Source organism: Cupriavidus sp. F041, from assembly GCF_057814235.1.
In genome coordinates, this window is record NZ_JBVASY010000001.1 from 2,606,468 (window position 1) to 2,664,138 (window position 57,671).

At 62.0% G+C, this 57,671-nt stretch carries 45 protein-coding genes and 2 pseudogenes (1 of these 47 cut by a window edge); 20 read left to right on the forward strand and 27 right to left on the reverse strand.

All coding sequences use genetic code 11. The annotated features are described in order from the left end of the window. Nucleotides 1-115: 115 nt before the first annotated feature. A complete protein-coding gene (locus ACZY0R_RS11920; RefSeq protein ID WP_488858554.1) occupies nucleotides 116-538 on the reverse strand; it encodes an acyl-CoA dehydrogenase C-terminal domain-containing protein in 423 nt (140 codons plus the stop codon). A 31-nt stretch (nucleotides 539-569) separates the two neighbouring features. Here ACZY0R_RS11920 and ACZY0R_RS11925 point away from each other — a divergent pair. After that, nucleotides 570-872: pseudogene (locus tag ACZY0R_RS11925) on the forward strand (IS3-like element ISBvi3 family transposase); the annotation flags it as partial. A 148-nt stretch (nucleotides 873-1,020) separates the two neighbouring features. Here the strand turns inward: ACZY0R_RS11925 and ACZY0R_RS11930 are convergent. Next, entirely contained in the window at nucleotides 1,021-1,407 is a 387-nt protein-coding gene (locus ACZY0R_RS11930) for a nuclear transport factor 2 family protein (RefSeq protein WP_488858555.1), read from the reverse strand. A gap of 195 nt (nucleotides 1,408-1,602) precedes the next feature. Between ACZY0R_RS11930 and ACZY0R_RS11935 the strand changes: the two genes are divergently transcribed. Then, nucleotides 1,603-2,142 carry a TetR/AcrR family transcriptional regulator gene (locus ACZY0R_RS11935; RefSeq protein WP_488858556.1) on the forward strand — a complete coding sequence of 180 codons (540 nt, stop codon included), beginning with the start codon at nucleotides 1,603-1,605 and terminating at the stop codon, nucleotides 2,140-2,142. A 402-nt stretch (nucleotides 2,143-2,544) separates the two neighbouring features. Here the strand turns inward: ACZY0R_RS11935 and ACZY0R_RS11940 are convergent, their stop codons facing one another. Further along, the gene (locus ACZY0R_RS11940) at nucleotides 2,545-3,468 is read right to left on the reverse strand and encodes a LysR family transcriptional regulator (RefSeq protein WP_488858557.1); all 924 of its coding nucleotides are present in this window, start codon (nucleotides 3,466-3,468) and stop codon (nucleotides 2,545-2,547) included. A gap of 100 nt (nucleotides 3,469-3,568) precedes the next feature. Here ACZY0R_RS11940 and ACZY0R_RS11945 point away from each other — a divergent pair, with 100 nt between their 5' ends. Further along, nucleotides 3,569-4,990: an aldehyde dehydrogenase family protein gene (locus tag ACZY0R_RS11945; protein ID WP_488858559.1), complete on the forward strand. Its 1,422-nt coding sequence runs from the start codon at nucleotides 3,569-3,571 to the stop codon at nucleotides 4,988-4,990. Nucleotides 4,991-5,810: 820 nt separating this feature from the next. Here ACZY0R_RS11945 and ACZY0R_RS11950 read toward each other — a convergent pair. From ACZY0R_RS11950 to ACZY0R_RS11990, 9 genes are all read right to left on the reverse strand, one after another. Further along, complete coding sequence (locus ACZY0R_RS11950; RefSeq protein WP_454736031.1) at nucleotides 5,811-5,999, reverse strand: hypothetical protein; 189 nt, start codon at nucleotides 5,997-5,999, stop codon at nucleotides 5,811-5,813. A gap of 743 nt (nucleotides 6,000-6,742) precedes the next feature. Further along, entirely contained in the window at nucleotides 6,743-8,386 is a 1,644-nt protein-coding gene (locus ACZY0R_RS11955; RefSeq protein WP_488858560.1) for a hypothetical protein, read from the reverse strand. A 352-nt stretch (nucleotides 8,387-8,738) separates the two neighbouring features. Continuing rightward, complete coding sequence (locus tag ACZY0R_RS11960; protein WP_488858561.1) at nucleotides 8,739-9,854, reverse strand: helix-turn-helix transcriptional regulator; 1,116 nt, start codon at nucleotides 9,852-9,854, stop codon at nucleotides 8,739-8,741. Between the two features lie 782 nt (nucleotides 9,855-10,636). After that, nucleotides 10,637-11,650 (reverse strand): 1-aminocyclopropane-1-carboxylate deaminase, encoded by a 1,014-nt coding sequence (locus tag ACZY0R_RS11965; protein WP_488858562.1) that lies wholly within the window; start codon nucleotides 11,648-11,650, stop codon nucleotides 10,637-10,639. 484 nt (nucleotides 11,651-12,134) lie between these two features. Continuing rightward, a complete protein-coding gene (locus tag ACZY0R_RS11970; protein ID WP_488858563.1) occupies nucleotides 12,135-12,782 on the reverse strand; it encodes a 3-oxoacid CoA-transferase subunit B in 648 nt (215 codons plus the stop codon). Continuing rightward, on the reverse strand, nucleotides 12,779-13,480 hold the full coding sequence (locus ACZY0R_RS11975; protein WP_488858564.1) for a 3-oxoacid CoA-transferase subunit A: 702 nt from the start codon (nucleotides 13,478-13,480) through the stop codon (nucleotides 12,779-12,781). The genes ACZY0R_RS11970 and ACZY0R_RS11975 overlap by 4 nt, the downstream gene beginning before the upstream one ends. Nucleotides 13,481-13,740: 260 nt before the next feature. After that, a complete protein-coding gene (locus ACZY0R_RS11980) occupies nucleotides 13,741-14,295 on the reverse strand; it encodes an RBBP9/YdeN family alpha/beta hydrolase (protein ID WP_488859651.1) in 555 nt (184 codons plus the stop codon). Between the two features lie 120 nt (nucleotides 14,296-14,415). Next, complete coding sequence (locus ACZY0R_RS11985) at nucleotides 14,416-15,402, reverse strand: Bug family tripartite tricarboxylate transporter substrate binding protein (RefSeq protein ID WP_488858565.1); 987 nt, start codon at nucleotides 15,400-15,402, stop codon at nucleotides 14,416-14,418. Between the two features lie 104 nt (nucleotides 15,403-15,506). Continuing rightward, on the reverse strand, nucleotides 15,507-16,562 hold the full coding sequence (locus tag ACZY0R_RS11990) for a beta-keto acid cleavage family enzyme (RefSeq protein ID WP_488858566.1): 1,056 nt from the start codon (nucleotides 16,560-16,562) through the stop codon (nucleotides 15,507-15,509). Between the two features lie 199 nt (nucleotides 16,563-16,761). Between ACZY0R_RS11990 and ACZY0R_RS11995 the strand changes: the two genes are divergently transcribed. The 8 genes and pseudogenes from ACZY0R_RS11995 to ACZY0R_RS12030 all read left to right on the forward strand — a co-directional run bounded on the left by ACZY0R_RS11995 (nucleotide 16,762) and on the right by ACZY0R_RS12030 (nucleotide 25,874). Continuing rightward, on the forward strand, nucleotides 16,762-17,808 hold the full coding sequence (locus ACZY0R_RS11995; RefSeq protein ID WP_488858567.1) for an AraC family transcriptional regulator: 1,047 nt from the start codon (nucleotides 16,762-16,764) through the stop codon (nucleotides 17,806-17,808). Between the two features lie 737 nt (nucleotides 17,809-18,545). Next, nucleotides 18,546-19,517: a quinone oxidoreductase family protein gene (locus tag ACZY0R_RS12000; protein ID WP_488859653.1), complete on the forward strand. Its 972-nt coding sequence runs from the start codon at nucleotides 18,546-18,548 to the stop codon at nucleotides 19,515-19,517. A 51-nt stretch (nucleotides 19,518-19,568) separates the two neighbouring features. Further along, nucleotides 19,569-20,417: a TauD/TfdA dioxygenase family protein gene (locus ACZY0R_RS12005; RefSeq protein ID WP_488858568.1), complete on the forward strand. Its 849-nt coding sequence runs from the start codon at nucleotides 19,569-19,571 to the stop codon at nucleotides 20,415-20,417. An 8-nt stretch (nucleotides 20,418-20,425) separates the two neighbouring features. Continuing rightward, nucleotides 20,426-22,135: a fatty acid--CoA ligase gene (locus ACZY0R_RS12010; protein ID WP_488858569.1), complete on the forward strand. Its 1,710-nt coding sequence runs from the start codon at nucleotides 20,426-20,428 to the stop codon at nucleotides 22,133-22,135. Further along, nucleotides 22,132-22,482, forward strand: a complete 351-nt coding sequence (locus tag ACZY0R_RS12015; RefSeq protein WP_488858570.1) for a Rieske (2Fe-2S) protein — start codon at nucleotides 22,132-22,134, stop codon at nucleotides 22,480-22,482. Before ACZY0R_RS12010 ends, ACZY0R_RS12015 begins: the two co-directional genes overlap by 4 nt. An 885-nt stretch (nucleotides 22,483-23,367) precedes the next feature. Continuing rightward, a pseudogene (locus ACZY0R_RS12020) lies at nucleotides 23,368-23,454 on the forward strand (3-hydroxybutyryl-CoA dehydrogenase); the annotation flags it as partial. Nucleotides 23,455-23,940: 486 nt separating this feature from the next. Then, complete coding sequence (locus ACZY0R_RS12025; RefSeq protein ID WP_488858571.1) at nucleotides 23,941-24,975, forward strand: AraC family transcriptional regulator; 1,035 nt, start codon at nucleotides 23,941-23,943, stop codon at nucleotides 24,973-24,975. Between the two features lie 209 nt (nucleotides 24,976-25,184). Continuing rightward, nucleotides 25,185-25,874, forward strand: coding sequence for a Crp/Fnr family transcriptional regulator (locus ACZY0R_RS12030; protein WP_488858572.1), 690 nt, complete (start codon nucleotides 25,185-25,187; stop codon nucleotides 25,872-25,874). A gap of 52 nt (nucleotides 25,875-25,926) precedes the next feature. Here ACZY0R_RS12030 and ACZY0R_RS12035 read toward each other — a convergent pair whose 3' ends face one another. Next, complete coding sequence (locus ACZY0R_RS12035; protein WP_488858573.1) at nucleotides 25,927-26,904, reverse strand: PDR/VanB family oxidoreductase; 978 nt, start codon at nucleotides 26,902-26,904, stop codon at nucleotides 25,927-25,929. A gap of 301 nt (nucleotides 26,905-27,205) precedes the next feature. Between ACZY0R_RS12035 and ACZY0R_RS12040 the strand changes: the two genes are divergently transcribed. The 5 genes from ACZY0R_RS12040 to ACZY0R_RS12060 all read left to right on the forward strand — a co-directional run bounded on the left by ACZY0R_RS12040 (nucleotide 27,206) and on the right by ACZY0R_RS12060 (nucleotide 35,903). Then, entirely contained in the window at nucleotides 27,206-28,048 is an 843-nt protein-coding gene (locus ACZY0R_RS12040; protein WP_488858574.1) for a fumarylacetoacetate hydrolase family protein, read from the forward strand. A 38-nt stretch (nucleotides 28,049-28,086) separates the two neighbouring features. Beyond that, the gene (locus ACZY0R_RS12045) at nucleotides 28,087-29,253 is read left to right on the forward strand and encodes a Rieske 2Fe-2S domain-containing protein (protein ID WP_488858576.1); all 1,167 of its coding nucleotides are present in this window, start codon (nucleotides 28,087-28,089) and stop codon (nucleotides 29,251-29,253) included. A gap of 49 nt (nucleotides 29,254-29,302) precedes the next feature. After that, nucleotides 29,303-30,286 carry a Bug family tripartite tricarboxylate transporter substrate binding protein gene (locus ACZY0R_RS12050; RefSeq protein ID WP_488858577.1) on the forward strand — a complete coding sequence of 328 codons (984 nt, stop codon included), beginning with the start codon at nucleotides 29,303-29,305 and terminating at the stop codon, nucleotides 30,284-30,286. A gap of 338 nt (nucleotides 30,287-30,624) precedes the next feature. Further along, on the forward strand, nucleotides 30,625-34,170 hold the full coding sequence (locus tag ACZY0R_RS12055; RefSeq protein WP_488858578.1) for an indolepyruvate ferredoxin oxidoreductase family protein: 3,546 nt from the start codon (nucleotides 30,625-30,627) through the stop codon (nucleotides 34,168-34,170). A 569-nt stretch (nucleotides 34,171-34,739) separates the two neighbouring features. Further along, on the forward strand, nucleotides 34,740-35,903 hold the full coding sequence (locus ACZY0R_RS12060; protein WP_488858579.1) for a porin: 1,164 nt from the start codon (nucleotides 34,740-34,742) through the stop codon (nucleotides 35,901-35,903). A 197-nt stretch (nucleotides 35,904-36,100) separates the two neighbouring features. On the opposite strand, the gene ACZY0R_RS12065 is transcribed toward ACZY0R_RS12060, so the two are convergent. The 9 genes from ACZY0R_RS12065 to ACZY0R_RS12105 all read right to left on the reverse strand — a co-directional run bounded on the left by ACZY0R_RS12065 (nucleotide 36,101) and on the right by ACZY0R_RS12105 (nucleotide 47,350). Continuing rightward, the gene (locus ACZY0R_RS12065) at nucleotides 36,101-37,366 is read right to left on the reverse strand and encodes an MFS transporter (protein ID WP_488858580.1); all 1,266 of its coding nucleotides are present in this window, start codon (nucleotides 37,364-37,366) and stop codon (nucleotides 36,101-36,103) included. A gap of 255 nt (nucleotides 37,367-37,621) precedes the next feature. Further along, on the reverse strand, nucleotides 37,622-38,806 hold the full coding sequence (bktB, locus tag ACZY0R_RS12070) for a beta-ketothiolase BktB (RefSeq protein ID WP_488858582.1): 1,185 nt from the start codon (nucleotides 38,804-38,806) through the stop codon (nucleotides 37,622-37,624). Nucleotides 38,807-38,902: 96 nt separating this feature from the next. Further along, entirely contained in the window at nucleotides 38,903-39,646 is a 744-nt protein-coding gene (locus ACZY0R_RS12075) for a DsbA family oxidoreductase (RefSeq protein WP_488858583.1), read from the reverse strand. 20 nt (nucleotides 39,647-39,666) lie between these two features. Then, the gene (locus ACZY0R_RS12080) at nucleotides 39,667-40,848 is read right to left on the reverse strand and encodes a porin (protein WP_488859655.1); all 1,182 of its coding nucleotides are present in this window, start codon (nucleotides 40,846-40,848) and stop codon (nucleotides 39,667-39,669) included. Between the two features lie 129 nt (nucleotides 40,849-40,977). Beyond that, nucleotides 40,978-41,832, reverse strand: coding sequence for a 3-hydroxybutyryl-CoA dehydrogenase (locus tag ACZY0R_RS12085; RefSeq protein ID WP_488858584.1), 855 nt, complete (start codon nucleotides 41,830-41,832; stop codon nucleotides 40,978-40,980). A gap of 155 nt (nucleotides 41,833-41,987) precedes the next feature. Beyond that, a complete protein-coding gene (locus ACZY0R_RS12090; RefSeq protein WP_488859657.1) occupies nucleotides 41,988-42,395 on the reverse strand; it encodes a carboxymuconolactone decarboxylase family protein in 408 nt (135 codons plus the stop codon). A gap of 336 nt (nucleotides 42,396-42,731) precedes the next feature. Further along, nucleotides 42,732-44,753: an acetoacetate--CoA ligase gene (locus ACZY0R_RS12095; RefSeq protein ID WP_488858585.1), complete on the reverse strand. Its 2,022-nt coding sequence runs from the start codon at nucleotides 44,751-44,753 to the stop codon at nucleotides 42,732-42,734. A gap of 66 nt (nucleotides 44,754-44,819) precedes the next feature. Further along, nucleotides 44,820-46,160 carry an MFS transporter gene (locus ACZY0R_RS12100; protein ID WP_488858586.1) on the reverse strand — a complete coding sequence of 447 codons (1,341 nt, stop codon included), beginning with the start codon at nucleotides 46,158-46,160 and terminating at the stop codon, nucleotides 44,820-44,822. Nucleotides 46,161-46,294: 134 nt separating this feature from the next. Further along, entirely contained in the window at nucleotides 46,295-47,350 is a 1,056-nt protein-coding gene (locus tag ACZY0R_RS12105; RefSeq protein WP_488858588.1) for a beta-keto acid cleavage family enzyme, read from the reverse strand. 185 nt (nucleotides 47,351-47,535) lie between these two features. Here ACZY0R_RS12105 and ACZY0R_RS12110 point away from each other — a divergent pair, with 185 nt between their 5' ends. Further along, the gene (locus tag ACZY0R_RS12110) at nucleotides 47,536-48,549 is read left to right on the forward strand and encodes an AraC family transcriptional regulator (protein ID WP_488859659.1); all 1,014 of its coding nucleotides are present in this window, start codon (nucleotides 47,536-47,538) and stop codon (nucleotides 48,547-48,549) included. Nucleotides 48,550-49,082: 533 nt separating this feature from the next. Here the strand turns inward: ACZY0R_RS12110 and ACZY0R_RS12115 are convergent. Beyond that, nucleotides 49,083-49,280, reverse strand: coding sequence for a hypothetical protein (locus tag ACZY0R_RS12115; protein WP_488858590.1), 198 nt, complete (start codon nucleotides 49,278-49,280; stop codon nucleotides 49,083-49,085). Between the two features lie 1,020 nt (nucleotides 49,281-50,300). On the opposite strand from ACZY0R_RS12115, the gene ACZY0R_RS12120 reads away from it, so the two are divergent. After that, a complete protein-coding gene (locus ACZY0R_RS12120; RefSeq protein WP_488858592.1) occupies nucleotides 50,301-50,726 on the forward strand; it encodes an HNH endonuclease in 426 nt (141 codons plus the stop codon). Between the two features lie 170 nt (nucleotides 50,727-50,896). Here ACZY0R_RS12120 and ACZY0R_RS12125 read toward each other — a convergent pair whose 3' ends face one another. From ACZY0R_RS12125 to ACZY0R_RS12140, 4 genes are all read right to left on the reverse strand, one after another. Further along, nucleotides 50,897-52,546 (reverse strand): 3-(methylthio)propionyl-CoA ligase, encoded by a 1,650-nt coding sequence (locus tag ACZY0R_RS12125; protein ID WP_488858593.1) that lies wholly within the window; start codon nucleotides 52,544-52,546, stop codon nucleotides 50,897-50,899. A 339-nt stretch (nucleotides 52,547-52,885) separates the two neighbouring features. Next, nucleotides 52,886-53,362 carry a 2,4'-dihydroxyacetophenone dioxygenase family protein gene (locus tag ACZY0R_RS12130; RefSeq protein WP_488858594.1) on the reverse strand — a complete coding sequence of 159 codons (477 nt, stop codon included), beginning with the start codon at nucleotides 53,360-53,362 and terminating at the stop codon, nucleotides 52,886-52,888. A 110-nt stretch (nucleotides 53,363-53,472) separates the two neighbouring features. Further along, nucleotides 53,473-54,387, reverse strand: coding sequence for a TauD/TfdA dioxygenase family protein (locus tag ACZY0R_RS12135; protein WP_488859661.1), 915 nt, complete (start codon nucleotides 54,385-54,387; stop codon nucleotides 53,473-53,475). A 415-nt stretch (nucleotides 54,388-54,802) separates the two neighbouring features. Next, nucleotides 54,803-55,840: an AraC family transcriptional regulator gene (locus ACZY0R_RS12140; RefSeq protein ID WP_488858595.1), complete on the reverse strand. Its 1,038-nt coding sequence runs from the start codon at nucleotides 55,838-55,840 to the stop codon at nucleotides 54,803-54,805. Between the two features lie 109 nt (nucleotides 55,841-55,949). Here ACZY0R_RS12140 and ACZY0R_RS12145 point away from each other — a divergent pair, with 109 nt between their 5' ends. Both ACZY0R_RS12145 and ACZY0R_RS12150 read left to right on the forward strand, forming a co-directional pair. Beyond that, nucleotides 55,950-56,990, forward strand: a complete 1,041-nt coding sequence (locus ACZY0R_RS12145; RefSeq protein WP_488858596.1) for an alpha/beta fold hydrolase — start codon at nucleotides 55,950-55,952, stop codon at nucleotides 56,988-56,990. 208 nt (nucleotides 56,991-57,198) lie between these two features. Continuing rightward, nucleotides 57,199-57,671 carry the start of an MFS transporter gene (locus ACZY0R_RS12150; RefSeq protein ID WP_488858598.1) on the forward strand. 811 nt of this gene lie beyond the right edge of the window, so only the first 473 of its 1,284 coding nucleotides appear in the window; it begins with the start codon at nucleotides 57,199-57,201; its stop codon lies beyond the right edge, outside the window.

A 57,671-nucleotide genomic window follows, 5' to 3' on the forward strand; every position in this document is an offset into this window, starting at 1 on the left:
AATGTGAGCGAGTTCGCTCACATCGGCCTCCCGCACTGACGCGACAGTAAGACTGCCAGCTCAGCCCTCGCGGCGATCCACCTGAACGTCCGCCGACACTCCCGTTAGGAGACGATCAGAACTCCCCGTCCTGCATGTCCAGCGTGGTCCGGTCGAAGGACGCAAGTAGATCCAATTGCGGAACCACGCGTGGCAACTCACAGCGGAAGAAATATGCTGTTGCGGCCAGCTTGCCCCGATAGAAATCTACCTCAGGAGCCCCGCGTTGCAACGCCGCGGAAGCCGCAATGGCCTGCTCCAGCCAGATCCATGCCATTGCGATGTGGCCAAACGCCTCCAGGTAGATCGTTGCGCTCGCCATCGTGAGGCGGACGTCGCCCGCCCTCCAGAGATGCTGAGTGACCGCTAACAGCCTCGCCACCGCCTCGTCCAGCGCCTTGGCACGTTGCGACAACACGGCAGCCCCAACCGCGAGCGCCAGCCGGCTGGTCTGCGCGAGCCATTCGGTCAGCGGGCGCAATGCCGCGCCGTCCTGCATGACGACTTTCCGGCAAAGCAGGAGGTCCTGTGCCTGGATGGATATCGAGATCCTGCGAAAGGCGACGGCGTACTTTGCGAGGCGGTCGTGGTGAAGTACGCGTGGATCGACGCACACCGCGACCAGGACAGCGTGAGTTGGCTATGCCGTGTGTTGGCGGTGTCGCGCAGCGGCTATTGCCAGTGGCTTGGATGGCCGCTCAGCCCCCGAGCACAGGTCAATCCGGCCCTGGACGCTGAAGTGGCCCGCCATTCATCGAGGCAGTCGTGGTCTCGCCCGGCGTTACGGCGTCCATGAGCGCCTCAGTTGCCTCGGCGCCAGTCAGCCGGCTGAGTGCCTTGTCGGCCGTCTGGGCCTACCCGCGAGCGCGGCATACAAGGACGGGAACCCAGTTCCGGCCACGCCCTCCTGCCTTGCCAGGTAGGCGTGAATCGGGTCCGGCGATGGCCCCGCCGCCGCGGGCGCCTTACCGCCAGCACCCCCTAAGGGAACATCGCATTACCATTGACGGCTTGCTGTGCCGGCACTTCCTCCTGCAGTACGTCCCAGTGCTCGACCAGCTTGCCATTCTCTAGGCGGAAGATATCGACGGCGACCATCGGCTTGGCCGTCCAGCCGACGTAGCGACCGTGGATCATGACCAGCTCACCGTCGGCAACAAGCATGCCGGGCTGATAACTGAAGTCCTCGGGCAGACCCGCGATCATGGCCGGTATGGCCTCCCTGCCGTTGGGAATGAGGGGGTTGTGCTGGACATAATGCTCCGAGAAGTGATGCATCACGCGAAGCGGTTCGCGCTCCACGAAAACAGCCTTCATCACCTCGGACACGACTTCCCTGTTGCGCGCCTGCACATCGGCTTCGATCATCGACAAACTCCGTTTCAAGATTCAGGAATGATCAACCAACGTTTCATAGTGATCGCTATGCAATTAGAGTAGGGGATTGCCGTCAAGGTGTCAAATACTTTAGTATCGATCACTATGAAAGTTACTCCTGCAAGCCGCCCCCCCAAGACGGGGCGCCCTTTGTCCTTTGATCGTGAGGCCGTCCTGGAGGCCGCGATGTTGCTGTTCTGGCGCAATGGCTACGAGGCGACGTCGATCAGCGATCTCACCGCCGCAATGGGGATCACCCCACCGAGCCTCTACACCGCCTTCGGTGACAAGCAGCGGCTGTTCCTGGAGGCGGTATCGCGTTACCTGACCCGGCCTGGGCTCGACGTGCAGCAGTTCCTGCCTGCCGCCCCATCGGCGCGGGAAGCGATTCGACGCCTGCTCGATAGCGCGACAGTCGAGCAGACCCGCAAGGGCCTGCCGCGCGGCTGCATGCTGATGAGCGCGGCGGTCGGCTCACCCGCCGAAGGCGAGGTGCAGGAAGCCGTGATCGCCTTGCGCGGCTTGGTGGAAAATACCCTGCGCGAGCGGATCGAGCGCGGCATCGGTGACGGCGAACTCCCTGTGCACACGGACGCCGCCGCGCTGGCGAGCTTTTATCTTGCCATCCTTCAGGGCATGTCCACCCAGGCACGCGACGGAGCCAGCCGCAAGAAGCTGGGCGCTCTCGCCAGCGCCGCAATGGCGGCGTGGCCCGGGCGGGCGTAAGCGCTAACCGGTGCGAGGCCCAACTGCCAGAGACATTCCGGGGTTCCTTTTGTGGCTACTTGATCGAGAAACTGACGCAAGCAGCCGCAAACACGTGAGCGTGTATCGCCATCAGCTTCTCGTTAGCGGTATCGGCGGGAGGTATACAAATGGCAGCTTCTCGGGCAATCCCGCTCTTCGATCCAAGACTGGCGAACGGCTCAGAAGGCTCGGCAGCGGCCGTGCGCCGTACCTGGGCCGAATGGCGGTTCCTCGGTCGGTCCTTCGGCAAGCAGTGCGCCAACGGCAGTTCCCGACACATTTGCCGTTCGCCGTCTCATCAAGTAAACGGCAGCTTTGGGGGAGCATCGGTCGTCCGTACCTCGTAACGCCGCACTAAGTCCGTGCGTCGGGCGCCGTCCCCTATGCGGATGTGCGCTGATGGCGCGCCCGCCGCGCGTCGGTGTGTTCGCGGATTATGTCGATCAGCGCGCGCAGTCCGGCCGGCACGTGGCGGCGGCCCGGATAGTACAGGCAGAGGCCGTCGAGCGGGGGCGTCCAATCGTCCAGCACACGAACCAGCGTGCCAGCTTCCAGATCCGCGGCGACGTTCCATTCGGTCAGATACGCAAGACCGATCCCGGCACGCGCCGCCGCCAGCATCAGGCCCGGCTCGTCGAGCGTCAGCGCGCCTTTGCCATCGATACGCAACGTTTCGCCGTGCCGCTCGAACTCCCACTGATATATCGCACCGCTCGGCATGCGTGAGCGGATGCAGCGGTGTGCGTTCAGATCGGCGGGCGTGCGCGGCGGCTTTTGCTGCGCAAAATAGGCTGGACTGCCGACCACGGCAAAGCGCTGCCTGTCTCCGAACGGCACCGCGATCATTTCCTGCGGCACCGTCTCAGTCAGCCGAATGCCAGCATCGAAGCCTTCGGCAACTATATCGATCAGGCGCCCTTCGGTGACCAGATCGAGCTTCATCTCCGGATGGCGCTGCAGGAATTCGATGAAGAGCGGCATCACCTGCCTGGCCGCGCCGGTTGACGCATTGATGCGCAGCGTGCCCGACGGCGTGTCGCGGAAGCTGCCGGCCTGTTCGATCGCGACGCGGATCGTGGAGAGTGCAGGCGCGACGCTGTCGACGAACTGCGCGCCGGCTTCCGACAACGACACGCTGCGCGTCGTGCGATTGAAGAGCCGTACGCCGATACGCGCTTCGAGCGCCGCCACGGCATGACTGAGCGCAGACGTCGACATGCCTAGATCCGTCGCGGCCGCGCGAAAGCTGCGGTGACGCGCGACGGCCAGCACCGCCTCCAGTTCGCCCAAGCCCGACATCTTCATTGTCCCAATTTTTTCAACGACACATGCCGTATTGTACGACTAGTCAGCGCAATGCTTCGGATCTATCTTACGTCGTCTGGAACGCTTTCTGGGAGCAGCCATGCAGATCATCGACAAAATCTATATCGACGGCGCGTTCGTTACACCGCACGGCGACGAACTGTTCAACCTCTTCAATCCGGCGACCGAGCAGGTAATTGGACGCGTGCGTCTCGCCGATGCGCAAGACGCGCGCGATGCGATCGCCGCCGCAAAGCGCGCGTTTCCCGCGTTTTCCCGCACCAACAAGCGCGAGCGCATCGACATGCTCAAGCGCATGCACCAAGCCGTTGTCGCCAAAGAGGACGAACTGTACGAGGCGATCACGGAGGAATATGGAGCGCCCGTATCGCGCGGCCGCTGGATGGCGCAGCATGCCAGCAATGTGCTGCTCGAAGCGGCGAAGGTGCTGCAGGACTATGCGTTCACGCGTCGCGCGGGTATTGCCGAGGTCGTGATGCAGCCACTAGGTGTCGCCGGTCTGATTACGCCATGGAACAGCAACGCGGGATTCATCTGCGGCAAGCTCGCCACCGCGTTGGCTGCGGGTTGCACGGCCGTCATCAAGCCAAGCGAGATGAGCGCGATCCAGACGCGCATCGTCACCGAAGCGTTGCACGAAGCCGGCTTGCCGCCGGGCGTGTTCAACATCGTGACGGGACGCGGCGAAACGGTCGGCGCGCAGATCAGTTCGCATCCGGATGTCGCAAAGCTGTCGTTCACCGGTTCGACCGCGGTCGGCAAGACGATTCTGCGCGCGGGTGCGGAGACGTTGAAGCGCGTCACGCTCGAACTTGGCGGCAAGTCGCCGGTGCTCGTGCTCGACGACGCGAATTTCGACGAGGTGGTGCCGCTCGCAATTCAGGCCGGCTTCATGAATAGCGGCCAGGCGTGCATCGCGGGCACGCGTATTCTGGTGCCGCAGCAGCGGCTCGCGGAATTCGAAGCGCGGGTGCAGCAAGACGTTGCGCGCACGCAGGCAGGCGATCCGCGCGATCCGCGGACGACTGTCGGCCCAATGGTCAGCCAGAAGCAGTGGGAACGCGTGCAGCACTATATCCGGATCGGCATCGACTCAGGCGCGCGTCTGATCGCGGGAGGCGAAGGCCGGCCAGATGGCATCGACGCAGGATGGTTCGTGCGTCCGACGGTCTTCAGCGATGTGGCCAACGACATGGCGATTGCCCGCGAAGAGATCTTCGGTCCTGTGCTGTCGATTATCGCGTACCGCGATACTGAAGATGCGGTCGCTATCGCCAACGACACCAACTACGGCTTGCAAGCCTACGTGTTTTCGGCGGATGACCAGCGTGCGCGCGCGCTCGCACGGCGAATCGAAGCGGGTCGAGTACTAGTCAACACGCTGGCACACGAACCGGCCGCGCCATTCGGCGGCTTCAAGCAATCTGGTATCGGCCGCGAGTACGGCACGTTTGGGCTCGAGGCTTTTCTCGAGCCGAAGGCCGTTCTCACTGTTTCGTGATCGCGCAACCCAAGCGCTCGTTGAAGCGACTCGCCGGGCAGCAAGGAGGACTTCCAACGTTCATGCGTACCGGAGGACGAAAGGCGGTTGGCGCAGGCGCCCGCTGATCTCTTCTGAATGGCGAAGGGTGGACAATCAGCACGAGCGTGGAGGACAGTCGGTCATGGTACGGCTTGGGGGGCTTACCGCCGACAATGCAACGTTCGCGGTCGCAGCGCGAAAGGCCGTTGTCTGGGAGGAGCTGTCGTTCGAATGGCTCTGCGCAACTATGGGCCAACGTCTGAAGATGGCCGGGATCGGCCGCTCGCTTGGCGACGGTGACTGGTTCGCTTTCGGCCGAAACGGGCAATCACTTTCCCATTCACCAACGGCTGAATCAATCAGATTGTGTATAAGAGCTTTCCTGTAAATTGACACACTGGTGCAGGCGCTTAGCAAAGGGTCTGCGCGTCAGGATGTTGCGATTCGGATGCCAGGGTTGTCAGGCAGTGATGCGCACCGGCATTGGTGCTGGCTCTGCCACCATTTGATCCGCTGGCAATAGCCGCAAAAAGGTCCGAGTCCGCCCGGGCTCGTGGCACGTCAGCCAGGTCCCACTCCTCGCGTTGCAGGATCACCATGCCGCGTCTTGCCTTGCCGGGGTCCGTGCTCACAGTCGGCTTGGTTTCCCAATAGCGGTAACTGTTACCAGGGGCAGCCTAATCGAAGCACAATAGTGCGGTCGGGCGGCATACAGGCACAGGAACCGTCGGTCGTCTGGTCTGCTGCCGCCGTGATAAAACGGCGTGTGGTCGTGCCGTGGTGATCAGCGCTTCACGCCCTACTTGCCGCTGCGCTTGCCGCCGATGCCGACCTTGCCGCGCCCGACCTTGCGATGCGGCACACAGGGGCGCAGCCTCTTCCTGGAGCTAGCCGTCAACGTGACGTGCTCCGCAGGGTAGCGGGTCGTCCTATGCAGCGCGGCCTGGTAGGCGGGATGACCCGGATCTATGCGCCTGATAGCTGACATGACTGGCACCTCCTCAGAGGATTCTAGTCCGAAAAGGCACGGCGATTATGCCGCCTTCCTGAACACGCCATGTGCTCGTTCTGGTGGATGCCGGCAATGGCGAACGGTTGCCGCCGGCAAGCCCGATGCGCCAGCGTATGGCCCTACCGGATTCGTAGTTTGGCTCGTAGAAGCCCATAGCCGGTAACGGCAAGGCCCATGGACGGGCACACCACAAGGTACACCGTTTGGACATGCAGGACTGAAGGTACACCTCCCCCCAACAGGCCGTTGCCGACCCTTCTGCGCCGTTCGAGTCTTCCACAACTCGATGGCGGTTATCCGAGTCCAACGGTCATCCGCCTCCACAGTCGCTCCGGCAGTTAATCGGCCGACCCTGCCGCTGCGTTGGATTGGACGGATCTCCCGGACAGGTGGTCGCAACGCCCCCGTTCGGTCGGACGGCGACTCCTCGACCGGCTAGCCTGTAGGATTCCAAGGCAAGTACCGGTGCGATCAACAAATTGCTGAGGGTGAATCCCGTAGCCGGCCGGATTCGACGCGAGTCTCGCGTGATCGAGTTCGTCGAGGCGACGCCGAAGTCTGCCACCGGAAAGATCCAGTGGCGCGAATTGCAAGAAGCTCAGAGCGAGGCGGTACGGCACGGTACTTGATTTGGGGTAAAACGTAAAAAACCCCTCGCACAAGTCGAGGGGCCAAAAGCCAGGCCAAGGGGAAAGCCCCTCGGCGAGAGGCCCAACAGCTTAGGGACGGTCCATACTCAAGCTGAAGAAATTTTGCGCAACGTTAGCGGCGATCGACACCGAAAGCCCCAACGCAGGGATTCGCAGGCCGATCGTCTCATTGACGCCCGTAGCAGCATCCCGATGCCGCAGTCCAACGACGGGATTGTTGATCGTCCACGTGTCCACGCGCCCATCCTCGATGCGAGTCCGAGTATAGGAATTAGCCGTAGTGTTCACCGAGTCAATCCTGTTGCTGTAGCGATCAAAGGTGCTCATTGCGCCGGTGTTGGTGAGGGTGGAGTCCCAATACGAGCTCGTCGAGCCAACGGTCGGCAGCGTCATGGTGTAAGCCTTGCTGTACACCGAGAATCCGCCAGAACGGGTGGTGAACATGGAGACGCGGCCATCGGTGCCAACGAAGGAGACCGAATAGCCCTGTCCACTGGACGATTGCGTGGTCGAGAGCCCGTTAGCGTCCTCGGTGAAGACAGGCAGATCGGCGTCCGTAAAGACGTAGCACGGGCTGCTGCCAGCATAGCAACGAGTCCCGGCTGTGGCCTTGTTGCCGGCAGCCATCGTCAGGTTCACGCGGCTCGGCACCAACTTGCCAGCGCTGGTGGAAGTGGTTGCGTACGTGAGGCCAACCCATTCGCCCACCTTCTGGTCAGCGGGGACCTTCTGTGCCGGCACGAGCAGCCTGGCGGAAGTCGTTGAGCCGCGCAAGTCGCGCAGGAGTGCCACGCCCGCCTTGCCAACGACCATGTCGTACCCGTACTGGCTATCGGGATTGACGAACCGGCACGCTTGGCTCGAATCCGCGGTAAGCGTATCCACGGCACCATCACTTTGATAGGTCACGGTCAGCTTAGCCGCGTCTACCGTAACAGGCTCGATCATGTTGTCGGCGGTATTGATGCTGAAGTATTTGCCGCTGCGGAAACTGGCGCAGGAAGCCGCAGAGGGTTGCAGGATAGTTTGAATCGGGCCAGTCGAATTGCCGCCGGGGTTCGCCGCGACTGCCGTGGATAGATCCTTCAGGGTCGTGCCGGACGCGGTCATCGCGGCACCGAGTTTGTCGATAGCCTGGTCCATGGCGTTGCCGGCGGTGCTACCAGTTGCTGCGACAAGCGTGTCCGAAATGGGATTCACCCCGCCCAGATCAACAATGCCGCTAAGAGTGAGGCTGACTGCCGAGACCGCGCTGGTGACGCCATCGGAGGTCAGCTTGCCTTGCGCGGCCGCGTCAAAGGTATTGAAAAAATCGGTAGTGCTACCGCCTGCGATGGCCGCCGTCACGAGCTCGGTCAGAGGAGTGATATTAGCCACCGCAGCGGTGCCCGAACCCGCATCGACGATCGAATGCATCACCGGTCCGTTCGGAACCTGGACGCTGAGCACGCACGGACGCACGGCGTTCGGGATATCAAGGGTGAAGGTGCCATCCGCGGCAGTCGTGGCCGACCCGGACCCCGTCGCGCATTTGGCCTGAACGGTTGCTCCCGCCAAAGCTGCGCCGGTTGCGGCAGTGCCACTGATCTTCGTCGTCGGCGTAGCAGGCGTAGTCGTCGTAGTTGTCCCCCCGGTCGTGGAGTTGTCGTCCCCACCACCACAAGCACCCAAGGTGGCCGCAGCTACGGCGACCGCAAGCAGTTTTGCTTTCATTCTTCTGACTCCCTAAAGTTGTCGGCGCGCGAATCTGATGACCCGCTACACCTTCCCGTCCGCTGTTTTTGGTGTTGGCGTGCGCCGTAATACAACCAGCGCAGCCCGCGCAAGTATGCAAGGGGAGACAGAACGTCCGCATCACCAATATTGATGATGAAACAACAGGTGCGTTTCACGAACTGGAAAGGCGCTTGCCGCAGAGCGGATCGCCCAAGGGCGGCCTTCACGGACCGAGCAGAATCGCCAGGAACACCAAAAGCCGATCGCATCGGCTAGCGTTCAGCACTGAGGGATTTCTGCCAACAACTACGAAGCGGGGCCATCGGCGGGCCGCTGCGGCCCGCGCCAGTCAACCCGGCTTTTTTTGCGAGAGTATCGATAACATGGTACTCACGGCTTTGACTTGCGATCGAGAGTTGGTCTTTGCGAGAACGGCCCGCACCTGGTATCGAACCGTGTTAGGTGAGACCCCTTTGGTGTTCGCATAATCCTCTGGGGACGTGCCTTCTATCAGGGCCTCCGCCACGGCCGCTTCCGCCGGCGTCAAACCAAAAGCCTGATGCAACTGCTGGGCGGTGACAGGGGGGGCATTTCCATGCGTCCTTGCCGTAACCAGGACCGATGCGGAGCCGAAAGTAGTCAGCGTTTGCCCCGGAATGCCGGCGATGCTCATGAACAGGTCGTGAGTGGCTCCGGTGGCGTTTCGCAGCGCCAGGCTTTCCCCGCGTCTGGATCGCGCAACCCGAAGGATCGCAGCGAGGAGCGCGTCATTGTCCGGAGCGTGGGGCGCTGCCAGTCGACCGTGCCTGAGCCTGAGCGCTGTCCCGGCGCTCAGCAGCGCCTCCCCAGCCTTATTGGAAAAGACGACTCGTCCCTCCTTGTCCAGAGCGAAGACCGCAAGGCCAAGTTGCTCCATCAGTTCGGTCCCCAGCGCGGCGTCCCGGTGCAGAACCCTGGCGTCCTGCCAAAGGTTGATGGCGCGATGGAGATGCGGGATCAGACTGGCTGCGGTCTTTCTGTCCGCGTCGGTATAAGGCTTTCTTCCTTTGTTGCGAAGGAGCCCTAGGAGGGTTTCGCTTCCTCCGGGCCGGGGAAGGCGCGTTCCCATTAGATAACGGTGTCCAGAAGTTGGGAACTGGAAGTCCTGGTAGAACTCGCTCCGAGCCACGTCTCGGTCGGTGATGTGGTCTTGGCAGGCAACGAGCGCTCCTGCGGGTGCCCGCTGGACCAATTCACGCCGCGGATCCAGTGCACCATAGTAAGCCTCGTAGATCGCGACAACAGAGTCGAGTTGGGAGGCTGGCGTATACACCGAGAAGCGCGGACAGTTGTTTGCCGGGTCCCAACTGAACATGTGAAAGACGTTCGCGCCGACCGCCTCCGCGGTGCGTTGCAGGACTTCCAGGAAGTCGTCTTGTCGAATGGCGGCCTCGTAAAGGTCCCCAATCAGATGGTCTTTCAGCATGTCCGCTCCCCAACGGATTAGCGACCAGAGCCTGTCAGCCGGCTCTTTTGGTCGAGGCTCTTAGATCTAATGGCTAAGTACGATAGCGAATTCTTGATGGTGCCAACTTCCCCACCAACGAGGGGTATGCGATTGTGGGAAGTCCACATTTTGCATTGCCTCTCAGCGGACCTCCGGCTGTCGCGAGGTCGACTCCCGAGTCCGCTCCGCAAGCTCCTCAGAGAAGTACGGCGGGGCGCAGAAGTCGCGCTTGCCTACCAGTACCAGCGTCGGCCTCGCGATCGACGGAAGATCGTCGATGGCGTTGTTCCCTACGATGATGTCAATTAGGAAGAAACAACTTCTGGCTTCCAAGTACTCGTTTTCACGTAGCCTTGGACGGTGAGGTCAGCCGCCAGCAAATCGGCTGCTTTCAGGGCGGAGCCGCCGTTCGAGTGTCCGCTTGAAGCGGTGGGTGAGCGTCCGTAGGTGGCCGGCAAGCGACCTTCGCCGGCTGGCCCTTGGCCGGCTGGCCCTTGGCCGGCGCTTCCCGACGACGTCTGCCGTTCGGTCCGGCGCCGACGCAACGGCTGCTTCAAGGATTTCGAATAGGAAATCTTCCCCCAGCGCGTAACGCAGCGGCGCCGGAACTCGAATCCGATGTTGAGCCGGCCATAGGGGTACAGGACGCCTTGACGGACGCGGCTTCCGCGCCCCGCATTCCCGCCGAGACCGGCGGCATCCAGATCAGTTCCAGAAGTCCCGCAAGCCGCTTCCGGCTCGCCCGATTATGTGCATGCCGATCATGCGAACGCCTTGTGATAGGCGTTGAGGGCAGGTGCGCCGCCCAGATGCACGTACAGCACGTTCGCTCCCTTTGGAATTTCGCCCGCCTTCGCCATCGCGATCAGGCCCGCCATCGATTTGCCCTCGTACACAGGATCGGTGAGCATCGCCTCAAGCCGGGCTGCGGTGCGGATCGCGTCGATTGTCCGATCGTCGGGCAGGCCATAGTCCGGGCCGGCGAAACGCGGATCAATGATCACATCGGCGTCGTCGATCGGCTTGCCGATGCCGATCAGTTCCGCCGTCTGTCGCGCGCTCTTCGTCACCGCGCGGCGCGTCATCGCCTCGTTGCATGCGGTATCGATGCCAATCAGGCGGCGCGGTCTGTCCTGCGCCTTGAAACCTGCGACCATGCCGCCCTGTGTCGAGCCGGTGCAGGTCGCGGTGATCACGGTGTCGAAGAACACGCCCATTTCCTGTTCCTGACGCGCGAGTTCATCGGTGAAGTTCGCATAGCCGAGGCCGCCAAGGGGATGATCCGATGCGCCCGCCGGAATCGCGTAAGGCTTGCCGCCTTCGCGGCGCACCACGTCGAGTGCGCGCGCCCACGTTTCTTTCACCTCGGTCGAATAGCCCTCGCCCTCCAGTAGCGTTTCAGCGCCCATCAGCCGTGACAGCAGGATATTGCCGACCTTGTCGTAGACCGGATCGTCCCAGTGCGTCCATTGCTCCTGCACCAGCCGGCAGCGCATGCCGAGCACCGCAGCGACGGCCGCGACCTGGCGCGTGTGGTTCGACTGGATGTTGCCGATGGAAACAAGCGTGTCGGCGCCCTGTTTCACTGCGTCGGCAGCGAGCCACTCGAGCTTGCGAATCTTGTTGCCGCCGAACGCGAGCCCGGACGACACATCGTCGCGCTTCGCCCACACCGATACCTTGAGCACATCAGACAGGCGATTGAGCCGATGAATCGGCGACGGGAAGAAGCCAAGCGAAATGCGGCTGAAGCGCTTTTCGAGATCGAGTGCCATGGCGAACTCCCTGAAGAAGCACGGGGGGATAACACTGATTGCAGTTTAGGCTCCAACGGGCGAGATCTTGGAGCGTGGCGTGCAATCACGTGGTGGCGCCTGGACCAGAGCTGAAGGACATTCGAAAAGGACATGCCTCGATGTTTGCCCCTCGCCACTGGCGGGGAAACTGCGGCGGCAACAGCACATTAGACCGGACATGCTTCGCGCGCGTCCGGGACATGACGCCCGAATGGCCGTTTCCAAGGGAGACGGGTCGGCTGAGCGTCCCAGTCCATCAGCCATCAAACGACCCCTCATGGCCGGCAGGCGACGGTTGGGGTCGAAGGGCGGGGTGGCGGCGCCGAAATTGCCGTCGCGTCGCTCTTGCGTCCCGGACGCTTCAGGCTTCCGGCAGTGTAATCACCGAAGTGGTTCGAATCTGCGGGCTGCCGCCTCGCCGGTGCATTGATCTCCCGCATGTCGCAGATTTGGGGTTGCATCGTCAGCGCAGCAGTGGAATCCCGATCATGTGCTCAAGCAGAGTGCCATCAAGTCCCTCGACAACGTCGACAAGCCTGAGGCCCTGCGGCGTGCATTCGAAGGTGGCCAGGTCGGTGTAGACGCGCTTGACGCAGCCGATGCTTGTCAGCGGGTAGGTGCAGCGTTTGACGAGCTTGCTCTCGCCCTTCTTCGTCAGCAGGTCCATCATCACCCAGGTCTGCTTTGCGCCGGTGGCCAAGTCCATAGCGCCGCCTACGGCGGGGATGGCACCGGGCTCGCCGGTGCTCCAGTTAGCCAGGTCGCCGGTGGCGCTCACCTGGAACGCGCCGAGCACGCAGATATCGATGTGTCCGCCGCGCATCATCGCGAAACTGTCGGCATGGTGGAAGAAGGCGCCGCCGCGGAGCAGCGTAACCGGCTGCTTGCCTGCGTTGATTAAATCGTAGTCCTCTTTCCCTGTGGCGGCCGCGGGGCCCATGCCGAGTATGCCGTTCTCGCTGTGCAGGATGACCTCGCGCCCGGTCGGCAGATGGTTGGCCACCAGCGTGGGCTGGCCGATGCCGAGGTTGACCACGGCGCCGTCGAAGATGTCTTGTGCCACGCGGGTGGCGAGTTGGTCCTTGGTGCGGCGTTGAGCGTGCGTGTTCATGCTGCCTCCTTGAATCCGCCGGCCTGTGTGGCGCTGCGTTCGACCTGCACGATGCGGCTCACAAATACGCCTGGCGTGACGATGCTCTCGGGGTCTAGCGCGCCCAGGTCCACGAACTCATGCACCGTGGCCACCGTCTTCTTTGCCGCCATCGCCATCACTGGGCCGAAGTTGCGTGCGGCCTTGCGGTACGTGAGGTTGCCCCACCGGTCGCCGCGCTCGGCCTTGATGAGCGCCAGGTCGCCGTGGATGGGGTATTCAAGCACGAAGGGTCGGCCGTCGATCACGCGCGTCTCATGGCCTTCGGCCAACTCGGTGCCATAGCCGGTGGGGCAGAAGAAGGCGCCGATGCCAGCGCCCGCGGCCCGGATGCGTTCAGCCAGGTTGCCCTGCGGCACCAGTTCCAGCTCGATCCTACCGGCGCGGTAGAGCCCGTCGAAGACGTAGCTGTCGGCTTGGCGCGGGAAGCTGCAGATGATCTTGCGCACACGGCCGGCCTTAAGCAGCGCGGACAAGCCGTTGTCGCCGTTTCCGGCATTGTTGTTAACAACGGTGAGGTCCTTCGCGCCTTGCTCGATCAGTCCGTCGATGAGTTCGCCTGGGATGCCGGCTGTGCCGAAGCCGCCAATCAACACCGTGGCGCCGTCGTTTGTACCTTCCAGCGCCTCAGCCACAGAGCGCGCGATCTTATTTATCATGAGTATGCCTACGGTTGAAACAAAAGAGAATTTGTCCCGAACATGAGTTCGGGCGCTTTGTCGACCCCGTCGAGAACGGATCCCGATGCAGGCTCAGTTTTCGATGAGCACTCAAGAAGCGAGATCCTCGGCTGGTCAGTCAAGCGGCGTCGGCATCAGCTTCGTGCCAAGATCTGCGCCTTCCCGAAAGCGCGGTTGCCGCCATTCCCGTTGTGAGATTCGGCGATGGGCACGACATCGATGGCAGAAACGATCGGATGCTAGGGATTTGTCAGCTCGGAAATCAGCTCGTGTACTCGCGGCCATTCGCCATAGCCGGCAGCGGGGTTGAGGTGCCCCACGGTCCCTAGGTCGACAAGGCGGCTGCCCCATTCGGATGCCAGAGCGGCAACACGGTCAAAACTGGCGAGGGGGTCATTTCGGCTTGCTGCCACAATACTTGGAAATGGCAGCGCAGTTCTGGGAACTGGCAGCCATCCGTTCTCGTCCAGAACCGCCATCGATGAATGGCCTGCGGGCAAAGGGGTCTCGAAATCCGGTGGTGTCGCGAGGAGAGCACCGTGAATTGCACGGTTGTGGCGCTTCGCCCACTGGACGGTGATCATCACGCCTGCACTGTGCGCGACGATGACAACGGGCCCGCCGATGCGTGCGATTACGGCGTCGAGTGCCGCAACGCGCGCGCCGCAATTGAGTTTGTCCTGCTCCAGCGGTGGTACGGACACCGCATTCGGCAGGCTTGCCTCCAGCAGCGTTTGCCAATGCTCGGGAACGTGATCGCGCAAGCCTGGGACGATGAGGATGGTTGGCTTCATCTTGGCAATGATTGGGAGATTGGATTGGATTTCGGCACGACGGGCATCGGGCAGCCGGCGCTCCATTGCTGCATAAGCGACTCCTTCTTGCCCTGAGTCGCCCGCGCGGCCACGCTCTTGTTACTCGTTCAAGTTGACATTGAATTGCTTGATGATCTTTCCAATCTTCTCGGAGCCATCTCTTTCGACTTTCTCCAGCGAGTCGATCGATTGCGGTTGCACTGGCTCCAGCCCCAGATCCGTCAGCCGCTTTTGCACCGGCGCGGCCGACGCGGCCTTGTAGATGGCCGTACGAATCTTCTCTGCCAATTCCAAAGGAACGCCGGATGGAACGATGACCACGGCCAGGTTGCTAAAGTTGATCTCCGGGTATCCCAGTTCAGCGAAGGTCGGTACGTTAGGAAGACTTGGCGAGCGATTCTTGGCAATCACTGCGTAGGGCTTCAGCTTGCCGCCGCGAATCAGCGGCAGCGAAGTTGCGATACCGTCGACCATGATAGGAATCTGCCCACCCATGACCTGGATCAGCGCGGGAGGAGAGCCAACGAACGGCACGTGTTGCAGCTTGAGACCGGCATGCTCGCCAAGCATCAACCCGGCGTAGTGCGAGGCCGATCCGACTGCGTAGGAGGCGAAAGTACACTTTTGGGGATTGGCCTTGAGATAAGCGATCAGGCCTTTGAAGTCTGCCGCAGGCAGATCGGGGCTTCCGACCAGGACGAAGCCGGACCGGGCAAATGCTGCAACCGGCCTGATGTCCTTGAGGGGCGAAAAGTTCTGTTTGATGACGTGCGGGATCTCCGTGAGAATGTTGTCGATGGCAATCATGATGGTCTGTCCATCCGCTGGCGACGACAGCAAGGATGCGACAGCGACATTGCCGCCAGCGCCGCGCTTGTTGTCCACGACAAACGGGGCGCCGACATCCCTGGAGAGCTGATCAGCCAGAACGCGGGCAACGAGGTCCATCGAACCGCCCGCGACAGCGGGTACCACCACCCGAACCGGCTTGTTAGTCCAGGCATAAGCACCTCCTGTTGCCGTCAGGGCCAACGCTGCGCAGAGCACTGCTCGAGCACACGCATTTCGGGAAAAGAACATCAACATCCAGGTCTCCTTTGATCTTTGATTCATGGCGCCGCGCGCAAGCAATCCACAGGTCATCCAGTCAGGGGCTCCCCATAGGACGCCCGCGTCGACGCCAATCGCGCCTATGCAGCGGCCCAGGTCGGCTGACCGCGCTCGTTCTCCCGGCGATTGGGCAGGTAGCCGATCTTCTGCAGCGTTTCGTCGACTGTCTTGTATTGTTCTCCGATCCGGTAGATGCGGCGTGCTTCATCGGCGGTGGCCACGTCCCGATATAGGCTACGAGACATGTTCACCAGGCGCTCGACCTGCTGGACGGAGCTAAGGTGCTCCCCCTTGCGGCCCCACAGCGTGTCTTCGATGCCGCAACGCACATGGAAACCCATGGCAATCGCCATCGTGGTCAGTGGGTGGACGTAGCGCATGAAGGATTCGACGGTGAAGACCGCGTTCTCCGGCAGACGGTTGACCATCTCCAGCAGGTTCCGCGGATTCGGCCCCTCGGATCCACCCCCAAGTTGAACCCAGTTCACCAGCAGCGGTCCCTTGTAGATGCCGCGGCGGATCAGGCGCTCGATGGACTCCAGCTTGCCGATTTGCCCAACCATGAAATGGGGTTGAATGCCGGCGGCCTGCAGTCGCTTGAGATGTTCCTCCACAAACACAGGGCCAGCCTCATAGGACATGTTGCGATAGGCCTCGTAGAAGGCTGGCTCGGCGAGGGAAGTTCCCGCGAACTCTTCCTTGGGGTGAAGCTCCGTGATGTTCATCGTGGCGCTGTTGACCACGATCGTGACCTGGTCCGGCTTGGGGTTAAGATCGGCCAACATGTGGCGCGTGTCATCCGACAGCCACTTCGCGGCTGAGCCATCTTCTTCGGGTGCAAACGAAATGGATCCACCCACCTGCAGGATCATTTTGGGCACGGCATCGCGGAGCCGCGCCAGCAGCTCATTGAACATCGAGAGCCGCTTGCTGCCCTTGCCATCTGCTTCGCGCACGTGCACGTGCAGCACGGTGGCTCCGGCGTTGTAACAATCGACGGCCTTCTGGACCTGATCGGCCATGCTAACGGGGATGTCATCCGAATCCCGGGGGAGGAATTGCGGGCCATAGGGAGCGACCTGAATGACCAGCGGCTCCTGGTTCTCGGGCAGCAGGGAGTCGTCAACAAATTGCATCTTCTTTACCTCATTGCGATGACAGGGACGGCGACGGCATGGATGGCTGGCCAAGGCTGCCTGTGCGCCAACAGGAGTGCGGACTTTGCTGAATGGCTCAGCGGCCCGGGACTCGACATGAGTGTGACCCCAAATCTTCCGAATCGATGTACATTACGGGACGCCATATATCCAGTTCGGGACATTTAGGGAAAACCAGATGACGTACCTCGTACGAGCCACGGCGCTAACGAACTACGTCCGGGTGGCTCGCGAAGTAGGGCTCGATCCCTACAAACAGTTGAGCAAGGCTGGCATTCGGCGGGCCACGCTGCTGGACCCCGATGCGATGATTGCCGCGGACGCACTGCGCAGTCTGCTGGCTGAGTCGGCGACCGCTGCGGGCGTGGAAGACTTCGGTCTGCGCATGGCTGAAACTCGCCAGTTGACCGACCTCGGGCCCCTGGGCTTTGCGATCCAGGGGGAGCCTACGCTGCGCAAGGCGCTGGAATCGATGATGCGCTACTTGCGGCTGCAGAGTGAGACCGTCGTCATGGCCATCGAAGAACTCGACGAATTTGTCGTGATTCGTGAAAGTCTCCTGACGGATGGACAGACGCCCCAGCGGCAATCGATCGAGTTGGTCGTCGCCGGTGTGTACCGATTGTTGAGACGCTTCTTGGGGGATACCTGGAAGCCACGCAGCATCTGCTTTTCACATGCACCGCCTTTGGGGCCGACGGGACATGCGCGCGTCTTCGGCATGCCGGTCTTGTTCAACCAGGAGTTCGATGGCATCGTGTGTCGCGCCGCCGACCTGGACGCGCCGCTGGCCGCCTACGATCCCCTGATGGCATCGGAAGTGCGGCAGCATCTCGATACATTGCTGGCCGGCTCCGATCTTGCGTTCCCTGATGTCGTTCGCAGACTCGTGCTTGCCCTGCTGCCGTCCGGCAAATGCTCCGTTGACAGCGTTGCCCAGCATCTCAGAGTCGACCGGCGCACCGTACACCGTCGACTGGCCAAGGACGGCGAGAGCTACTCTGGAATTTACAACGGGGTGCGAGCGGACTTGGCCGCGCGCCTTGCAAGATCGGAGGCTCGCCCCTTGGCCGAATTGGCGGCGCTGCTGGGTTTCGGCACGGCAAGCTCTTTCGCACGATGGTTTGGTGGCCACTTCGGTTGCACGGTGTCCGAATGGAGAGCACGCCATCGCGCGACGTCGACAGCCCCCACCAGTCCGGACCAGTCCGGGGCACCGAGGTGAGATCGGCGAGATTCAAGCGCGCCGCCAATTCCCGACATATGCCTGTCCTTGACAACGCCCCCGGCAACTGACGGTACCGGCAGCTTCCAATGCTCTCTGCTCAAGATCACGCCTTCGCGCGCGCCACGACCCTTGGTATCGCGTGCTCGCCTTCGGTCCAGTGCTAGGAGCACTGCGGCCTACGCTGCGTTCGACGTGCAGTTGTCGGGCATCTTGGTACCGACGGACGGTGTGGATGCCTCACGGGCAGTCCCCTTGGGCAGGCGACACACCGCCGCAAGCGGAATGCGTTGTTCCCGGCTCACCAGGATGGCCGGATTCAGCCCGAACCGGCGCATGAGTGCGTTCGCTTTTGCCCGAGTCGCAGCGCTACTTGTGGGTGGCTCGTCAAAGCAGCGGCTCTTGCCTTGGGCCCTCTTCCCGACATCTTAATTTGCTGGCGGATTGGCATCGGTCCCTGTCAGTGTTTACGCGTATTGGCACGAAAAACAAAAAATATGGCGCGAAAACTAAAGTTCCTTTTCCGCGTTGCCATATAGTGGTCAACAACTTCTCGATGCGCATTCGCTCCCATCCGCAGAAGCCAGAGCGATGAGGGAGGCAATCTCCTCGGAGGCTGGCTGCAGTCTCTCGCTGGCTCTCTGCACCGGGGCTTCTTGCGCGAATGCCAGTCATGCATGCGGGGAGCGCTCTTGGAGCGTATCGACAACAAGCGTCATTTTCTTGGAGACATTCACATGCCAAAGGCAATCAGACTGTACGAGACCGGTGGTCCGGAAGTCCTGAAGTTCGAAGATGTAGAGGTCGGCGAGCCTGGGCCCGGGCAGGCCCGCGTCCGACATAGTTACATCGCAGTCAACTTCATCGACATCTACCATCGGACCGGTTATTACCCGCTGGCACTACCGAACGGTTTGGGCTCGGATGCTGTGGGTGTGGTTGAGGCCGTCGGGCCAGGCGTGACGGATATCCGCGTTGGGGATCGAGTCGGCTACCTGATGGGGCCACAGGGGGCATACTCGGAGGTCCGCATAATGCCAGCGGACGTACTGATTCCCCTGCCGGACGGCGTTTCCGACCGCACGGCTTCCACGCTCATCATGAAGGGGATGACGGCACAGTATCTGTTCCGCCAGGTCTATCCGCTCAAAGGTGGCGAGACGATTCTCTACCACGCCGCTGCCGGCGGCGTCGGCTTGATTGCCTGCCAGTGGGCCCGCGCCCTCGGTGTAACCATGATCGGCACTGTCAGCAGCGACGAGAAGGCAGAGGTTGCCAAGGCGAACGGTTGCACGCATACGATTGTCACAACTCGCGAGGACATCGCTAAGCGCGTACGCGAGCTCACAGACGGGAAAGGCGTTCCGGTCGTATTCGACTCCGTTGGAAAGGACACATTGCAAGCGTCGCTGGACAGTCTGCAAGTGCGCGGGACGCTCGTAAGTAACGGAACCAGCTCCGGCCCCGTGGCCTTCGATGCGCTGACCCTCGCGCTGAAGGGCTCGGTGTGGGTCACCCGCCCAGCGATGGTGCACTACGCAACGCCGCGCTCGCACATGCAATCCATGGCAAAGGAGCTGTTTGATCTCGTCCTGGCCGGAAAAATCACGAGCGAGCCGAAGCAAACCTACGCGCTGGCGGAAGCGGCCAAAGCGCATCGACTGCTGGAGTCGCGTCAGACAACCGGCGCAACTGTATTGGTCCCGTAAATCTAGGATCGCCATCCTGCGGGAAATAGAGTCTTTGGGAGTTACTGCATCATGCAAGTTGAGCAACTGACTTACGCCCTTGGCGCCGAACTCAAGGGCATCAAGCTGGCTGACGCCATTCACGACGACGGACTGTTCGCAGAGATTCGCGCTGCGCTATTCAAGCACCGTGTGCTTTTTCTCCGTGATCAAGAGATGAGTCGCGCCGAGCACGTCGCGTTTGCACGCCGCTTTGGAGACCTGGAAGATCATCCAGTTGTGGGCGGCGATCCCGAGCATCCAGGACTCGCTCGTATCTACAAGACGCCGGATCAGTCGCGAGATCGCTACGAAAACTCGTGGCATTCCGACGCAACCTGGCGCGAGGCGCCGCCATTTGGCGCCGTGCTGCGCTGTGTCGAATGTCCCCCGGTTGGGGGCGACACCATGTGGGCCAACATGGCGCTGGCCTACGAAAAATTGCCCGATTACATCAAGGAGAAGATCGCCGATCTGCGGGCACGCCACAGCATTGAAGCAACCTTCGGGGCGGCCATGCCGACCGAGAAACGCCTGGCACTCAAGGCTCAGTACCCGGACGCCGAACATCCGGTCGTGCGCACACATCCGGAGACCGGCGAGAAGATCCTGTATGTAAATGTGTTTACCACGCATTTCACCAATTTCCACACCGCAGCCCACGTCCGATTCGGCCAGGACGCCAATCCTGGCGCCGCCGACCTGCTGCGCTACCTGATCAGCCAGGCCTACATTCCCGAGTATCAGGTGCGCTGGCGTTGGGCGCCAAACAGCGTTGCAATTTGGGACAACAGTGCCACGCAACACTATGCGGTGATGGACTATCCGCCTTGTTTCCGCAAGATGGAGCGAGCGGGAATCATTGGAAGCAAACCGTACTGAACACTGCCATGCAAGATAACCTGATCACGCCGACGCCGTCGGCCCATACGTACCCGCTCCTCGTCAAGCAGTTGCTCCTGAACGCGCTGAGCATTCATGCCGACCAGGAAATCACCTATCGCGGGGAATCGCGTTACAGCTTCCGCCAGTTCCGTGAGCGAGTCGGCCAGCTCGCCTCCATGCTGACCGGGCTGGATGTCCGGCACGGCGCCACCGTGGCGGTCATGGACTGGGACAGCCATCGTTACCTCGAAAGCTACTTCGCCATCCCGATGATGGGCGCCACGCTCTTCACGGTCAATGTGCGGCTGTCGGCCCAACAGATCCTCTATACCCTGAACGACGCCCGGGCCGAGATCGTGCTGGTGCATGCGGACTTCGTCCCAGTACTCGAAGAAATCAAGGCGGAACTCAAGTCGGTGCGCAAGGTGGTCGTGCTGGGCGACGGCGAGGCCGTTCCCGCGAGCAAGCTGCCAGTCGCGGGCGAGTACGAGGCGCTGATGGCGCGCGCCGCAGCGGACTACGAGTTTCCCGATTTCGACGAAAGGACGCGCGCCGCGACGTTCTACACGACGGGCACCACTGGCGATCCCAAGGGCGTGGCCTACAGCCACCGGGACATCGTCATGCACGCCATGGCGACGGCCATGAGCCTGTGCGCGCCGCGCGACGGCCAGCGGCTGCATCGTGAGGATGTCTACATGCCGATCACGCCGATGTTCCACGTTCTCGCCTGGGGCATGCCGTATATCGCGGTCATGCTGGGGCTCAAGACCGTGCTGCCGGGACGTTACATCCCGGAGCGCCTGGTCAGGCTGCGCCAGTCGGAAAAGGTCACCTTCTCCCATTGCGTGCCGACCATCCTCCAGATGGTGCTCCAGGCAGCCGACACGCAAGGGCAGGACCTGTCGGGCTGGAAGCTCATTACCGGCGGTTCCGCCTTGCCGCCCGCGCTGTGCGAGGCAGCACTCGACCGTGGCATGGATGTCTTCACTGCCTATGGCATGTCGGAGACGGGCCCCATCGTCTCCCTGGCGCAACTGCCGCCGGGATACAAGCCGAAGGATCGCCAGGAAGAAGTGCGGATGCGCTGCTCGACCGGCCGCCCGGTGCCGTTTGTCGACTTCCGGGTCGTCGACGAAAGCATGAACGACGTTGCGCGCGATGGGAAGCAGCAAGGCGAGATCGTCCTGCGCTCGCCGTTTCTCACGCAGGGCTACACCGGCAAGCCCGAGGCGTCCGAAGAACTGTGGTCCGGCGGCTATCTGCATACCCAGGACATCGCCGTCATGACGCCCGATGGGTTCGTTCAGATCGTCGACCGCATCAAGGACGTGATCAAGACGGGCGGCGAATGGGTGTCCTCCATCGAGGTTGAGAGCCTGATCATGGACGTGGCCGGCGTGCAAGAGTGCGCGGTGGTCGGCGTGCGGGACGAGAAGTGGGGAGAGCGGCCGATGGCATTTGTCGTTCGCAAGGCGGACGCAAATGTCGGGGTTGAGGCGATCCGTGACCGGCTAATGCAGCACGTCGAACTGAAACGGATCAGCAAGTACGCCGTTCCGGAGCCGGACCGCATCGCCTTTGTCGCCGAGATTCCGAAGACGAGCGTCGGCAAGATCAACAAGAAGCTGCTGCGCGAGCGCATTGCGCACCTGCTCGACGAACTGGCAGGCACTGGGCAGGAAAGTGCCGCAGTCGACCGGGTGGCAGCATGACGAGCCAACATCAACCGGACGACATGACGAAGCAGGTACCGGTGGCGCAGGCGGACGAACTCCTGCCGGGCCAGCGTAAGCTGGTCTTCGTCGACGGCAAGAGCATCGTTCTGTTCAACATCGATGGCGCTGTCCATGCCATCGACAACTCATGCCCGCATAACGGGGCGTCGCTGGCCAACGGTCGCCTTGAGGGAAGCGTATTGCAATGCCCGGCCCATGGCTTGCGCTTCGATCTGGCGAAGTCCTGCGAGCCCGGCTCGGGAAGCCTGTGCCTGCGCAAGTTTCCGGTGCAGGAAGTCGAAGGAAGCCTGATATTGCAGGTGGATTCTGCTAGCGCGCCCTAGCGGTGGCTCTCACGGCGCCGCGGCAGTTCGGCTTGATGGATTGCTCCTCGCTGCATCTTTGCCGGTTCCGGCGTTGGGTGGCTTGAAGGCGTGAGGGGCGGGGCTCGGGAAACCGTCCAATGGCGCTTGCGGCAGGCTGAGGCCGCCCAGTCCGTGTCCCTAACCGGCCCAACCCGAGACAGCCATTATGCAAAGCCAAAGGAAATCCGCTGGAGGGATGTTGCCCTCGCTGGCCCAACTCCACAGGGAAGTGCGAAGCATGAGTCATCAAGTGCATGGCCAGGCGGTCGCGCAGGCTCGTGGCCACAATGGCGACTACTTCGCGTATGTGTCGGCCCTGGTCGACGACTTGATCGATCAGGGGAATCCACGCGAAAGAGTCGTGTGTTTCGCGTCGGCAGCGGAGTTCGGACTATCCATGCAACACCAGAGCGAGCGCTGTCGGCTGGCGGCCATGCAGACTGGCTCGGATGCAATCAGGGTGTTGTACTGGACGGCGATTCGTCGCATGCGCGGTTGCCGGACCCGGCGGTCCGGGAGCGCGGCATCGGGGCATTTTGTAAGCGGCAGCAAGGCGAGCCATGTCGGCTCGCACAAGCTCCCTCCTGTCCGCAAGAGCGGAGCCAAGGCCGAATCACGGGAAGCAGCGCTGTGCAGGCAGTGCGAAGCGCTTCGCATGGGTTCGCGCAACGCCAGCGGTCACTCCGCGCTGTACCCAATCTCGGGACGATATTTCCAGTGCATTGGCGGGAGCGTGCTATCCGAGGCAATCCAGCATCAATGCAGCATGTGCGCGACTGCGTGGACACAGCACCGGAACGCTGCCAGCCCATTCGTGAACTGGTCACAAGACAGGTAGCTTAACAACAAGCTGCTTAGCGAGAAGCCGATCCGAAGTACCACCCGGCTGTGCTGCTGCGTGAGCTGGTGGCCGCTGGATACCTCGGGCCCAAGGCGGGTCGCGGCGTGTAAGGTCTCAGCAAACAGGATCGCAAGTGGGGGTGTTTCGGCGATGACCCCGGCGTAAGGCGCATACAGGATAAAGCCGCCTGGGCGCCGGAGGATAGTTGGAAATCCAAACTATTCGTTACCCCTCACTCACGCAACGCACTTCCGACAGCAAGCCACTACTGAGCCCCATGCAGGCACTGCCCTTGCCGGGGCTTCTGGTGTCCCTGTGGCCTGACATCCTGCTCCTACCTTTACGGCGATACCGCAGGACCTGCGCATTTTTGGCCTCCGCCGTGCAGCAAGCGGCGTCGCAGCGGATCGTCAAGAGATTGCACATCATCCCCCGAGCAGCTATCGGCTAACCAGCCATATCTGGCTTCTGCGGACGAGAGCCAAAGCGCATCCGGAAGTTGCTGCTACTATGTGGCAACGCAGAAAAATGACTTTAGTATTGGTGCCATATTCTTTAGTTTTCATGCCGCTGCGCGTAAACACCGAGAGGGCCCTATGCCGATCCGCCAGCGAACTCAGATGCCCGGAAGCGAACCCAAGGCGAGAGCCGCCGCTCTGACGAGCTACCCGCAGGTAGCGCTGCGACTTGGGCTGAATCCCAACGAGCTCATGCGCCGATTCGGGCTGAATCCGGCCATCTTGATGAACCGGGAACAACGCATTCCGTTTGCGGCGGTGTGTCGCTTGCTCGAGGCGACTGCCCGTGAGGCATCCACACCGTCTGTCGGCATTCAAATGGCCGAGGCACGCACGGCCTTCGATTTTGGGGTTATCGGGCTTTTGCTAACGCACAAGCGCACATTGCGTGAAGTATTGCTCGCCATGGTGCAGTACCGGCATTTGCTAAACGATGCCCTGGGGCTCTACATTGAGACTTCGGGCACGCAGGTGATTATCCGCGAAGAGATTCTCGGCGAGATTGATGACTGGCCGCAGCAGACCATCGAGCTTGCGGTAGGCGTCCTGGCGCGTACCTGTGCATCCGTGCTTGGCCCTCACTGGCGACCAGTTAGCGTGCACTTCACACACGCCGCGCCGCCAGACCTTCGCGCTCACCGGCGCCTCTTCGGTTGCCCGCTGGTCTTCACGAGTGATTTCAACGGGTTCGTTTGCCTCGTCAGCGATCTCGATCAACCGAATCCGTTGGCAGATCCCGCGTTAGTGCGCTATGCGGAGGGCCTCGCGGAATCTCTTGGCGCTGCCGGTCCGCAAGCTATTACGGCCGAAGTGCGCAACGCGATCTACTTGCTCCTTCCTGTTGAGCAGGCAGCGATAGAACACGTGGCGGGTCAACTCCACACTAGTGTGCGCACTCTGCAGCGGCATCTCGAGGAGGCAGGTACGACTTTCTCGAATCTGGTAGAGGAAGTGCGGCAGGAGCTAGCGATCCGCTACATGAGCAACGAGCGTTACTCGATTGGTCGCGTGGCCACATTACTGGGTTACACGCAGCAGGCATCCTTTACACAGTGGTTCTCGCGCCATTTTGGAATGGCACCCAGGGCTTGGCGAGCAGAAAGACGGAAGTGATGCACACCTATCCCGCAAAATCGCTATTCGGGAGAAGACGTCATGATCCCATCCCGATCTGCGCAGTCCTGCATCGAATACAGCGATAGAGCGCTTATCTCTGGGCGTAAAATGCGGCACGCATGCACATGCCTGCGGTGGGAAGCCGATGACGCCTTGTCGCGAGCACCGCCGGTCAGGCCTCCCCACCTTTGTCTTCGTTACCCCCCATGAGCAATGTCGTCGCCAGGCTAGCGATCAACCAGTCTGAACTCTTTGTCAATTGGCCCGCCGAGGCCATCGCCAGATTGGTCGATGTCGCTGATGTCGTAACGATGGAAGCGCATGCTTGCGTCAAGCGGTCCGGCGAATCTGCGGACTATCTCTACCTTCTCGCGACCGGGTCGATGCAGCTTTCCCGTGTGTCGTCGACGGGGCGGGAGTTCACTGCATGGCTGTATTTCGCGGGCGATTTCCATGGTATCGGGCCCGCCCTGACGGATACGCCCTTCCTATACACCGCAACCTGCAAGGAGGCGACGACGCTTGTCCGGATTCCGGCGGTGGTGTTGCGCGAACTCGTCTACAGCGATGGACGGCTTGCAGCCGGGTTGTTTGCCATGCTGGACCGCCGGTACCGCGAGACACTCGCTCGCCACGAGAGCGCGACCATGCACTCCACGCGGGAGCGGATCGCCACCCTGCTGCGCTCGTTCCTCGCGCGCAACATCCGTTGCTATGCCGCTGGCGAGGTCAACCTGTCGCAGGATGAAATCGCGACGATGCTCGGCACGCGACGACAAGTGGTGAACCGGGCGCTACGCGAGTTGGAGGCAGCGGGCATCGTCCGTGTCCAGTATGGCCGCGTGACGGTGCTCGACATGGCGAAGCTGTCGGGGCTGGCGCCAGAGGGCGAGTGACCCGGTGCAGCCGGCGAGGGGGGCAGATGCGCAGTCAGCAGGGCGTGACGTTTCAGAGATCCAACGTCAGCTCGCCCGACTGTGCGCGCGAGCAACAGATCATCATCGTAGATCCGGCTGCGCGCTCCGCGTCCGAAAGGACGAGGTCCCTATGATCGGGAATGCCGGCGAGGACGCCTGTCTCGCAGGCGCGGCAGACTCCGCTCATGCACGAGTAGGGGACTTCCACGCCCGCGTCGAGCACGGCTTCGAGGATGTTGGTGCCGGGTCCAACGATGAGCCTTTTCTGCGCGCGAGAGAGGATGACCGTGAACGCATCTCCGGCCCCGGCACCTGCTTCAGGTGGCGTGACGGGCTGCGGCGCGGCGAAGTATTCGCGATGCACTTGGGCCGGATCGCGGCCCTCGCACGCAGCCTCGAAGGCCCGCAGCATCGGAACGGGACCGCAGCAGTACAAGTCGATGTCGTCGGCGCATGAGGCGACGATGCCTCGGATATCCAGCATCTTCTCCTTAGCGCCGCCATCGAAGTTAAGGTGGACGCTGTTGCCCGTTTCCTTGGCGAGCGCAACAAGATCGTCGGCGAATGCGGCGTTTTCGCGTGCTCGTGCCGCGTAGTACAGTGCCCACGAGCTGCCGCTGTACGACAGGCGCTGGGCCATGCTCCACAGCGGCGTGATGCCTATGCCGCCCGCGAAGAACACGGTATGCCGGGCCGATTCGCGCAATGGGAAGCTGTTTCGTGGCGCTGAGATGGCGATGGTCGCGCCCACACGCAGCGTTTCATGCAGGTAACGCGAGCCGCCGCGGCCGGCAGGATCCAGGCTCGCCGCGATGACGTAGCGGTGACATTCGCCCTGCAAGTTAACAAGAGAATAGCTGCGCACAAGCCCGTTCGGCAGGAACAGGTCGATATGCGCGCCCGCGGTGACGGCGGGCCATGTCTGGGCGTCGGAAGGCCGCAGTTCGAAGCCATGGATACCTTCGGCAAGCCAGTGGATCGCGTGTAGCCGGGCGTTTAGTCGTTGCATGATGTCTCCGGGATGGGCAAAGGGCGCATGTGCAGATGATCTTATGCACGCCGTTGTCCGACGATTCTCTGTTTGAGTGACCCATGCAACAAGCGCCGGTGCGCCGGGATTGTCCGCAAAGTTGCACTCCCCACTCCCAATGTGGCCGGCAGGCGCCGGGAGGGCCGACACCCGCCCGCGTCGGAGACCGGGCGCCGGTGAAAGCAACAATCAAGACAGTTCGCTGGTTGCGCGCCTCGACTGCGATCGTGGGCAGATCCAGAATTCTGTCAATCGCGTTGACGGTACTGGAGGCAGAAGGATGAACGAAGACTACATCAGGCTTGGACGGTTCCAAGTCGGCAACCGGATCGTGACCGGTTGCGTGGAAGGGGACGAAATCAACATCTTGCAAGAAGGCGATGCGCTGGCGGCAGTGCTCGCAGCGGGCATTCCTGCCGGCCTGTCGCGCGTGCCATTGCGCGATGCGGTGATGCTGCCGCCGGTCGATCCTGCCGCGCGCATCTTCGCGGTCGCGATCAACTACCAGGCGCACGGCGTCGAGTCGGCGGCCAAGCCGCCGGAGCGTCCACTCATTTTCTACAAGGCGCCTTCGAATTTCGTAGCGCACGGCGGCGTGCTGAATCCCAACCGGGACGTCACTGCGCAACTCGACTACGAAGGCGAGATCGCGGTGGTCATCGGCCGGCCCTGCAAAGCAGTGAAGCCGGAGGCCGCGCTTAGCTTTGTCGCCGGCATCTGTGCGTTCAATGACGGATCGGCCCGCGACCTGGTCAAACTGCCCGCCGGCAACAGCTTTTGGCCCGACTGGACGGCGGCCAAGGGGCTTGACGGGGCTTCCGCGCTTGGTCCGACGATCGCGTGCGGCAAGGGGCTGGTCGATGCCCTGCAACGCAGGACGCTGACCGTCACCACCCGGCTCAACGGCGATGTGGTGCAGCAAGGGGCCATGTCCGACATGATCTTCTCGACCGAGCGGATCATCGCCACGCTGTCTTCCTACATGACCTTGCTGCCCGGCGACGTCATCGCGACCGGGACGCCGGCCGGTGTCGGCGCGGCCAGCAACCGTTTTCTGAAAACAGGCGACGCCCTCGACATCGAGGTCAGCGGCATTGATACATTGCGCGTGAAGGTAGGCTAACCATGAATCCACACAACACCAGTCCGGTGGAACACAAAATGATTCGGGAAGCCCGGGTAGCGCAACTGGCGCAAACCGGGGCGGGCACCCCCATGGGACAACTGCTGCGCCGCTTCTGGCATCCGGTGGCGCTGTCGCGCGACGTAGCCGCGGGCAGCGCCAAAGCGGTGCGGCTGCTGGGCCAGGACCTCGCTCTCTATCGCGGCGAGAGTGGCGAGCCGCACCTTGTGGCTGGGCGCTGCGCACACCGGCTGACGATGCTGCACACGGGATGGATCGAAGGCGAGGAGATCCGATGCATGTACCACGGCTGGAAGTTCGACGGCAGCGGACGCTGCGTCGAGCGGCCGGCGGAGCGGCATTGCCGCGAGGCGAACATCCGCATCGGGGCATATCCGGTCCATGAATACTGCGGCGTGATCTTCGCGTACCTCGGCGAAGGCGAGGCGCCGGCGTTCGACCTTCCCCGCAAGGCAGTATTCGAAACGCCCGGCATGCTGCTGTTCCAGCGCATGGAGATCTGGCCGTGCAACTGGTTGCAAAACGTCGAGAATTCGCTGGACGCTGTGCATGTCAGTTTCGCGCACCAGATGGGCAAGGTCGGCGCCTTCGGCGAGGCCATCACCACCGAGGTGCCGGAACTCAGCTACCGTGAAACGGAAGCCGGCATCTGCCAGACGGCCGTGCGCGGCGGCTCGCAGGTCAGGGTGAGCGACTGGACGTTTCCTTATGGCAACCACGTCAACATTCCCGGCGTCGACCCCGGGGACCCGTGGACCGAGGTGTCGCACTGGATGGTACCCATCGACGACACACGGACGATGCGGCTCGCGTTGTTCGCGACACCGTCCACCACGCTGGAGGCGGACCGCAAGCTCGTCAGCTATTACCGCGAATGCGAAGGCTATAACTCCGCGGATCATCACGACGACCTGTTCGCCGGGCGGTATCCTACCGATCCGCTGATCCGGCTCACGAGCGCGCAGGACTATGTGGCGCTGATTGGGCAGGGCGTCATCGCTGACCGCATGAACGAGTGCCTGGGCGCTTCCGACGTCGGCATTGCCATGCTGCGACGAATCCTGACGCGGGAGATCGATTTAGTAGCAGCCGGCACTCCCACCAAGGCATGGCGCCGTCTTGACCGCCCTTCGGCGCTGTTCAAACCGGCGGAGGTTGAGGTCGGCCCCCAGGTCACGTCGTAGCCGCCGCTGGAGGCCGTCGAGAGCACCCAAAAGAGCAAGAGGAGATAAAGTGTCCAACAGAAGAAACGTGATGAAGGCGGCGTGTGCCCTGCTGCTGGCCGGTGGCGTCTGGTCGCAAGATGCGCTTTGCGCACCGCTGTATCCCGCCAAGCCGATCACCCTGGTATTGCCGGTGGCCGCCGGCAACGGCGCGGACATCGTGGCTCGCTTGCTCGCGCATCAGATTGGCATGCAGATCGGGCAGGCGGTCGTCGTGGAGAACCGGCCCGGCGCGGGCAGCGTTGCCGCCATCAAGTACGCGGCAAATGCCAGCCCGGATGGCTACACGCTGGTCCTGATCGGCAGCGCCAACGCCTTGAGCCAGTCGCTGTACAAGTCGCCGCCCTACGACGTGCTGCGCGACCTGGTGCCGGTGTCGGATATCGCGAGGACGGACATTGCGATCCTGACTGGCAAGCGGTCGAAGTTCAATAGCGTCAAGGACTTTATCCGCGCGGCGCGCGAGCAACCTGGCCGCCTGACGGCGGGGATCAGCCTGCTGGGCACGACCGGGCATCTGATGGCCGAGCTCTTCAAGGCCAGGGAGAAGCTGGATTTCTCGATCGTGCCGTTCAAGACATCTGCCAATCTCCACACCTCGCTGATGAATGGCGATGTGGACGTGGCGTTCGATCTCGCGCCGCCAGCGCTGGCACAACTGCGCGCCGGCGGGCTGCGCGCGCTGGCCATCGGTTCGGGCACCCGTTCGGTCATCCTGCCGGATGTGCCCACGCTGAAGGAACTCGGCTATGAGAACTACGAGATCGTATCGACCATGCAGATCGCCGCGCCAGCACGCACGCCGACACCGATCGTCGAACGGCTGAATCGGGAAATCCAGCGAGCGCTGAGCCAGCCCGAGTTGCAGAAGCGGTTCAGAGACCAGGGATTCGCCACCGAAGGTGGCACGACCACGCAAGCGCGCGAGCATGTCGCCGGAGAAGTGGAGAAGTGGCGAAACGTGATCCGCGCGACCCAGATCGAACTGCAGTAAGGCGATGTATTGCGGTGAAGGCGGGGCGCAGCATATCAGGAGCGACGGGTCGCAGACTCTTCATCGCGCCGCTGGCGGGAAGCGTGTGACGCTACCTCCGCCAATCTGATACGAAAGGCGCAGGCCCCAAAAAGCCCTACAGTCCCGCCCCTGTCCACCCTCCATCGTGATACCCCACGTGCCTGGCGCACGTGAGGGGCCGCTGCGACTTCTCGCCGGGGGCCCACGGCTCCTGCCACGAGATACCGGCTTGCTGCCAGCCGTATTTCCGTGCTCCGCGCCCCCGCGCAGAGTCTGCCAATCAATCCCCATTACAGGGTTTCAGGCCCACACGACAGATGAATAACGTCCTTGCCCGTACCGGAACAACGCTTGACGACAAGTATCAGGCCCAGGAGGGCTGGCTCTACATGACCGGCATGCAGGCCTTGGTGAGATTACCCATCCAGCAGCGCCTGCGCGACACGGCGGCGGGATGGAACACCGGTGCCTATATCTCCGGCTATCGCGGATCGCCGGTCGGCCGCTACGACATGGAACTCTGGGCGGCAGAGACACTGCTCAAGGAACACAACATCCAGTTCCGTGCCGGTCTGAACGAAGACCTTGCCGCCACGGCGATCTGGGGTGCCCAGTACGTGGGTAGCTTCCCGGGCGCCAGGGTCGATGGCGTGTTCGGCATCTGGTACGGCAAGGGACCCGGAGTGGACCGCTCGGGCGACGTCTTGCGCCACGCGAATCTCGCCGGCACGTCGCCCAAGGGCGGCGTCGTGTGCCTGGCGGGCGACGACCACGGCGCCAAGTCTTCCACGGTGGCGAACTTCTCGGACCAGATATTCATCGCGGTCGGAATGCCGGTGCTCTATCCGTCGAACACGCAAGAACTGCTGGACTACGGCCTACACGGGATCGCGATGTCACGCTTCAGCGGCTGCTGGGTCGGCATGAAAGTGGTAACCGACGTGGTGGAGGGGGGCGGCTCCGTCTACGTGTCGCCGGATTCGCCGCAGATCCGGATGCCAGAACCAGCACGGGACGCCGCTGACATGCTGGAGAGCGAGGGATACCATATCCGCAGCGTCGACGCGCCGCTGCCGCAGGAAGAACGGCTGTATCACCATAAGCACCAGGCGGTGATGGCGTACGCGCGTGCCAACGGGCTCAACCGCGTGACCCTGGACCCGGACCACGCCAAGATCGGCATCGTTTCCGCCGGCAAATCCTGGCAGGACGTACTCGAGGCCATGGCCAGCCTTGGGCTGGATGAGGCGCGCGCCGCCGAACTGGGCGTCCGCATGCTTAAGATCGGCATGATCTGGCCGCTGGACCCCGCGATCGTCCGCGAGTTCGCGCAAGGCCTTGAAACAATCATCGTGGTTGAAGAGAAGCGGCCGGTGATCGAGGACCAGTTGCGCGCGGCGCTCTACGGCGGAGCGGCGCCGCGCATCGTCGGCAAGCACCAAGCCGGCGGGGTGTTCGATCCGGCGCGCGGTCCCGTGGCATTCCCGAACGCCGGGGAACTGAGCCCGCAGCGGATCGCGGCCGTGATCGCTGATACGCTACGGCTGCACAATCCGGCTTGCGGACTAAATCCCCCTACCGCCCCCGCCGCGAAAGCGGACGCCAGCGGAACGCCGTCACGCATGCCGGGATTCTGCTCCGGCTGTCCGCACAACCGCTCCACCCGATTGCCGGAGGGCAGCCGCGCACTGGCCGGCATCGGTTGCCATACCATCGCCGCCCGCGCCAATCCGCTCCGCACCACGACCGTGTCGCAGATGGGCGGCGAGGGTGTCATGTGGCTGGGCCAGCAGGCGTTCACCGGTGAGAAACATGTGTTCGCCAATATCGGCGACGGAACATTCGCCCACTCCGGGTTCCTGGCGGTGCGCCAGGCAATCGCGGCCGGCGTCCCGATGACCTACAAGATCCTCTACAACGGCTTCGTCTCGATGACAGGCGGGCAACCAGTGGAAACGGAACAGCCGCCCCAGCAAATTCTTCACGGACTGGCGGCGGAAGGCGTGCGCAAGATGGCAGTGGTGACCGACGAGCCGCAGAAGTACCGGGATATTTCCTTGCCTCCGGATACGCCTGTTCACCACCGCAGCCAGATGGACGCGGTGCAGCGCGAGTTCCGGGAATATCCCGGGGTCTCCGTCATCCTGTATGACCAGGCTTGCGCCACGGAGCGCAGGCGCTTGCGCAAGCGTGGCAAACTGCCCGACCCGGCGAAGCGCGCCTTCATCAACCCTGCCGTGTGCGAGGGGTGCGGCGATTGCGGCAAGGCGTCCAACTGCATGTCGATTGAACCGCTGGAAACCGAGTTCGGGCGCAAGCGGCGGATCAACCAGGGTAGCTGCAATAAGGACTACTCGTGCGTCGACGGCTTCTGCCCGAGCTTCGTTACCGTACATGGAGGCAAGCTCAGGAATCCGAAGGCGGGCAATGGCGGCCCGCGCCAGCCCGAGTGGACTCAGGCGCTGCCGGAACCGGACATCGCCTCATTGACGGACATCCGCAGTGTCATGATCGTCGGCATCGGCGGGACCGGCGTGGTCACGATTGGCCAGACCCTGGCAATGGCCGCTCACTTGCAGGGCTACTACACATCGAACCTCGACATCACCGGCATCAGCCAGAAGTACGGGGCGGTGAATTCCCATGTCCGCATTGCACCCCGCCCGGGCATGCTGCACGCCACCCGTATCGGCGCCGGCGATACCAGCACGCTGGTCGGCTGCGACCTCGTGGTGGCAGCCGGCGACGAAACGGTCTCGACGTTACGCCTGGGCACCAGCCAGGGCGTCATCTGCACGGATCTCATCCCTACGGCGGAGTTCGCCGGCAACCCGGACTGGAACATCGATGCCGACGTGCTGGTCCAGCGTTTGCGGCATGCCTTGGGCGACGATGTGCTGCTGCTTGAAGGACAGCGCCTGGCGATCGAACTGATGGGCGATGCCATCGCCGCCAACATGCTCATGCTGGGGGCCGCGTGGCAGCGTGGACTGGTGCCCATATCGCTGGCAGCAATGCATCGGGCAATCGAGCTCAACGGCGTGGCTGTGGCGATGAACAAGGACGCATTCCTCTGGGGCCGCCGCGCTGCGCATGACTTGCCGGCGGTGGAGCGGTTCGTCCGGGAGACGCGTGCGCCCGCGAATCAGATTATCAATTTCGTGCCGCGGACCAGGCGCAGCGTGGCAGAAATCGTCCGCAGCCGAGGCGAACACTTGAAAGCGTACGGCGGCCAGGGGCCCGTGCGGCGCTACGAGCAACTGGTACAGCGCGTGGCCGATGCGGAACGGCATGCGGGCCTGGGCGATGCGCTCAGTCGTGCTGTGGCGACCAGTTACCACAAGCTGCTGGCAGTGAAAGATGAATGGGAGGTGGCCCGTCTCTATAGCCATCCCGATTTCCAGGCAGCGCTGAGGAAAGAGTTCGAAGGAGAGTACACGCTGCGCTTCCACGTTGGCGCGTGGCCCTTTGCAACAAAGGACGACGCGGGAATGCCGGTCAAGGGCGAAGTCGGCCCCTGGCTGATGACAGCGTTCCGATGGATGACGAAATTCCGGTTCCTGCGCGGCAGTGTGCTGGATCCCTTCCGGAACAACGCCGAGCGCCGTCTGGAGCGCCATCTCGTCTCCCAATACGAGCGCGATATCGATCGTCTGCTCGACGGCATCAATGCGCAGACGTATGACGTGGCCACGCGCATTGCTGCGTTGCCGGAGTCAGTGCGCGGCTTCGGGCACGTCAAGGAAGCCGGCGCGGCCAAAGCAAACGAAGCCCGCGCAGCACTGATCGCCGAACTGGAGCAGCGACGGGCAGGGCCGGTACCGCCACAGGCGGTACCGGCCAGGGTGTACGCCGTCACCTGAACACCCGTGCCTCGCCGCATGCATTGCGGTAATACACGGGCTGGCTGATGCGTAAGGGACTGCGCCGCAGCCTGCGCACGCCAGGTCTGGAAATTACGGTACGCGCAGCGTCCCGCACCGCGTAGGTACGCCTGCGCGGTGCCGGTCCGTACGGTCCGACTCACCTGCACGATCCGTCACGGTGCGGCGTGGGAGCGCTCGCACCCGACCTGCGCCGGTGGGAAGCAGCTCCGGCCTTGGGATTGCAACAAGCCGGACAATCGCGCGCCTTCTTTGTTCGACTGTTGTCCCGCCCCGGCACAGAATCAAGACGCCGTTCCGTGACCGCCCCTACATAACGCACCACCACCCGGCCGCGCGCCGACGACACACGCCACCAGACGGAATGCCCCGAGACGCCGGGGCCCCGGAAAAGTCGGACGAAGGGGGATTCCGGGCAACAAGCACAGACCGAAGCAAGCAATGAGCCGGCCCGGGCCAGACGGCTCGGGCCCGGCAGACGGCATCACAGCGGCGAGCTGACGGACGTCGCCGAGCCACAAAAAAAACTCAACGAGGAGACCATCAGTATGAGAAGGACGCTTTCTATTGCCCTAGTTCTTGGCGCGGCAGGCAGCACGGCAGCCAGCGCGCAATCCGGTGTGACCCTCTATGGTGTCATCGACGCCCCGATCGAGTATGTCAACAGGATTGCGCAAGGTGTGCCGTCGGTCGTCAACGGGCAGTTGGTGCAACAGCCTGGTGGCAACCGCTTCAGCATGCCTTCCGGCGGAGGACTGGCAGGCGGACGCTGGGGCCTGCGTGGCACGGAAGACCTCGGAGGTGGAATGTCTTCGCTATTCGTGCTGGAAAGCGGCTTTGCCGAAGATAGCGGCGCGTCATTGCAGGGCCGGTTGTTCGGGCGGCAGGCCTTCGTTGGCATCCAGAACCGCTTTGGGCAACTGACGCTTGGCAGGCAGTATTCGTCGATGTTCAATGCCTTCTCCAATTTCGCGCCGCTGCGCTATGCAGTCATGTATGAACCGGTTGGCGCGATGCTGGGTGGTAGCGCCCGTTCAGACAACACGGTCAAGTACACCGGTTCGTTCGGCTCGGTGACGGCGGTAGCGCATTACTCGTTTGGCGTCGGGACCCCCACCGTTGGTGTTTCGCCGCTGTTAAATGGCGGTGCGGGCGAGGTGCCGGGGCACGCGGGAAACAACGCTGGGTGGGGGGCCGGGGCCTATTACCTGAGCAACGGATTCGGCGTGAGCGTGGCCTACGATGAATGGAATCCGACGATGGTCGTCGGCCAGGCCGGCAAGTCGCGCAAGGCCGGCCTGGCGGCCAGCTACAGCATCGGGCCGGGTAGCATCATGGCCGGCTATCGTTGGGGGAACACCGACTACGCCAACCATGTAACGCTGGCGAAAGAGAGTTTCTGGTGGGCGGGCGGCACTTACCAGGCCACGCCAGCCATAGGCCTGACGCTGGCCTATTACTACTGGGACATTAGCTCGGTGCGGGTCTCGCCGACGGCGCCGGCCACGAATCCGGCCAACCCGTGGCAGGTTGCCTTCGTGTCGACCTACAGCCTTTCAAAGCGTACCGATGTATACCTGACCTCCGCGTACGCGAGAAATGCCGCGCTGAACTTCGACACGTCGCTCACCGGTTTTGGCAGCGGCTACTATCCCACGCCGGGGCAACGCGGCATGCTTGGCGTGGCGCTGGGTGTCCGTCATAGATTCTGAAACACAACGGAAGCGGGCAGGTCATCAGGGACGCCGGGACCTTGCGGTGCGGGCGTCGATCCGCCGGGTCCCGGTCGTTGCGATCTGGCCAGCGCCAGAAAATCCCAGTCAGTTCCAGACAATAGAACGCCGTTTAGCGCCATCCCCAGCGAGGCCGTAGGCGGCCACGTCTTCGAGTGAAGAAGCCGGCCGCCGATTCAGGCCACGAGTATTCGATTTTCCCGACGAGTGGCCTGGCCTTGCCAAAGTAACAACACTGCACTAGTCAGCGTAAGCACTGCACAGGTCATCGCCATGAGCCAGAAGGAGTTCCAAAGCAGCGGGGCCAGCACGCCGGCGATCAGGGCCATGCCGGTGTATTGCAACAGCATCTGGCAGGAAGCGGCCAGGCCCGCGTTCTCAGGAAATGGTTGCAGCGCATGGCCTATGAGCAGCGGCATGGACAGGGCGACCATGAAAGCATAAGCCCCCAACGGCACCAGGTGAACCAGCCCGGGTGCCACCAGCAGGGCCAATGCCACATTGAGAAGATTGACAAGCAGAAAGCCGATGTAGGCCAGGCGCACAGTGCGCTGCGTGCCCCACCGCTGCACCAGGAGTGGCAGGCATACTAAGCCGGCAACCAGCCCCAGCACCATTGGCACAAATACCACGTAGACCTCGGTCGCAGGGCGCCCCAATAGATGGATCAAAAATTGTGGAGCGGCTGCAACGTACAGGAACATCGCCATCCAGTTGCAGGCATGAGCCACGGTCAGGCGCATAAACCAACCCGAGCCCAGCACAATGCGGTAGCTGCGCCACAGAGTAGCGACGCGCATAGGCTGACGGCGAATAGGTGGCAAGGTCTCCGGCAGCAGCAGCCTGTAGACCAGCAACATCAGCGCCGCGACCACGGAAAGGAAGGCAAACACTGCACGCCATCCCCACATGGACGTCAGCCATCCGCCCAGCATGGGAACTAAGGTGGGGCCCAGACACTGGACAATGCTGGTACGCGCAATCATTCTTTGCGCATCGGCGCCTGAATACAGGTCGCGGATGATGGCGCGGCACAGAATCGTTCCAATCCCGGCTGCCAAGCCCTGCACGGTGCGCAGCAGCCAAAGCTCCTCAATGCGCGTGACTTTCAAACAGAGTAAGGAGGACAGCAGCAGCACCACTAACACGAAAGTCAGGGGCCTTCGCCTTCCATAGGCATCTGAAATGACTCCATGCCACAGGCACATGAAGGCATTGGCCACAAAAAAGAGCGATACCGTTTGCTGCACGGCGGTAGCCGAAATGCGCAGGTCCTGCTGAATTCCCGTGAGGGTAGGAAACAGGATGTCAGACCACAGCGACACCAGAATGCCCAGAACCCCCAGCAAGGGCAGTGCTTGCGCGGGGCTCAGTGGTGGTTTGTCGTCGAATGTGTGTTGCATGAGTGGGGAGCGCAATGAATACGTTTGGTCTACTTTCATGAGCAACTACCATCCATCCGCGGGCGTCTGGCCGGCCTCGTCCTGTGGCAACCCATGGGCTGTGGTGGATCAGCGAAGCCGCTATGTAGTGCTCGCAGATGGTGGCCGCCGGAAATGCGGCAGCGGTTGATCGGTCTCACGCGCCTTTTGGGTGGGAAAGCGCGTGATGACCTCCCTCAGAAGCGCGTAAGGCCCGGCCAGGCATCGTTCACCAGACCCCGTGCCGATAGTTGCAACCAGGCCGGTCTCAGGCAGTCAGAGTCGCTCGAAAATGGCCGCGATTCCCTGGCCGCCTCCGATGCACATCGTGACCAGTGCATACCGACCCTGGATGCGGTGCAACTCATGCACGGCCTTGACGGTGATTAGCGCGCCCGTGGCCCCGATTGGATGACCCAATGAGATGCCGGAACCGTTGGGGTTGAACTTGTTCGGGTCCAGTCCAAGTTCCCGGGCAACCGCGCAAGCCTGCGCTGCAAAGGCTTCATTGGCTTCAATGACGTCCAGATCGTTCACGCTGAGACCGGCCCTTTGCAGCGCTAGCCTGGATGCTGGCACCGGACCGATCCCCATATACTCTGGGTCCACGCCAGCGTGTGCATATGCGACGAGCCGGGCAAGCGGGCGCAAGCCACGGGCCTGTGCGGTCCTGGCGTTCATGAGCAGCAGCGCTGCTGCCGCGTCGTTGATCCCTGAGGCATTTCCGGCTGTCACGCTACCGCCCTCCTTCAGGAACGCCGGCTTCAGTTTGGCAAAGTCTTCCGGCGTAGCATTCGGCCGGAAGTGCTCGTCGCTGGCAAATGCGATCTCGCCCTTCCTGCTCTTTAGTGTCACCGGTACGATCTGCTCCCTGAAGTAACCGGATTCCGTCGCACGCTGAGCGCGGTTGTGGCTCTCCACGGCGAGCCCGTCCTGCTCCTCGCGCGTGATGCCCCATTTGCGCGCGACGTTCTCGGCCGTCACGCCCATATGAATGCCGTGGAACGGGTCATGCAATGCCCCCAGCATCATGTCAACCATTTTGCTGTCGCCCATGCGTGCGCCCCAGCGCAGTCCGAGGCTCGCGTAGGGTGCGCGGCTCATGTTTTCCGCGCCCCCGCCGATCGCAATGTCCGTGTCGCCCAGCAGGATGCTCTGGCTGGCAGAGACGATGGCCTGCAGACCGGATCCGCAAAGCCGGTTGACGTTGAACGCCGGCGTCTCCTCGGCGCAGCCACCGCGGATCGCCGCCACGCGGGACAGGTACATGTCCTTCGGTTCGGTATTAACAACATGGCCGAATACAACGTGGCCAACATCCTTGCCGTCGACGTGCGCTCGGGCGAGCGACTCGCCAACGACCAGGGCGCCCAGCTCAGTGGGCGGAATATCTTTCAGGCTGCCGCCAAAAGTTCCGATCGCGGTCCGTACGGCACTTACAACTACGACGTCTCGGGTCATGAAATTCTCCGGTTCCGATTTAAGAATAAAAAGCCAGGCACTACATGCCAGGCGAAAACGTTTCGAGGCGCCATGGCACTCCCGTGTCAGGCAATGTCAGCCTGAGATGGAACGCAGCATGGCATCCAGCAGGACGTCGGGCGGATTCGCACCGGAGATCGAATGCGATCCGTTTAACACAAAGCAAGGGACGCCATCAATGCGGCGCCCAATTGGTGCCGGCGCCAAAATGGTCCTGCTGGCACCACGCCGGAACTCCGCAAACTGTTCGACCAAGCCCTCGAGTCCCAGCTCGCATTCCAGCCCCAGCCGCTCAAGCACGGCCAAATCACCGATGTCCTCGCCCTCGATAAAGTAAGCCACGAACAGCCGCTCGACCAGCCCGGCTACCTGCGTTTCGTTGCCATGCCGGGCTGCATAGGCAACCAGTTCATGCGCTGACGCAGTGTTTGGCAGCACCTTGATCCGTTCGAAGGCAAAGTCGATATCGGCGGCGGTCCCGGCACGCCGGACCTGCGCTCTTCGGGCGGCAACTGCCTCGGGACTGCCTAGCCGGGCGATATAGAACGCCTGGTATGGCAAGCCACCAGGCGGCGTGTCGGGGCGCAGTTGATGCGAGCGCCAAAGCACGCTCAGATCAACGTCCGGCCGCATCTCGGCCAGCCGGCTCATGGCAGTGCGCAGGTGGCGCTTGCCGATCAGGCACCAGGGGCAGACGAAGTCGAAGTACACTTCGATCGTCAGTTCCCGTCTGGCACCTTCATGGATGCCCAAGGCAGGTGACGGGCTAGTATTCATCTTCATAGACGCTTTTCCAGGGAAAAAAACTCGAGCACTCACGCACCCGGCCGGGGCCTCGCTTAGAATTTGTGGCGCAGGCCGACTGCAACGGCCAGCATCGAGCTTTCGCCCCTGCCAAGCGCGTAGCTATTCCCAAGCGAGAGGCTGTTGGCATAGAAGATCGCGGCGGACTCCATACCCACTCCCGCATGCTTCGCGTAGGCTGTGGTCAAGTAGACGTCGGTCCGCTTGGAGAAGGCGTAAGTGGAAATAAACGCGATCTGCCACGGATTGGCGACGCTGGTGCTGCCGAACTGGTTCTTGACATTGTCGTAGTTGTACTCGAGCGTCAGGCCAAGCGCCTGTGTCACCTGGTAGTTCGCACCGATCCAGTAGAAGTCATCGCGCAGGATCTCGCTGCCGTTCTGGTTCTTGTTCTGGCCCCAGCGGTATCCACCCATGATCTTGGCCGCACCAAACGCATAGCTGGCCGCTACCGATGCCTTCTTGAAGGTGCCGGTGCCAGCGAGAGCAGGCGTGGCTGCGGGGGCGATGGTCGGATTGAATTGGTCATAGCCGATGGTCGCGGCGAACGCCCCGCCGTTGTAGGTCAAGGCCGTACCGTAGGCAGTATCGCGGCGGAACTGCCCTGGCACCTCGCCGTTGCCACCAAGGATGAAGGGTGCCCCTACCGTGGGCGGCAGTGCCAGGCCGGTACCGAACGACCAGTGTGCCAGCGCGGTTACCGGACCGAAAGCGCCTGAGTACTTGATCGTATTGTCTTCGCGGAAGTTCGCGCCCGCCATGACCACCACCGGTTCATACTGGGTCGCGTACGCTGCCGGTGCGAAGTTAGCGAGCGCCTCGAACATTGAGGTGTACTGGCGGCCAGCGCTAATCTGGCCGTATTCGCTCTGCACACCCACGAATGCCTGACGACCGAACAGGCGACCACTTTGCTGCGAGGTGCCGCTATCCAGGTTAAAGCCGCTTTCGAGCACGAACACGGCCTTCAGGCCGCTGCCCAGATCTTCCACGCCGCGCAGACCCCAGCGAGAGCCGGATAAACCACCGGAATCCAGTCGGGTCACGTTTTGACCCGGACCGGAATTGAATCCATTGGCCGCCGTCGGTACCGCACCAACATGGTTGGCGAACTCAATGTTCATGTCAGCGACGCCGTACAAGGTCACCGACTGGGCCCCGGCAGCCCCAACCATGCCGACCGACAGCACGGCAAATGCAATGTGCTTCAATTTCATGCTCAATTCTCCCCTTTGGGGCAGTTTCATAATTGGTATGTCCAGCAGCGCACGCTGCCCTATGGCTGCGTGGAGCGGTGGCAACCGCCCCGTCGCAAACACAGCGCGGCTGGTTCCGGCGCCGCGGATCTATTTGCTGTAGACGTACACGCCGCGACCCGCCTTGCGGCCGAGGTATCCAGCGGCCACCAGTTCGCGCAGCAGCATGGCCGGGCGGTACTTCGGATCGGCGAACTCCCCATAGAACACTTCCATCACCGCCAGCATGGTGTCCAGGCCGATCATGTCAGCCAGTGCCAGGGGCCCAATCGGGTAATTGCAGCCTAGCTTCATGCCATCGTCGATCTCTTCCGGCGAGGCCACGCCTTCGCCAAGCACGCAGAAGGCCTCGTTGATCATCGGGCACAGGATGCGGTTGACCACAAAGCCCGGACCGTTCTTCACGGTGATTGGGTACTTGCCCAGATCCTTCGCGAGGGCATCTACCGCAGCGTGGGTGGCATCGCTTGTCTGCAGGCCGCGGATCACTTCGACCAGCGCCATCATCGGCACCGGGTTGAAGAAGTGCATGCCGATGAAGCGATCCGCATGGCTCATGACCGCAGCCAGCTTGGTGATGGAGACGGAAGAGGTGTTCGAGGCAACGACTGCTTCCGGCCGGACAATGCTGTCGATCTCCCTGAGAATCCTGACCTTCAGATCGAAATCTTCGGCAACGGCTTCGATGACGATGTCAACCTGGCTCAGGTCGGCATAGGCGGTGGTACCCAGGATGCGAGCGAGCGACGCCGCCTTTTCCGCCTCACTGATCTTCTCCTTCCTGACCAGGCGGTCGAGGCTTCCCGCAATGGCAGCCATGCCTTGCCTTACCGCCACCTCGCTAATATCCACCATCACCACATCAAGGCCGATCCCCGCGCAGGCCTGGGCGATGCCGTTGCCCATCGTGCCCGAACCGATGATGCCTACTCTCCTGATTGTCATTCCTGCGTCCCTTCTCGTTGGTTGTTTGCTGATGAACTACTTGCTGCGGGACCAGTTCCCCAATGGGCTGGCTTCGTGGTTGCTGATGAGGACTCAGGCCGATGGACCGCGTCGCCTTCACGTAATTGGCAAGTCATCCGGTTGATGTTGGCTCGTCATGCTGCCACTCGGTCGACTGCGGCACTTTCTTGCCCGGAGCCTGCCAGTTCGTCGAGCAGGAGCGGTGCACCCAGGCTCATCGAGTGGATGCCGAGCACGCTGACGGCCTGCAGCACCGCCGCGATCTCTTCCCGGGTAGCCCCAAGTTCCAGCGCCTTGCGAATATGACGCCGCGTACCTGGTGCGTACAGATGCGTACAGGACGCGTCGACCGCAATGGCAATGAACTCCAGCACCTTCGGTTCGAGTACGCCCGCGCTTATCGGGTGCATGCCCATCGCCACGAACTTCTCGGTCCAGACCGGATCCAGTTCGGCAGCCGCATCCCAATCGGGGTTCCAATAGCCGCTTGCGCGCAACTGGTCGCAGACAGGTGTGGACGTCGGGTTGGTGTCGCCTTTCATACAGACCTCCAGGGAGTGGATTGATTGCGCAACGCGCTCGCACAGCAGCTTCTTGTCGATCTTGCCGACGCTCGTCTTCGGGATCTCCTCGACGAAAGCGATGCGGTCCGGCTCGATGTCGGCAACGTTCAGGCCCACCGCCTCGTGCCGCTGCCGGACCTGGGCCGGACCGGGTTCGCCAACTTCGCTATCCTCGTAACGGATGACCTTGGGCCCATCGGTTTCGTAAAAGCGTATGGCCTTCGCTATGCTTGTTTTCCTGTCATTCGTTCAGAGTGTGTCAGGCGCTGTGCCGGTCACGAATCCCCGCATGGATGAGCGCGGCGGTGCTATCGGTTACCGGGCGGCCGCAGCGCGGTCGCGGGCGAAGGCGGCAAACCAAACCAGGCTCGCGGGATTGGCCATGGTGTCGGGATTCGCCACGTTCTCCAGCGGCTGGCCCAGCAGCAGCTTCTTGATCGGCAGCTCCATCTTCTTGCCTGACAACGTGCGGGGAATGGCTGCCACCTGGAATACTTCGTTCGGTACGTGCCGGGCCGACAGCGCCACCTTGATACGGTCGCGGATGGTGGCCTTCAGTCCTGGCGTCAGTTCGACATCGGGCCGCAGGACAACGAACAGCGGCATGTAGGATTCGCGCCCGAGGTATTCGAGATCGACGACCATGCTGTCCAGCACTTCAGGCAACTCCTCTACGGCCCGGTAGAGCTCGCTCGTACCCATGCGGATGCCGTGCCGGTTGATGGTGGCGTCCGAGCGGCCATAGATGATGGCACCGCCACGCGGCGTGATGCGCACCCAGTCGCCGTGGCGCCAGATGCCGGGATAGGTATCGAAGTAGCTGTCGCGATACCGCAAATTGTCCTTGTCGTTCCAGAAATAGAGGGGCATCGATGGCATGGGTGCCGTGCAGACGAGTTCTCCTACCTCGTCAGTCACCGCTTTTCCAGCCTCGTCGAAGGCCTCGACCCGCGCGCCGAGGCAGCGGCACTGCATTTCCCCGAGGTAGACCGGCAGTGTGGGAACGCCGGCGACGAAACAGCCCGCGAAATCTGTCCCGCCCGACAGCGCATTTATCCACACCGGGCCGACGCGGTCGAGAATCCAGCGGTAGCTCTCGGGCGACAGTGGCGATCCCGTCGACCCGATCGCGCGCAGGTGCGACAGGTCGGCTGCCGCGCGCGGCTCGACACCGGATTTGAGGCACGACTGGAAATACGCCGCGCCAGCGCCGAAGAAGGTGACCTTCGCCTCGTCGATGAACCGCCACAACGTCTCCATGTTCGGGTAGCCCGGATTGCCGTCGAACAGGCACACGGTCGCCCCGGCCAGCAATCCGCCGACCTGCAGGTTCCACATGATCCAGCCGGTGCTGGCCTGCCAGCAGAAGCGGTCGCCCGGATGCAGGTCCAGATGGAGCGTGGTGAGCTTGACATGCTCGAGCACGATGCCGCCCTGCGAATGGACAATGGGCTTCGGCAGGCCGGTCGTGCCCGAGGAGTAGACAATCCAGAGCGGGTGGTCGAACGGCACATGCTCGGGATCGAGCGGGACGTCCAATGAGATCGCTTCCGCCCACGCGACGCCGCCGCGAAACTCGTAGCACGACGATTCATCAGCGAGCCCGGGCACCAGCAGGACCCGCTCCACGCTTGGCAACTGCTCCAACAGCGCGTGCAGGAGCGTGCGGCGGTCGAACGCCTTGCCACCGTAGTGATAGCCGTCGACCGCGATCATCACCTTGGGCTCGATCTGGCGGAAGCGATCCAGGACCGCCAACTCGCCTATGTCGGGCGCACATGCCGACCACACCGCACCGATGCTTGCCACCGCCAGGAATGCAACGATGGCCTGCGGCGTATTCGGCAGGAACGCTGCCACGCAGTCGCCGCAGTCCACGCCCATGCCGCGCAGCGATGCCGCCACCGACGCGACCTGCCGTTCGAGCTCGGCCCAGCTCATCTCGCCGGTTTCACCGACCTCATTGCGATAGACGATAGCGGGGTGATCCGTCGTGGCATGGCGAAACACCTGCTCGACGTAGTTCATTTGAACGCCCGGGAACCACGTGGCGCCCGGCATGCTGGCCTCGGCAAGCGCGACTATGGGCATCTGCGGTGACGCAATGTCCGCCCATTCCCACAGTGCCAGCCAAAAGTCGCCGATATGGTCGACCGACCATCGCCACAGGGCGTCGTAGTCGGCGAAGGACAGGCCGCGCTCCCGCTCGAGCCACTGCATGAACGCCGTGACGCGTGCGCGGCGGATGGTTTCGGGTGACGGTGACCATGCGGGCACGGCCGCCGCTACGGCTTCAGGCAGGCCGGCAGCGGATATCGAAGTGCTGGAAATGCTCATTGCTGGGTACTCATCTTGGCTGCGTCCTGTAACGACGCAGCCTGGAGGTTTGGATGCTGCGCGAGGTCAGGCGGATACCGCCACAGGCGATGCCGCAGTGGAAGCGACATCCAGGCGGATATTGGCGAAGTTTGCGAGTTCCGATTCGTAGGTGCGCATGGCGCGCAGGAAGCACAGTGCGGCAAGCAGGCCAAATGCGGGCATGACTGCGAGCGCCGTCTGCAGGCCCCAGGCATCGGATACGAGGCCGCCCACGAAGGGCCCGACAGCCAGGCCAAACAGGTTCTGGAACAGGGACAGCATGGCCGCGCCAGTGGAGCGCACGCCCGGATGGATTACGTTGAACACCACACTCGAAGCCGGCGCCACCGAGCACATCATCATCAGGCCGCCAAGCGCGATCAGCAGGAACTGCTGGTTGGGGGCCATCGAGCCGCCAAACGCGGTCACGAAGACCACCAGCGTCGCCGTGGCGAGCGTGGCCATCATCACGAGCTTGTTGCGAGGCCGGCGTACCGCGACGGCGTCTGCGGCCACGCCCCAGATGAAAGAGCCCGCCGCTCCGCAGAGCACGATAACCGCGGCTTGCATGGCCGCCTTGTCCGCGGCGACGCCATGATACCGGTGGAAATAGCTGGGCAACCAGGACCAGATCGTCGATACGACAATGAGCTGGAACGCGGCGCCGAGGCATGTCCACCAGACGGCAGGCGAACCGGACAGAGTCGTGGCGATCTGCCTGGCGAACCCCGTCACGGATTGCTTCGCTTGATCCATGCGCGGGGCGAGCGCGACGGTCTTGTAGTCCGGCACCAGCAGGTACAGAAAAGCCAGGACCAGCCCCGGGATGCCCACCACACCGAACGCCGCCTGCCAGCCCCAGTGGGCCGCGATGACACCGCCCAGCACCACGCCAAGCACGGAGCCGATCGATGCAGCAGCGAGAAACGCGCCGAGCAGGGTAGCGCGCAGGCGCTTCGGAAACAGGCTCGCAATCAGGGCGCCGCCCACCGAGCCGTAGCCGGTCTCGCCAGCGCCCACGAGGGCCCGCGCGAGGAAGAGCTGGCTGTAATTGCGCGTGAACATGCAGGAGATCGTGGCCAGGCTCCACACTGTGGCCATGACGAAGATGCTCTTGACCCGGCTGCAGCGGTCAGCAAGCAGCGCAACAGGAAGGCCGCCCACAGCGACGACAATGGAGATGATCGACACCAGCCCGCCGAGTTGCATGTCGGACAAGCCCCAGGCAGCCTTCATGTGGGGGAACAGCGAAACGATGACTTGGCGGTCAATGTAATCGAACAACATCAGCGCAAAGGTCATCGCGAAGGCGAACCAGGCCTTGGGCCGGCCGACGAGATAGCCGTCGCGGCCTTCTGTACCCGAGGCGGCGGAATGAAGATTCATGGTTTGTGTCTCCAGCTCGGTAGCTTTCTCATGGAAAGCTACCTTTCATGTTTGCCGACTTCCCATCAGCGGGGCGGCTTCTCAGCCTGAATACTGCCCAGCCCCTTCGGATGAGAGGCCGGGCGACACTGGGATCAGGCCGCGCGCAGCGGAACGCCTCGTACACCGGGCTGGCGGTTGGGCGCCATGCCGTTAGCCGCGAGCGTCTCGTCGACGCTGTCGTACCAGGTACCGATGCGGTAGATCTCCCGCGCTTCCTTGCCACTGGCGATCTCGCGACCCAGTTCGTGGGCAACGCGCACGCACTGCTGCACCTGCTGGACCGATGTCATGCGATTGTCGCGCTGGTCGGTCAGCGTGTCTTCGGTGCCCACGCGGGGATGGAAGCCCATCGCCAAGGACATCATGTTGAGCGGAAGGACGTTCCTGAGAAGGGATTCCGAGGTGATGCAGATGCCGTCAGCGGCGCGCTGTATCAGGTTCATGAAGTTGAACGGGTTGGGGCCGTCGGCACCGCCGGCGATACCGATCCAGGTCAGGTTCACCGGGCCCTTGTAGATGCCGCGGCGGATCATGCGCTCCAGCGTGTCATAGGAATGAATGCCAGCCAACTGAAAATGCGGCTGGATGCCAGCGGCCTGGAGGCGCCTAAGGTGCTCTTCGACCCAGCCCGGACCTGCCGGCACGGTCATCTCACGGTAGGCGTGCGCCAAGGCCGGCTCGGCGAGCGACGTTCCCCTCACTGCCTCAGGCGTCATCAACTCCATGATATTCATCTGCGTGGTGTTGATGGCCACCGTGACCTGGTCCGGCTTGGGATCCAGTTCGGCCAGCATGTGGCGGGCGTCGTCGGACAGCCACTTCGCGGCCTGTCCATCGTCTTCGGGAGCAAAGGAGATGGAGCCGCCCACCTGGATAATCATGTCCGGCACGGCCTTGCGCACGCCGGCGATCAATTCGTTGAACTTGGAAAGGCGCTTGGAGCCCTTGCCGTCCAGTTCGCGCACATGCAGGTGCAGCACCCGGGCGCCGGCCTCGTAGCAGTCCACGGCCTTTTGGATCTGTTCCTCCATCGTCACAGCGATGTCTTCAGGGAAGTCGGACGGCATCCATTCCGGCGCATATGGGGCGACGGTGATGACCACCTTCTGCTGGTTTTCGGGGTGCAGCGAGTCGTCGAGGAATTGCATGGTTTGTCTCCTTCAGTGTCTGGTTGGGTACGGGCTCAACTTTAGGTCGCCGGTGCGGTAGACTCTTTCGTTCAGGCGCCAATTTTTTTCGTTTTAGCGCCACTCCGGGGAATCCCCTAGGACGCCGTGAGAGGATCCCCCGGGCGACCCGATGCAGTGCACTGGAGCACAAAGTGACGGAACCGATGGTTCGGGCAAGAGCCTTGAGCGGCTATCTACAGGTAGCCCGGAGGTCTGGGCTCGCCCCCCAGGAATTACTGCGGCAAGTACGGCTCGACGCGACAGTCTTGGCCGACCTGCAGCGTCGTATTCCTATCTCGGCCGTCTGCCAGTTGCTGGAAGCGGCCTCTACCAGCGCAAAATGCCCGACATTCGGCCTACAGATGGCCGACACGCGCCAGGCATTCGACTTCGGCGTCCTTGACCTGTTGCTGTCGCACAAGCGAACCCTGCGCGAGTTGCTCCTGGCGGCAGTGCAATATCGGCATCTACTCAACGAAGCTCTGGCGATCCACGTCGAGGATGGCCGGGAAATGGTGGTTGTACGTGAGGAAATCATTGCCGAGGCGGGAATTTCGACCCGCCAGGCAACGGAACTTGCCGTTGGGCTATTGGCGCGAACCTTTGTCGGCCTGCTCGGCGAGCACTGGAAGCCGCGAAGCGTCAACTTCGCCCACCCCGGCCCGCCGGATCTGAGCTTCCATCGACGTTTCTTCGGATGTCCGGTTGTCTTCGACAGCGATTTCAACGGCATCGTTTGCGCCGCCGAAGACCTTGACCGCCCAAATCCGAATGCCGATCCGGAACTGGTCAGATATGCGGAAAGCTTGGCCAAGCCGCTCAACGTGTCAGGGCCAGGTTCAATTGTCCTGGATGTGCGCAAGGCAATTCACCTCCTTCTGCCGATCGAGCAGGCTACGGTCGACGAGGTGGCCAGCCACCTGCATCTGAGCGTGCGCACGATGCAGCGTCAGCTTGAACTGGCAGGCACGACGTTCTCGAGTTTGATCGAGGAGGTGCGCCAGGAGCTTGCCGTGCGCTATCTGACCAACTTGCGCTATCCGATTGGGAGGGTGGCAACGCTACTTGGATACTCCAGGCAGTCATCGTTCACCCAGTGGTTCACTGCACGGTTCGGCATGAATCCTCGCGCGTGGCGATCTTCACAGGAGAATAAAGTTTCGTCTCCAATAAGCTAACCCAAGCAGAAGTTACGAACGACCGCCCCTGGGCCGACTCTGTTACCCGCAAGGACTCAGTTACAACGCACCGGCAGAAACGGCTTAATGGGAACGGCACGGCGTCCTGATACTGCCCGCCAGCGAAATGTCTGGTTTGGCCGATGACGGGACAGGCACGATCGGCGGCGAATGTCTCTTGTCTGGTGTGGAGGTGACGTTCGAACGTCCATGTGGATGACTAGACGAACGACGGGAGATGGCCGGAAAGGGACCTCGGCCCGCTGCAACTCAGTCGTCTCTTCCCGACCCATTTCGGTCCTTCAATCTTCCGCGAAACGGTCATTCAACGTTGAACCGATTCGGCCATCTGGTGTCTTATGGCTGGCTAGGCCAGGCATTAACTTTTTTCTACAGTCGGTGAAACGCGTCGGACGGAACGAGGCCGGCAGCAGCCAAAAACATAAGGGCCGGTAATCCAGCCCTTATGGCAGACTCGTATCTGGACTCGTATCCTTGCCTTCTACCGGCGCCGTTTATCAACGGTCGAATAATCATTTAGGCAACTTCATCGGCACGTTCGCGGGTGCTGGGTCAGGTGTATTCAATAAACTGTCTATATCGTGAATAACACCGTAGAGCGCAACAAGTGCTTTTTCCTTGGCTACATCGTGTCCACCAACGACACGGGTCATCTGGGAAGGGGACAGTTCGTCCTCCTGATGCAGGTCAACAATAGTCAGCGTGTTCATTTCGAATCTCCAATCAGGGTTTGAGCAGTTGTAATTTACGCTCGCTAAACTACTAAGCACGATCTGTGCCAATACGCCTCCGGCACGCGCTGCGGCGTAACATACTCTTTAATATAGAAATTTAAAACCTCCCGCTTCTTTGCCAGCGACTCAAGGTATGCGGCATGTTGGCTCTATTCCAACACGTGACAATCTTCTGTTGGTTATTTAAAAACACAGAGCCGTCGGCCCCGGGATCAGACCGGTTGCACACGGAGTGTTTCACGGAGAGGAAGCGGCGTAGTCTGCGTGAAATGGTCGCGCAGTGTCTGCGTTAAGACCGTGCCGCGGGTGGTATCGAGCAGTCATGTCGCCGTAGCCGCCAGTTATCACAGCTAGCTGCATGAGCTCGTTAGAATGGGACAACGGAAAACTTCTAATGGACCGATTTCCTGATGCAGTTCTGTTAGTAATTCAAGCGGCGAGTGCGCGGTCTCGGTGCCGACGGATTGTCGACGGTCTGCACACTGTCCTCACCGACCGATACTGGCCGGCAGGCGACCTCCGCTGGTCGGATCCCCCTCGGCTTATGGCGACCCACTTAGCGTTGTTTCCACCTAGTGTTCCAAGGCTGCAAATAGGCTTCTCTGCGTCCAGGATGACGCCTTAGACTGGACAGCGGCATTCGTCGACGCGTCAACGTCCTTCCCAGAGCCATTAAAGCTTTGCGGCGGCGCGGCCGCACGAGGAGCAATGTTGCAATTTTGCAAAGCGGGTGCGCCTTCCCCTTGTGTCCCAGGAAGATGTGAGGCTAAACTCTTTCCCGTCAGTCTCCGCTAGGAGCTGAAGAGGTGCCAGCACGAGCTACTTGGCTGGTTCCCGTGTATGCCTTGTTAAGGGCGAGCGGGTTTCGAAGTTTCCGAAATCTTCCTGAACATAGGATCGCTCATGCCCTCGACTCTCGCGCGTCTGCGCGCCCGTGCCTTCCATCGTCAATCCGGTCGTTGCTTCTATTGCTGCTGCCCCATGTGGGAGCAATTCATGGAAGCGTTCGCAGCGACCTTCCATCTCTCCAGTCGGCAGGCTCGACACCTTCAATGCACGGCCGAGCATCTACATGCCCGGGTCGATGGCGGTGGGAACTCCGAAAGCAACATCGTGGCCGCCTGCCGGCTTTGCAACGCCCGCCGACACCAGGGCAAAGCAGCGCGGGACGCGGCCCATCACAAGGAATACGTAGAGCGGCTCATGGGCCGGAGACGGTGGCACCACCCCTGGGTCTTCGAGAAGCTGCTGCGTTCAGGCGGGGCGGTGAACCCGCCGCCCCCCGCCGCCCCCCGCCGCCGTCGGCACCGATTGCTGATTTCCACGCTTGGACTCCTTCGGTCGCCCCGTCACGACCGCTTGGCTGCGGCCAGCGGCTGGACCGCATCCGACCCATCTCCGGCATTCGCCAGTTCAGGGTAGAACGGCCGAGTCGGCCGACAATTGGTCCTTCGCACGTAGCTTGAGCGGCCGCTGCGTCCCGCTGAGCGGTCGTTCATGAAGGCGAGGCTTGCCGTGTGTGCGCCTCGCGAGCCTTCAGCCAGCGGCCGCGTGCCCGCTCTGAACAGGCCAGCGAGATGACTGCCACATGCTTAGCCTGCTGCCTTGGTCATTAGATGGTCGCCATACTGCTCCCGTAGCCGGTTCTTCTGGATCTTGCCCGTAGCGCCCAAAGGAATCGTGTCGATGAAGACCACATCGTCCGGCGTCCACCACTTCGCGATCTTCCCTTCGTAGAAGCCAAGCAACTGCTCGCGGGAAAGCTCGGTTCCCGCTTTCTTGACCACGATGAGAAGCGGCCGCTCGTCCCATTTCGCGTGTTTCGCAGCAATGCATGCGGCCTGAGAGACTGCCGGATGTGCCATCGCGATGTTTTCCAAGTCGATGGAGCCAATCCACTCGCCCCCAGACTTGATGACGTCCTTGCTGCGATCGGTGATTTGCATGAAGCCATCGACATCGATGGTGGCCACATCGCCGGTCGGGAACCATGCTTGCCCTTCGTGATCAACCTGCAGAGGACCGTCCCCTTCGTTCCTGAAGTAGTCGCGCACCACCCATGGACCACGCACCAACAGGTCACCAGAAGTCGCGCCGTCCCAGGGCAACTCCATGCCGTCAGCGCCAACGATCTTCATGTCTACGCCAAACGCTACACGACCTTGTTTGGATTGCATGGCATAACGCTCTTCCGGCGACATCTCAAAGTGCTTGGCTTTCATGGTGCCGACGGTTCCGATCGGGCTCAGTTCAGTCATCCCCCAGGCGTGCAATACGGCTACGCCGTAGGTTTCCTGGAACTTGCGCAACATGGCCGGGGGGCAGGCCGCCCCACCGATGATGGTGCGTCTCATGCTCGAGAATTGCTGGCCTGTTTCCTCAAGATGACCAAGCAGGCCTTGCCAGACAGTCGGAACGCCGGCGGAGAGAGTAACCTGCTCGGTTTCGAGCAGTTCATACAGCGATTTGCCATCCAAAGCCGGTCCGGGGAATACAAGTTTGGCCCCGACCATGCACGCGATGTACGGAAGTCCCCAGGCGTTGACATGGAACATCGGCACCACTGGCAGGATCACGTCGCGCGCCGAACAGTTCAGCGCATCAGGCAGCGCGGCCGCATAGGTGTGCAGCAGCGATGAGCGATGGCTGTACAGGGCCCCTTTCGGGTTGCCCGTCGTGCCAGAGGTGTAGCAGAGCGTACTGGCGACGTCCTCGTCGAGGATCGGCCAGGCGTAGTCGGATGAACCCTGCTGGATCAGGTCTTCATAGCACAGCAGGTTGTCAATGCCGGCGTCCTTCGGCATGTGGGCGCGATCGGTCATGGCGACAAACGCCTTGACCGTCTCGCAGCGGCCGGCGACGGCCTTGATCAACGGCAGGAAGGTCAGGTCGAAGAAGATGTACTGGTCTTCGGCGTGATTCGCGATGTAGGCGACCTGGTCTTCATGCAGGCGAGGGTTGATGGTATGCAGAATGGCACCCATGCCGGAGACGCCGTAGTACAACTCCAGGTGCCGATAGCCATTCCATGCCAGCGTGCCGATCCGATCGGAGGACTTGACACCTAGGCTGGTCAGCGCGCTGGCCATCTGACGCGCGCGACGGTGGCAGTCACGGAAGGTGTATCGATGTATATCGCCCTCCACCCGCCGGGACACGATCTCCGTATCGCCATGATGGCGGTCGGCATGCACAATGAGTGCGGAGATCAACAACTGCTTTTGCATCATCAAGCCATTCATGGCATCGTTCCGTTCGTAATGTCTGTGATCGGGGAGCGAGCAGATGGCCGTACCCCTCGGTCAGGTTCTGCTTCAAAGGCGCGAACCGAGACCGTGTGCGTGTTTCCCCTCTCCTGGGTCTTTGCGATCAGGCGACGGCTCTGGCGGCGGGAGAGAGCGCGATGTGGAATGGGCTGCGTAGTCGGTGCACGCAGCCATCTTCTCGGCGCCATTGACCTGCGATGACTCGGCGTGGTGCCGGAGTCTTGATATGGCCGTACCGTCTGTTGCGTCTTGCGGGCGACGCACGGAATGACACGGGGACCCGGGGGGATATCGGGCGTCCCCGTGAAATCCAGATCAGTTGAATGCCGTGAGGTCCTTCGGCTTGATGTCATGCTGCTCGCAATAGGTAAGATAGCGCTGCAGCCCGGTCTTCCAGTTTTCAAACGCGACGATGTTTTCGTTCTCGTCGAGGAACAGGAGATCGCCGGTTACCTGAACGAGTGTGACCACATATCCGCCCCCGCCTTCCGTGACAACTTCAGGCGTGTGCGTCGATGCGGCGGTCTCATACACGACGCTGCCGGGCCCGGCGACCCAGTCGTGCTCCTTGTATTTCCACTTGCCTTCGATCGTGTAGACCATGACCGTACCGGTGTGGTGGTGCTTGGGCAGTTGCATGTCGAGCGGTGACTTCATCATGACGATCCATTCACCCCGGATTGGGTCAAGCTTGAAGTACTTCAGCAGGACGTTTTCTGCATAAGGCGTAAACGGTACCCACGGCAGCGACTCGCCATCGATGACTGCGGTGTCGACGTGTTCGTAAAGCATATCTGTCTCCATTGGTGTTGTTGTGGTCGAAAATTGGTAAAGGTGGCAGGGTTGCCCGCGCAACTGCGACAGGCGGGAAGCCCTGGATTTGTCGTAGTGACCCGTTCGGTTCAGGCCAGCGGGGTCCCCGCGAGGGTGGCGCGCAGCATCTTTCTTGGCGCATTGCCATAGTCAGCCACTGCGTAGTGCTGAACCTGCAGGTTGTCCCACATGGCAACCGTATTGGTTCTCCACTTCAGGCGTACCTGGTATTCCGGAATCGCGGCCTGCGAGGTCAGATAGTTCATCAGATGATGGGCCTCCGGCATGAAGTCCTGGCCATATCGGATGTCCTCGAAGTTGAAGAAATTCGAGAAATGCGTCGTGAACGTCGAGTTAACGAACAGGACCTTTTCGCCCGTCTCCGGATGGGTGAGGACAACCGGGTGCTCAGCGGCGGGGTTCTTCGCGGCCATCGCGTGACGTTCTTCGATCGGCATCTGGGCGCCAAACGTATGCTCGGCACTGTGCTTGGCGTACAAACCGTCGATCCGTTGCTTGATGGTGTCGGTCAGCTTTTCGTAGGCCATCACCATGTTGGACCACATGGTGTCTCCGCCGGATTCCGGACCCAGTTCGCAGCGCAACACCGCGCCGCGGGGCGGCGCCTTCTTGAACGTGACATCGGTATGCCAGAGGTTTTCGCGGCTGGCCTTTTCGACGAAGCTCTTGGGCTTGCTCGGGTCGAGATTGCGGTACAGCATCAGCAGCTTGTCCGCCTCCGGATGGCTCGGCGCAAGGGGATGGCCTTCCAGTTCGCCGAATTGCGCGGCGAAGTTCTGTTGCTCCATCGGCGAGATATTCTGATCGCGAAAGAACAGTACCTTATGCTTTAGCCACAGCGCCCGGATTTCGGCAATGGCGTCAGGATCTAGGGCGGCATCAGCCAGGCTGATGTTGCTGAGTTCGGCGCCGATGGCGGGCGTGCAAATCTCCACCTTGATCGAATGCTGACGCACCGATGGTCGGATAATAGCCGGTGCCATGGGTGTGGCTTGTGACGTCGCGTCTTGGGTTACGGCGGTTGCTGTCATTGATGTCTCCAATCTATGCTGGTGCGGCGGCGCGCAATATGTGCGTCCGGCGGATGTCATTTGCCCCTGTGAGCGGGGCCGGCACCGTTCCGTCGGGCAACGGAACTCATATTACGTATTACGGCCGCGATGCCATTGGCTTGACGGGACAATTTATTAGCATATTGGGACACGTGGCCAGGAGCTTGGCTGGAAAGCGGAAAGCGGAAAGCGACAGCGCCCCCGCGCAGTCCGGGCGGTAACGCCGGCAATCGCGGGATCGGGCGGGGATCTGTAGCATCAGGAACGTATGGGGTGCGGCTGGTTCAGGCAGTGTGGCTGTCCCGGATGACGGAGGGGCGCGTGAGCCGACCCCGAACCTGCCTTCCTACTTACGCGAGATGGGTCCGGCGGCCGCCTTGCTCTCCCGGTAGTGGGCGGCCCACTCCGAGGGTGTCTTGCCAAACTGGGCGCGGAACCAGCGCGAAAAGTCACCGGCAGTGGAAAAGCCGAGAAGTTCGGCGACTTCATACAATTTGCGTTTGCGGTTGGCCAGATACTCCTCGGCGAGTTCAATGCGTACAGCATTGATGATCGTTGTGACACTCTCACCCTCGGCCGCGAGGTGCCGGTTAAGGGTGCGTCGATGCATGCCAAGATGCTGGGCAACTTGATCGACGGAACAAAGTCCGCTCGGCAGCAGCATCCTGACGATCTGGCGCGCCCGCTGCGCCGGCTCGTCGCGCAGGTTGGCCAACTGCATGTCCAGCGATCGCTTCACCGCGCGATTCAGCGTCGGGTCTGCAGCAGGGATGGGCATGTCCAGGTCGCGCCTGCGGCAAACGATGGCATTGCATTCCTGTGAAAACTCGATAGCCGTGCCCAGCACGCGGTGGTGCACTTCAAGGCTGGCGGGCGGCTCATGGGTGAAACTGATCCTTAACGGCCGGAAGGTATTGCCACTCAGCACGCTAAACATCCGCAATCCGATCCCGGTCGACATTTCGATAGTCTGGCGCCAGACGCCATGCCCCCCCTGCATATTCGCGCCCACATGCAGCAGCACCACGTCGCCTGCGTCGTCAAGCCGCAATTGCACCCCGGCGTTGTGCAGGCGCATATAGCGGACGCAAGATTGCATCGCTGCGCGCAGCGTGGGCTCTTCCCGGATCGCCAGCGCCAGCATGCCCAGGTTGGCCAGGCTTCTCGTTTCCGCGAGCAACAGTCCGAAGGCCTCCTGGCCGGACAGGCGCGCCGACTCCGCCAGCAGCCACCCCACCGAATCGGCACTAATCATCAGATTCGGATCGTCGAGGACCTTGGCCGGCAGCTTGGCCATCCGCAGCATCCGAAACGGATCGAGCCCCACGGAACGGGCCACGTGTTCATAGTCGGTCAGGCTGGCACTTCGCGTTAGGGCATGCATGAATCGTCACCTGTCCCAATTTCACAAGATTCTGTCCTGACAAGCTTAGTGCAGAACAGCCTGTCAGGCTACCTTAGAGGCCGAGAACTTCAAACGATGGAGGTAGACGATGGACAAGAGAGTTGCAAGGCGTATCGGTCAGCCGCTCGCCGCATTGGGGCAAGTGGATGCCGACGACCCCGAAGCATTCAAGCACTGCTTTGCCGAAGTCAATGGCATACGCATGCATTACATCGACGAGGGGCAGGGCCCGCTCGTCATTCTGCTGCATGGTTTTCCATACCTGTGGTACATGTGGCGGCGCCAGATCGGGGCGTTGGCCGAGGCCGGCTTTCGGGTGGTCGTCCCCGATCAACGGGGATTTGGGCAAACCGATCGGCCAGATGCCATTGAAGCCTACGACATGAGTCAGTCAGTCGGCGACATGGTTGGCTTGATGGCGGCCTTGGGTGAAACGTCCGCGGTGATCGTCGGACACGATCTGGGCGCATGGGTGGCTCAAGCGGCGGCCATGATGAGGCCGGACCTGTTCCGCGGCCTTGTGATGCTCAATACTCCGGTGCCACCACGCGGAAAGATCAAACCGACCGTCGGCTTGCGGGAAATGGCGAAGGGCCGGGTGTACCACCACCTGTACTTCCAGCAGATCGGCAAGCCGGATCGCGAGTTGGCCAGCGATCCGCGCAAGACCTTGCGTAGCGTCTTCTACTCGGTCTCCGGCAGCGCCGTCGGCGCCGAACGCTGGCGCCTGTTCGTCGAACCCGGCGAGCCCATTCTCAACGCCTTCACTGAGCCGAAGGAGTTCCCGTCATGGTTGAGCGCACGAGCGATCGACTACTACGTCGATGAATACACGCGCACAGGATTTACCGGTGCGCTGAACTACTACCGCTGTCGCGACCGGAACTGGGAAATCACAGCGTTTCTGGACGGCGCGGTGGTCCGTCAGCCGAGCCTGTTCATCGGTGGCGCTGCCGACCCTTCCCTCGAACCGATCGAAATCCGCGGTATCTACGACCGGCTCGACACCTATCTACCCGGACTGCAGAAGAAGGTGCTGCTACCCGGCGTGGGCCATGCCGCGGCGGAAGAACGCGCCGATCAAGTCAACGAATTGCTCCTGGAATTTCTCGAGCAGTTCGAGCGCTAGCGTCCAGGTGGTTCGGCTGGAGGCCCGGCTCGGGCGTCCAGCGACATGACGGCTGAGCACAGGGCAGATTTCACTTTCCCTGAGAGCCGCCGTAGGGGTGAATCTAGCGGCCGTGGGGAAGCTAGGCGTACGCCGCCGCGGACACCGGAAGCAAAGAGAAAGCTGCGCACTGATGGCATTAGCAGCAGCAAAGATAGGAGACAGAACTGTGGCACTGACTATTCAAGAAACAACATGCCATGACGGTGCGCAGCCGCGATCCATTCGCGGCTATGCATGGGTCATTTTTGCGCTGACATTCGGACTGCTCTTGTCCGACTATATGTCGCGGCAAGTGCTCAACGCAGTCTTTCCGCAGCTAAAGGCGGAGTGGGGCCTGTCCGACACTCAGCTCGGGGCGCTCAGCGGCATTGTCTCGCTGGCTGTTGGCATCCTGGCGTTCCCACTCTCGCTTGCCGCCGACCGATGGGGGCGTGTACGCAGTGTGACCGCAATGGCGGCGATCTGGAGCATCGCCACCTTGCTCTGCGGCCTGTCGCACAACTATTACACGTTGCTATCAGCGCGCTTTCTGGTCGGTCTCGGCGAAGCCGCTTACGCCAGCGTTGGCATGGCCATTCTCATCAGCATGTTTCCGCCCCGGCACACCTCCATGGTAGCTGGCGCATTTATGGCGGGCAG

Coding starts and splice junctions, on each gene's coding strand:
- ACZY0R_RS12095 (WP_488858585.1), bottom strand. CDS start 44,753: ATGAGCATTTCCAGCACTTCGATATCCGCTGCCGGCCTGCCTGAAGCC.
- ACZY0R_RS11980 (WP_488859651.1), bottom strand. CDS start 14,295: ATGAAGCCAACCATCCTCATCGTCCCAGGCTTGCGCGATCACGTTCCC.
- ACZY0R_RS12115 (WP_488858590.1), bottom strand. CDS start 49,280: ATGAACACGCTGACTATTGTTGACCTGCATCAGGAGGACGAACTGTCC.
- ACZY0R_RS12045 (WP_488858576.1), top strand. CDS start 28,087: ATGATTCGGGAAGCCCGGGTAGCGCAACTGGCGCAAACCGGGGCGGGC.
- ACZY0R_RS11990 (WP_488858566.1), bottom strand. CDS start 16,562: ATGCAATTTGTTGACGACTCCCTGCTGCCCGAGAACCAGGAGCCGCTG.
- ACZY0R_RS11970 (WP_488858563.1), bottom strand. CDS start 12,782: ATGAACACGCACGCTCAACGCCGCACCAAGGACCAACTCGCCACCCGC.
- ACZY0R_RS11930 (WP_488858555.1), bottom strand. CDS start 1,407: ATGATCGAAGCCGATGTGCAGGCGCGCAACAGGGAAGTCGTGTCCGAG.
- ACZY0R_RS12030 (WP_488858572.1), top strand. CDS start 25,185: ATGAGCAATGTCGTCGCCAGGCTAGCGATCAACCAGTCTGAACTCTTT.
- ACZY0R_RS11950 (WP_454736031.1), bottom strand. CDS start 5,999: ATGTCAGCTATCAGGCGCATAGATCCGGGTCATCCCGCCTACCAGGCC.
- ACZY0R_RS12040 (WP_488858574.1), top strand. CDS start 27,206: ATGAACGAAGACTACATCAGGCTTGGACGGTTCCAAGTCGGCAACCGG.
- ACZY0R_RS12145 (WP_488858596.1), top strand. CDS start 55,950: ATGGACAAGAGAGTTGCAAGGCGTATCGGTCAGCCGCTCGCCGCATTG.
- ACZY0R_RS11985 (WP_488858565.1), bottom strand. CDS start 15,402: ATGTTGATGTTCTTTTCCCGAAATGCGTGTGCTCGAGCAGTGCTCTGC.
- ACZY0R_RS12105 (WP_488858588.1), bottom strand. CDS start 47,350: ATGCAATTCCTCGACGACTCGCTGCACCCCGAAAACCAGCAGAAGGTG.
- ACZY0R_RS11955 (WP_488858560.1), bottom strand. CDS start 8,386: ATGAAAGCAAAACTGCTTGCGGTCGCCGTAGCTGCGGCCACCTTGGGT.
- ACZY0R_RS12000 (WP_488859653.1), top strand. CDS start 18,546: ATGCCAAAGGCAATCAGACTGTACGAGACCGGTGGTCCGGAAGTCCTG.
- ACZY0R_RS12080 (WP_488859655.1), bottom strand. CDS start 40,848: ATGAAATTGAAGCACATTGCATTTGCCGTGCTGTCGGTCGGCATGGTT.
- ACZY0R_RS12025 (WP_488858571.1), top strand. CDS start 23,941: ATGCCGATCCGCCAGCGAACTCAGATGCCCGGAAGCGAACCCAAGGCG.
- ACZY0R_RS12090 (WP_488859657.1), bottom strand. CDS start 42,395: ATGAAAGGCGACACCAACCCGACGTCCACACCTGTCTGCGACCAGTTG.
- ACZY0R_RS12100 (WP_488858586.1), bottom strand. CDS start 46,160: ATGAATCTTCATTCCGCCGCCTCGGGTACAGAAGGCCGCGACGGCTAT.
- ACZY0R_RS12015 (WP_488858570.1), top strand. CDS start 22,132: ATGACGAGCCAACATCAACCGGACGACATGACGAAGCAGGTACCGGTG.
- ACZY0R_RS12035 (WP_488858573.1), bottom strand. CDS start 26,904: ATGCAACGACTAAACGCCCGGCTACACGCGATCCACTGGCTTGCCGAA.
- ACZY0R_RS12140 (WP_488858595.1), bottom strand. CDS start 55,840: ATGCATGCCCTAACGCGAAGTGCCAGCCTGACCGACTATGAACACGTG.
- ACZY0R_RS12125 (WP_488858593.1), bottom strand. CDS start 52,546: ATGAATGGCTTGATGATGCAAAAGCAGTTGTTGATCTCCGCACTCATT.
- ACZY0R_RS12065 (WP_488858580.1), bottom strand. CDS start 37,366: ATGAAAGTAGACCAAACGTATTCATTGCGCTCCCCACTCATGCAACAC.
- ACZY0R_RS12060 (WP_488858579.1), top strand. CDS start 34,740: ATGAGAAGGACGCTTTCTATTGCCCTAGTTCTTGGCGCGGCAGGCAGC.
- ACZY0R_RS12110 (WP_488859659.1), top strand. CDS start 47,536: ATGGTTCGGGCAAGAGCCTTGAGCGGCTATCTACAGGTAGCCCGGAGG.
- ACZY0R_RS11945 (WP_488858559.1), top strand. CDS start 3,569: ATGCAGATCATCGACAAAATCTATATCGACGGCGCGTTCGTTACACCG.
- ACZY0R_RS11965 (WP_488858562.1), bottom strand. CDS start 11,650: ATGGCACTCGATCTCGAAAAGCGCTTCAGCCGCATTTCGCTTGGCTTC.
- ACZY0R_RS11975 (WP_488858564.1), bottom strand. CDS start 13,480: ATGATAAATAAGATCGCGCGCTCTGTGGCTGAGGCGCTGGAAGGTACA.
- ACZY0R_RS12120 (WP_488858592.1), top strand. CDS start 50,301: ATGGAAGCGTTCGCAGCGACCTTCCATCTCTCCAGTCGGCAGGCTCGA.
- ACZY0R_RS12135 (WP_488859661.1), bottom strand. CDS start 54,387: ATGGCACCGGCTATTATCCGACCATCGGTGCGTCAGCATTCGATCAAG.
- ACZY0R_RS11920 (WP_488858554.1), bottom strand. CDS start 538: ATGCAGGACGGCGCGGCATTGCGCCCGCTGACCGAATGGCTCGCGCAG.
- ACZY0R_RS11995 (WP_488858567.1), top strand. CDS start 16,762: ATGACGTACCTCGTACGAGCCACGGCGCTAACGAACTACGTCCGGGTG.
- ACZY0R_RS12130 (WP_488858594.1), bottom strand. CDS start 53,362: ATGCTTTACGAACACGTCGACACCGCAGTCATCGATGGCGAGTCGCTG.
- bktB (WP_488858582.1), bottom strand. CDS start 38,806: ATGACCCGAGACGTCGTAGTTGTAAGTGCCGTACGGACCGCGATCGGA.
- ACZY0R_RS12085 (WP_488858584.1), bottom strand. CDS start 41,832: ATGACAATCAGGAGAGTAGGCATCATCGGTTCGGGCACGATGGGCAAC.
- ACZY0R_RS11960 (WP_488858561.1), bottom strand. CDS start 9,854: ATGCTGAAAGACCATCTGATTGGGGACCTTTACGAGGCCGCCATTCGA.
- ACZY0R_RS12010 (WP_488858569.1), top strand. CDS start 20,426: ATGCAAGATAACCTGATCACGCCGACGCCGTCGGCCCATACGTACCCG.
- ACZY0R_RS11940 (WP_488858557.1), bottom strand. CDS start 3,468: ATGAAGATGTCGGGCTTGGGCGAACTGGAGGCGGTGCTGGCCGTCGCG.
- ACZY0R_RS12005 (WP_488858568.1), top strand. CDS start 19,569: ATGCAAGTTGAGCAACTGACTTACGCCCTTGGCGCCGAACTCAAGGGC.
- ACZY0R_RS12055 (WP_488858578.1), top strand. CDS start 30,625: ATGAATAACGTCCTTGCCCGTACCGGAACAACGCTTGACGACAAGTAT.
- ACZY0R_RS11935 (WP_488858556.1), top strand. CDS start 1,603: ATGTTGCTGTTCTGGCGCAATGGCTACGAGGCGACGTCGATCAGCGAT.